This is a genomic window from Paenibacillus sp. P46E (genome assembly GCF_001909095.1).
Taxonomy (GTDB): Bacteria; Bacillota; Bacilli; order Paenibacillales; family Paenibacillaceae; genus Paenibacillus_AQ; species Paenibacillus_AQ helianthi.
In genome coordinates this window covers 1-57,671 of record NZ_LVYZ01000032.1, presented here as the reverse complement: position 1 = coordinate 57,671, position 57,671 = coordinate 1, and the positions used below count along the sequence as shown (strand labels likewise).

General features: G+C 44.8%; 48 protein-coding genes and 2 pseudogenes (1 of these 50 running past the window's edge). 15 read left to right on the top strand and 35 right to left on the bottom strand.

Annotated elements, in window-relative coordinates; all coding sequences use genetic code 11:
* Positions 1-1,612, bottom strand: partial view of a xylulokinase gene (locus A3849_RS09290; RefSeq protein ID WP_074111139.1) — the 5' portion only. Its footprint begins 2 nt before the window's first position; only the first 1,612 of its 1,614 coding nucleotides appear in the window; it begins with the start codon at positions 1,610-1,612; only part of the stop codon is in view: it crosses the left edge, with 1 base visible at position 1.
* 291 nt (positions 1,613-1,903) lie between these two features.
* On the opposite strand from A3849_RS09290, the gene A3849_RS09285 reads away from it, so the two are divergent.
* A complete protein-coding gene (locus tag A3849_RS09285) occupies positions 1,904-2,986 on the top strand; it encodes a GntR family transcriptional regulator (protein WP_074111138.1) in 1,083 nt (360 codons plus the stop codon).
* Positions 2,987-3,043: 57 nt separating this feature from the next.
* Here the strand turns inward: A3849_RS09285 and A3849_RS09280 are convergent, their stop codons facing one another.
* The 5 genes from A3849_RS09280 to A3849_RS09260 form a co-directional block, all read right to left on the bottom strand.
* The gene (locus A3849_RS09280; RefSeq protein WP_074111137.1) at positions 3,044-4,312 is read right to left on the bottom strand and encodes an amidohydrolase family protein; all 1,269 of its coding nucleotides are present in this window, start codon (positions 4,310-4,312) and stop codon (positions 3,044-3,046) included.
* A 200-nt stretch (positions 4,313-4,512) separates the two neighbouring features.
* Entirely contained in the window at positions 4,513-5,403 is an 891-nt protein-coding gene (locus tag A3849_RS09275) for an NUDIX hydrolase (protein ID WP_074111136.1), read from the bottom strand.
* A gap of 27 nt (positions 5,404-5,430) precedes the next feature.
* Positions 5,431-6,441 carry an AAA family ATPase gene (locus A3849_RS09270; RefSeq protein WP_074111135.1) on the bottom strand — a complete coding sequence of 337 codons (1,011 nt, stop codon included), beginning with the start codon at positions 6,439-6,441 and terminating at the stop codon, positions 5,431-5,433.
* A complete protein-coding gene (gene pnuC / locus A3849_RS09265) occupies positions 6,438-7,115 on the bottom strand; it encodes a nicotinamide riboside transporter PnuC (RefSeq protein WP_074111134.1) in 678 nt (225 codons plus the stop codon). Before pnuC ends, A3849_RS09270 begins: the two co-directional genes overlap by 4 nt.
* 244 nt (positions 7,116-7,359) lie before the next feature.
* Positions 7,360-8,358, bottom strand: coding sequence for a helix-turn-helix transcriptional regulator (locus A3849_RS09260; RefSeq protein ID WP_074111133.1), 999 nt, complete (start codon positions 8,356-8,358; stop codon positions 7,360-7,362).
* Positions 8,359-8,604: 246 nt separating this feature from the next.
* Here A3849_RS09260 and A3849_RS09255 point away from each other — a divergent pair, with 246 nt between their 5' ends.
* The gene (locus tag A3849_RS09255) at positions 8,605-10,098 is read left to right on the top strand and encodes a peptide MFS transporter (RefSeq protein WP_074111132.1); all 1,494 of its coding nucleotides are present in this window, start codon (positions 8,605-8,607) and stop codon (positions 10,096-10,098) included.
* Positions 10,099-10,228: 130 nt separating this feature from the next.
* Here A3849_RS09255 and A3849_RS09250 read toward each other — a convergent pair whose 3' ends face one another.
* Positions 10,229-11,005, bottom strand: coding sequence for a hypothetical protein (locus tag A3849_RS09250; RefSeq protein ID WP_074111131.1), 777 nt, complete (start codon positions 11,003-11,005; stop codon positions 10,229-10,231).
* Positions 11,006-11,164: 159 nt separating this feature from the next.
* A complete protein-coding gene (locus tag A3849_RS09245; RefSeq protein WP_074111200.1) occupies positions 11,165-11,845 on the bottom strand; it encodes a TetR/AcrR family transcriptional regulator in 681 nt (226 codons plus the stop codon).
* A 132-nt stretch (positions 11,846-11,977) separates the two neighbouring features.
* Between A3849_RS09245 and A3849_RS09240 the strand changes: the two genes are divergently transcribed.
* The gene (locus A3849_RS09240; protein ID WP_074111130.1) at positions 11,978-13,330 is read left to right on the top strand and encodes an MATE family efflux transporter; all 1,353 of its coding nucleotides are present in this window, start codon (positions 11,978-11,980) and stop codon (positions 13,328-13,330) included.
* A gap of 114 nt (positions 13,331-13,444) precedes the next feature.
* Here the strand turns inward: A3849_RS09240 and A3849_RS09235 are convergent, their stop codons facing one another.
* The 6 genes from A3849_RS09235 to A3849_RS09210 all read right to left on the bottom strand — a co-directional run bounded on the left by A3849_RS09235 (position 13,445) and on the right by A3849_RS09210 (position 22,853).
* Positions 13,445-13,825, bottom strand: coding sequence for a hypothetical protein (locus tag A3849_RS09235; protein ID WP_074088254.1), 381 nt, complete (start codon positions 13,823-13,825; stop codon positions 13,445-13,447).
* 414 nt (positions 13,826-14,239) lie between these two features.
* Entirely contained in the window at positions 14,240-14,875 is a 636-nt protein-coding gene (locus A3849_RS09230; RefSeq protein ID WP_074111129.1) for a response regulator transcription factor, read from the bottom strand.
* Positions 14,859-17,132: a sensor histidine kinase gene (locus A3849_RS09225; RefSeq protein ID WP_074111128.1), complete on the bottom strand. Its 2,274-nt coding sequence runs from the start codon at positions 17,130-17,132 to the stop codon at positions 14,859-14,861. Before A3849_RS09225 ends, A3849_RS09230 begins: the two co-directional genes overlap by 17 nt.
* A 101-nt stretch (positions 17,133-17,233) precedes the next feature.
* Positions 17,234-19,270: a serine hydrolase domain-containing protein gene (locus tag A3849_RS09220; RefSeq protein WP_074111127.1), complete on the bottom strand. Its 2,037-nt coding sequence runs from the start codon at positions 19,268-19,270 to the stop codon at positions 17,234-17,236.
* Positions 19,271-20,295: 1,025 nt separating this feature from the next.
* Complete coding sequence (locus tag A3849_RS09215; RefSeq protein WP_178382647.1) at positions 20,296-21,402, bottom strand: phosphotransferase enzyme family protein; 1,107 nt, start codon at positions 21,400-21,402, stop codon at positions 20,296-20,298.
* A 197-nt stretch (positions 21,403-21,599) separates the two neighbouring features.
* The gene (locus A3849_RS09210) at positions 21,600-22,853 is read right to left on the bottom strand and encodes an acyltransferase family protein (protein WP_074111198.1); all 1,254 of its coding nucleotides are present in this window, start codon (positions 22,851-22,853) and stop codon (positions 21,600-21,602) included.
* 287 nt (positions 22,854-23,140) lie between these two features.
* On the opposite strand from A3849_RS09210, the gene A3849_RS09205 reads away from it, so the two are divergent.
* From A3849_RS09205 to A3849_RS09190, 4 genes and pseudogenes are all read left to right on the top strand, one after another.
* Entirely contained in the window at positions 23,141-23,671 is a 531-nt protein-coding gene (locus A3849_RS09205) for a PadR family transcriptional regulator (RefSeq protein WP_074088251.1), read from the top strand.
* A gap of 41 nt (positions 23,672-23,712) precedes the next feature.
* A complete protein-coding gene (locus A3849_RS09200; RefSeq protein WP_074111126.1) occupies positions 23,713-24,531 on the top strand; it encodes an SDR family oxidoreductase in 819 nt (272 codons plus the stop codon).
* Between the two features lie 588 nt (positions 24,532-25,119).
* Positions 25,120-25,359 (top strand): hypothetical protein, encoded by a 240-nt coding sequence (locus A3849_RS09195; protein ID WP_074111125.1) that lies wholly within the window; start codon positions 25,120-25,122, stop codon positions 25,357-25,359.
* 76 nt (positions 25,360-25,435) lie between these two features.
* A pseudogene (locus A3849_RS09190) lies at positions 25,436-26,893 on the top strand (MDR family MFS transporter).
* Between the two features lie 207 nt (positions 26,894-27,100).
* Here A3849_RS09190 and A3849_RS09185 read toward each other — a convergent pair.
* Positions 27,101-27,505: a VOC family protein gene (locus A3849_RS09185; protein ID WP_074111124.1), complete on the bottom strand. Its 405-nt coding sequence runs from the start codon at positions 27,503-27,505 to the stop codon at positions 27,101-27,103.
* 434 nt (positions 27,506-27,939) lie between these two features.
* Here A3849_RS09185 and A3849_RS09180 point away from each other — a divergent pair, with 434 nt between their 5' ends.
* The gene (locus A3849_RS09180; protein ID WP_218619220.1) at positions 27,940-28,239 is read left to right on the top strand and encodes a hypothetical protein; all 300 of its coding nucleotides are present in this window, start codon (positions 27,940-27,942) and stop codon (positions 28,237-28,239) included.
* Positions 28,240-28,363: 124 nt separating this feature from the next.
* Here A3849_RS09180 and A3849_RS09175 read toward each other — a convergent pair whose 3' ends face one another.
* On the bottom strand, positions 28,364-29,308 hold the full coding sequence (locus A3849_RS09175; protein WP_074111122.1) for an MBL fold metallo-hydrolase: 945 nt from the start codon (positions 29,306-29,308) through the stop codon (positions 28,364-28,366).
* 171 nt (positions 29,309-29,479) lie between these two features.
* Here A3849_RS09175 and A3849_RS09170 point away from each other — a divergent pair, with 171 nt between their 5' ends.
* The gene (locus A3849_RS09170) at positions 29,480-29,890 is read left to right on the top strand and encodes a MerR family transcriptional regulator (protein WP_074111121.1); all 411 of its coding nucleotides are present in this window, start codon (positions 29,480-29,482) and stop codon (positions 29,888-29,890) included.
* A gap of 693 nt (positions 29,891-30,583) precedes the next feature.
* Here the strand turns inward: A3849_RS09170 and A3849_RS09165 are convergent.
* Positions 30,584-31,379, bottom strand: a pseudogene (locus tag A3849_RS09165) (helix-turn-helix transcriptional regulator); the annotation flags it as partial.
* 256 nt (positions 31,380-31,635) lie between these two features.
* Here A3849_RS09165 and A3849_RS32825 point away from each other — a divergent pair.
* Positions 31,636-33,192 carry an S-layer homology domain-containing protein gene (locus A3849_RS32825; RefSeq protein ID WP_256700713.1) on the top strand — a complete coding sequence of 519 codons (1,557 nt, stop codon included), beginning with the start codon at positions 31,636-31,638 and terminating at the stop codon, positions 33,190-33,192.
* 204 nt (positions 33,193-33,396) lie between these two features.
* Here A3849_RS32825 and csaA read toward each other — a convergent pair whose 3' ends face one another.
* The 10 genes from csaA to A3849_RS09100 form a co-directional block, all read right to left on the bottom strand.
* Positions 33,397-33,729 carry a chaperone CsaA gene (gene csaA, locus A3849_RS09145; RefSeq protein WP_074111120.1) on the bottom strand — a complete coding sequence of 111 codons (333 nt, stop codon included), beginning with the start codon at positions 33,727-33,729 and terminating at the stop codon, positions 33,397-33,399.
* A gap of 45 nt (positions 33,730-33,774) precedes the next feature.
* Positions 33,775-34,098 (bottom strand): putative quinol monooxygenase, encoded by a 324-nt coding sequence (locus tag A3849_RS09140; RefSeq protein WP_074111119.1) that lies wholly within the window; start codon positions 34,096-34,098, stop codon positions 33,775-33,777.
* A gap of 1 nt (position 34,099) precedes the next feature.
* Positions 34,100-35,179, bottom strand: coding sequence for an FAD-dependent monooxygenase (locus tag A3849_RS09135; protein WP_074111118.1), 1,080 nt, complete (start codon positions 35,177-35,179; stop codon positions 34,100-34,102).
* Positions 35,180-35,192: 13 nt separating this feature from the next.
* Complete coding sequence (locus A3849_RS09130) at positions 35,193-36,044, bottom strand: SDR family oxidoreductase (protein WP_074111117.1); 852 nt, start codon at positions 36,042-36,044, stop codon at positions 35,193-35,195.
* Positions 36,045-36,334: 290 nt separating this feature from the next.
* The gene (locus A3849_RS09125) at positions 36,335-36,910 is read right to left on the bottom strand and encodes a TetR/AcrR family transcriptional regulator (RefSeq protein ID WP_074111116.1); all 576 of its coding nucleotides are present in this window, start codon (positions 36,908-36,910) and stop codon (positions 36,335-36,337) included.
* Positions 36,911-37,160: 250 nt separating this feature from the next.
* Positions 37,161-37,607 carry an SRPBCC family protein gene (locus tag A3849_RS09120; RefSeq protein WP_083613418.1) on the bottom strand — a complete coding sequence of 149 codons (447 nt, stop codon included), beginning with the start codon at positions 37,605-37,607 and terminating at the stop codon, positions 37,161-37,163.
* 98 nt (positions 37,608-37,705) lie between these two features.
* Complete coding sequence (locus tag A3849_RS09115) at positions 37,706-39,949, bottom strand: U32 family peptidase (RefSeq protein ID WP_074111115.1); 2,244 nt, start codon at positions 39,947-39,949, stop codon at positions 37,706-37,708.
* Between the two features lie 169 nt (positions 39,950-40,118).
* On the bottom strand, positions 40,119-40,751 hold the full coding sequence (locus A3849_RS09110) for a DsbA family oxidoreductase (RefSeq protein ID WP_074111114.1): 633 nt from the start codon (positions 40,749-40,751) through the stop codon (positions 40,119-40,121).
* 53 nt (positions 40,752-40,804) lie between these two features.
* Positions 40,805-41,449, bottom strand: coding sequence for an NAD(P)-dependent oxidoreductase (locus tag A3849_RS09105; protein WP_074111113.1), 645 nt, complete (start codon positions 41,447-41,449; stop codon positions 40,805-40,807).
* A gap of 41 nt (positions 41,450-41,490) precedes the next feature.
* On the bottom strand, positions 41,491-42,150 hold the full coding sequence (locus tag A3849_RS09100; RefSeq protein ID WP_074111112.1) for an SDR family NAD(P)-dependent oxidoreductase: 660 nt from the start codon (positions 42,148-42,150) through the stop codon (positions 41,491-41,493).
* A 196-nt stretch (positions 42,151-42,346) separates the two neighbouring features.
* Here A3849_RS09100 and A3849_RS09095 point away from each other — a divergent pair, with 196 nt between their 5' ends.
* Entirely contained in the window at positions 42,347-42,940 is a 594-nt protein-coding gene (locus A3849_RS09095) for a TetR/AcrR family transcriptional regulator (RefSeq protein WP_074111111.1), read from the top strand.
* Positions 42,941-43,293: 353 nt separating this feature from the next.
* Here the strand turns inward: A3849_RS09095 and A3849_RS09090 are convergent, their stop codons facing one another.
* The 5 genes from A3849_RS09090 to A3849_RS09070 form a co-directional block, all read right to left on the bottom strand.
* Positions 43,294-44,106: a restriction endonuclease gene (locus A3849_RS09090; RefSeq protein ID WP_074111110.1), complete on the bottom strand. Its 813-nt coding sequence runs from the start codon at positions 44,104-44,106 to the stop codon at positions 43,294-43,296.
* Positions 44,103-44,960 carry a class I SAM-dependent methyltransferase gene (locus tag A3849_RS09085; protein ID WP_074111109.1) on the bottom strand — a complete coding sequence of 286 codons (858 nt, stop codon included), beginning with the start codon at positions 44,958-44,960 and terminating at the stop codon, positions 44,103-44,105. Before A3849_RS09085 ends, A3849_RS09090 begins: the two co-directional genes overlap by 4 nt.
* A 123-nt stretch (positions 44,961-45,083) precedes the next feature.
* A complete protein-coding gene (locus tag A3849_RS09080) occupies positions 45,084-46,250 on the bottom strand; it encodes a CFAP97 domain-containing protein (RefSeq protein WP_074111108.1) in 1,167 nt (388 codons plus the stop codon).
* Between the two features lie 276 nt (positions 46,251-46,526).
* A complete protein-coding gene (locus A3849_RS09075; RefSeq protein ID WP_074111107.1) occupies positions 46,527-48,044 on the bottom strand; it encodes a PIN domain-containing protein in 1,518 nt (505 codons plus the stop codon).
* 74 nt (positions 48,045-48,118) lie between these two features.
* Positions 48,119-49,684: a DUF6119 family protein gene (locus A3849_RS09070; RefSeq protein WP_074111106.1), complete on the bottom strand. Its 1,566-nt coding sequence runs from the start codon at positions 49,682-49,684 to the stop codon at positions 48,119-48,121.
* Positions 49,685-50,137: 453 nt separating this feature from the next.
* Here A3849_RS09070 and A3849_RS09065 point away from each other — a divergent pair, with 453 nt between their 5' ends.
* Both A3849_RS09065 and A3849_RS09060 read left to right on the top strand, forming a co-directional pair.
* Positions 50,138-51,742, top strand: coding sequence for a recombinase family protein (locus A3849_RS09065; protein WP_256700708.1), 1,605 nt, complete (start codon positions 50,138-50,140; stop codon positions 51,740-51,742).
* 211 nt (positions 51,743-51,953) lie between these two features.
* Positions 51,954-52,343, top strand: a complete 390-nt coding sequence (locus A3849_RS09060) for a hypothetical protein (protein WP_074111104.1) — start codon at positions 51,954-51,956, stop codon at positions 52,341-52,343.
* A 432-nt stretch (positions 52,344-52,775) separates the two neighbouring features.
* Here A3849_RS09060 and rlmH read toward each other — a convergent pair whose 3' ends face one another.
* The 3 genes from rlmH to A3849_RS09040 all read right to left on the bottom strand — a co-directional run bounded on the left by rlmH (position 52,776) and on the right by A3849_RS09040 (position 55,946).
* Positions 52,776-53,255 carry a 23S rRNA (pseudouridine(1915)-N(3))-methyltransferase RlmH gene (rlmH, locus tag A3849_RS09050; protein WP_074111102.1) on the bottom strand — a complete coding sequence of 160 codons (480 nt, stop codon included), beginning with the start codon at positions 53,253-53,255 and terminating at the stop codon, positions 52,776-52,778.
* Between the two features lie 211 nt (positions 53,256-53,466).
* Entirely contained in the window at positions 53,467-54,993 is a 1,527-nt protein-coding gene (locus A3849_RS09045) for a hypothetical protein (protein ID WP_256700707.1), read from the bottom strand.
* 68 nt (positions 54,994-55,061) lie between these two features.
* Positions 55,062-55,946, bottom strand: a complete 885-nt coding sequence (locus A3849_RS09040) for an ABC transporter ATP-binding protein (RefSeq protein WP_074111100.1) — start codon at positions 55,944-55,946, stop codon at positions 55,062-55,064.
* Positions 55,947-56,118: 172 nt separating this feature from the next.
* Here A3849_RS09040 and infC point away from each other — a divergent pair, with 172 nt between their 5' ends.
* Together infC and A3849_RS09030 are read left to right on the top strand one after the other, a co-directional pair.
* Complete coding sequence (gene infC / locus A3849_RS09035; protein WP_074111099.1) at positions 56,119-56,637, top strand: translation initiation factor IF-3; 519 nt, start codon at positions 56,119-56,121, stop codon at positions 56,635-56,637.
* A gap of 606 nt (positions 56,638-57,243) precedes the next feature.
* Positions 57,244-57,564 carry a hypothetical protein gene (locus A3849_RS09030; protein ID WP_074111098.1) on the top strand — a complete coding sequence of 107 codons (321 nt, stop codon included), beginning with the start codon at positions 57,244-57,246 and terminating at the stop codon, positions 57,562-57,564.
* Positions 57,565-57,671: the final 107 nt, after the last annotated feature.

Sequence of the window (57,671 nt, the reverse complement as noted above, 5' to 3'; positions counted from 1 at the left end):
AACCCCTCCAGTTTTCCACTAGATTATCTACAGCAGCCTGCTCAATTGCCAGACCTTGAGTGTAGCGCTCCATAAATGCTTCGAATCCCTTCACGTCGGAGCCGTCAGGATAAATCTCCTGTCCTTCAGTATCCTTAAATACTTTCTGGTCGAGGAAGTCTTCCAGGCTTTCTTGCTGATCCTTGTTACTCATGTAAGAAGCCAGAATAGCCATCCCCCATGCTCCGCCTTCACCGGCTGTAGCCATCACGGATACCGGGACATTTAAGGCAGCTGCAACAATTTTCTGTCCGACGATAGGGGTTTTAAATAAACCGCCGTGTGCCAGAATTTTGTCAATTTCGACATTTTCCTTCTTTGTCAGGATATCCATCCCGATTTTCAATGCACCAAAAGCAGTGAACAGATGAGTGCGCATGAAATTAGCCAGATTGAAACGGCTCTCAGGGGAACGTACAAACAATGGCCGGCCTTTTTCCATTCCGGTGATATTCTCGCCTGAGAAGTAACCATAGCTAAGCAATCCGCCGCCATCCGGGTCTGCTTCCAGCGCCTTATTGAACATCACACCGAATAAATGATTCGTGTCCGCCTTCTGCCCCATAGCCTCATAGAATTCACGGAACAAGCCCAGCCAGGCGTTGATATCACTTGAACAGTTGTTGGCATGAACCATCCCGACCGGATTGCCGCCCGGTGTAGTCACCAGATCAATTTCCGGGTATACCGCCGTAAGCTCCTTCTCTAATACAAGCATAGCAAAAACCGAAGTTCCCACGGAGACGTTGCCCGTCCGTTTTCTGACACTATTCGTAGCAACCATGCCTGTTCCCGCATCACCTTCCGGAGGACAGAGCGAAATCCCTGGCTGCAGATTTTCGGATTTATCTAAGATTCTGGCTCCCGCTGCCGTTAATGCACCCGCCAGCTGACCTGAAATATGGACCTCTGGAAGAATATCTTTCAGCTTCCAGGAGTAGCCTTTGGCCGCAATGAGCTCATCAAACTGCTTAACCATGGATTCGTTGTAATCATGTGTAGTTTCATCGATCGGGAACATGCCCGAAGCGTCTCCGACACCGATAGCCTTATTTCCAGTCAGCAGCCAGTGAATGTACCCGGAGAGCGTCGTAATAAAATCAATACGGGGAACATGTTCTTCTTCGTTCAATATCGCTTGATACAGGTGAGCAATACTCCAGCGCTCAGGAATGTTGAATTGAAATTTATCAGTTAACTCTTTTGCTGCAGCACCGGTTGTCGCATTCCGCCAAGTCCGGAACGGAACAAGCAGCTTACCCGCGCTGTCAAAAGCCATATACCCGTGCATCATTGCGGAGAAGCCTATAGAACCCACTGTTCGAATGGTGATTCCATATTTCCGTTCAACCTCTTGCTTCATTCCACTATAAGCCTCTTGCAGGCCCGCGATAATACCCTCTAAGTTGTACGTCCAATACCCGTCTACCAGAAGGTTCTCCCACTCATAACTTCCAGATGCGATTGTTTCAAAACGATGATCAATCAGCACTGCCTTGATACGTGTGGATCCAAATTCGATCCCAAGTGAGGTTTCTCCCTTGAGTATCGCTTGTTTGATGTCTTGATCCATGCACACGTTACTCCTCTCCGAACAACTGTTTTAACCGCCATAATAGAAAGAAGGCGCTTTCCCTTATTTACAGTTTCAGTATATTTTTTGTTCGTACATTTGTCAACACACATTGATAGTTATACTTACAAATATTACGAATACCATGGGATTTTTATCATATTTCAGCTGAAGTATTAGTACATGTAAGACAATAGTATCTAATCAGCTTATAATTATGCTAAAATATGTACATACAAATATTACGGATGGATAAATTGGTATTAGAACAACCAGGAAAGAAGGAGTACAGTGAAACCAAAGTATCAGGTCATTCTTGAGGATATCAAAAGCAATATTCTTTCAGGAACATACAGCATAGGAAATCAGATTCCCACGGAATCTGCCTTGCAGGATATGTATAAGGTTAGTCGGCAGACCGTTCGAAAGGCTATTCTGGAACTATCCAATGAGGGTTTCTTAAGAAGTGAAAAAGGCTCGGGGACTTATGTCAGCAACCAATTCCGGTCAAAAACCGGCGGGAATTCCAATAATAAAACAATCGGAGTCATCACGACCTACATTTCTGATTACATCTTCCCTTCTATTATCCGCGGGATTGAATCCAGATTAAATGAAGATAATTATTCATTGCTATTAGCCAGTACCAATAATGATGTCGAACAGGAAAAGAAAGCTCTGGAGATGATGCTGTCCTTTGGTGTGGATGGTCTTATTATTGAACCTACGAAGAGCAATTTATACAATCCCAATATCGCTTACTACCTGTCGTTCAAGGAACAGGATGTTCCATTCATCATGATTAATGCTTATTATGAAGAACTCGAAGTCCCATTCTTTTGTCTCGATGACGTACAGTCCAGCTATCTGGCCACCAAAGAGTTGATCACTAACGGACATACACAGATTGGGATCATTGCCAAAATGGATGATTTACAAGGAAAGTATCGGATGAAGGGGTATATCAAAGCTCTCGGAGAAGCCAAATTACGCTTTCACCCGGAGCAGGTACTATCATTCTATACAGAAACCAAGCAGGACCTGTCCACCAATCTGAAGACATTCCTAACCGAAAATAGAGGCGGATTAACAGCGATTGTCTGCTATAACGACGAGGTAGGCCTGGAAGTCGTACATGTGTGCAGACAACTTGATATATCTGTTCCTGAGGACTTATCTATAATTGGTCAGGATAACTCCTATATTGCCAAAAATGCAAACATCAAACTGACGACATTGACACACCCGCAGGAACAAATGGGACGTGATGCCGCCGATTGGGTGATTAAGAAACTGCAAGGGAAGAAGGATTTAAGAAACAGCACCTATTATCAGCCTGTGTTAATTGAAGGGGAGACGGTAAGGAAGAGATAGGCGAAACCCTTGTGGATCAAGGATTTCGCCTATGGAGCAAGTTGGATTCTTAAGTTCCTATTTCCGGATACCGCGCTGCCATACTTCGCGAATCGATAACGTATCCGAGATCGTTACTGTTGGGTCCCCGTCAACCAAGACCAGGTCCGCCCTCGCCCCCGTAACGATATGCCCGCGATCATTCAGGCCGAAACGGCGGGCAGTTTTTGAGGTAGCTGACTGTAAGGCTTCTATGGGTGTGAATCCCGCTTCTACTAGTAACTGCATCTCATGGTGTACGCTGACTCCATGGGCAAGCCCGCCCAGCGATGGAACCGGTACGGAGACGTCCGTACCCACCAGGATGTCTACACCTGCACGATGAAGATCCATTACATTCCGGTAGTTGTCATCCATGCTGCCTTGCGGATACGTATTGAAGCTGGCATTCAGAGTATCGATCCATTCCGGACTGAGCTTGGGGCTCACACGCGGATCCTTCGCCAATTCCGTTGCGGGGTGACCGATAATCGAGGAGTTCAAGACAAGGCACGGCGTAACGAACGCGTCAGCCTCAGCAATCAATTTCACCAGATCTGGAGTGGTTTCAGGGCGGTCAATGAATAAGTGAGCCAGTCCCTCCACCCCAACCTCTATAGCTTGCCGGGCAGAATCGGCAGTCAATACATGGGCAATCGCAATCTTGTGATGACGATGCGCTTCCTCTACAGCCGTTCTTAGAATATCCTGGCTTAAAACAGGCAGTCCGGGCGCAGCCAATACCGTGCCTTCCTCAATCATAATCTTGATATAGTCGGCTCCCGCACTAACTTGTTCGCCCACAAATGCCAGCGCTTCGTCCCGGCTGGTTACCGTAGGCGCCTCCCCATGATCATGCGAGTGGGCAGCCAGCATAGCGTTACGGTCTTCTTCGCTCATCTTCTCCAATTCCTTCAGTACAAAATCCGGAATTTCTCCATCCCCCGGCATGAGCTCATCGGGATGTCCCCCAGGAGGTGTGACTGCCATCCCGGCAGATCGTACGTCTGCAATATCATCGAACCCTTTCAATTGTGTCTCGCGGCCGCTTTTGGTGAACCCGCCCATCATCTCCAATTCAGTTGTAACTCCGAATTTCAATGCGTCGCGCAAGCCCTCTACGGAAGTGTGAACGTGCGCATCAATCAGCCCCGGCAGCAAAGTCCCTCCTTGTGCATCAATAATGGCGGCATGCTCCGGTATTTCCCCGCCTACCGATAGGATCTGTCCGCCTTCGATCAGGACCGTCGTGGCTCGGATCACTTTTTCGCCGTCAAATATACGCGCATTGGTGATTGCAGTTATCATCCTGTTACCCTCCTAATATGAAATATGATTTATTTATGTTAGAAACATAACACTTAGAATACTAACTGTCAATTATATAATTAATTGATCTCTAAGTTTTAGTGTTCATCTGACAATCCGTATTCGTAAAAATAAAAATAGATCCCTTTCTCGAAGAAGAAAGGGATCTATTACGGCGGTCTGTCTCCATACATTTATCCTCAGGCTTGCTCCCAATTCCTCCGATACAAGCGGGAAGGACGGTGTCCCCCATTTTCCGTGTAGTGATCGGTTTCGGACACGAGATTAGCCACCTTACGCCGGAAGGCAGCCTTCAGCAGTTCCTTGTCCAGAATCACCTCATACACCTGCTGCAATTCCGTCAGGGTAAACAGCTTCGGCATCAGGTGCAGGGCAATATCGGTATCATTTGTTTGGTTTCGCAGTCGCTCGATAGCGCAAGCAATGACTTTCCCATGATCAAAAGCCAATCCGTCATTCGACATGATAGAGTAAACAACTGACCTAGAGGTTGGCTTTGCCGTTACGGTCCGGTTGATAACTGCCGTCAGCTCTTCTCCTTCGGCACTAAGCTTAAGCTCGTAGGTCAAGGTTTTGACGTATCCTTCGTCCAGCAATTCCCTTTGCTCCCGCAGCAGCCGGTAGCTCACCTTGAACCAGGCAGCATCTTCGGCATCGTCACCCGCCTTTAGCTGAAACCGGCTGCTGTCGATTAAAGCCATATAGCTACAGCTCACCACCCAGGTACGGGGATCACGCCCGACATCGGTAAAGGTATGGAGCTGTTCCAAGTATACGTCATCAACGCCCGTTTCCTCGCTCAGTTCCCGCGCGGCAGCCTGATCGGCGTTCTCGTCCGGCCGGATGAAACCGCCGGGCAGCGCCCATTTTCCCAAGAAGGGATGCCCTCCCCGGCGAATGAGCAGGATACGCAGCTCTTTTTCCGGAAGCTTGCGGTAGTTGTCCGTCTCCGTTTTCGTCACCGTAAAAATGACCATATCCGCCGCCATCGAAGGCCGCTCGTAATCCCCTGCCCGGTACTGCTCCAAAAATTCACGCTCTGTAAGTCCGTCACGATCCACCAATTCCAACGGCTCCGCCTCCCTGGTTCTTTTCTTTTAGTTTTGCAGTTCTCCGAAAAAATTGCAATAAGGCTCAAACTTCGCTAACACCGCGTCTACCTTACGCATACGTTCCTCCAGCGTTCCTCTTAACGTAATAAAGGGAATCCGCCGCTCCTTCAAATCCGCTAGGATTTGCTTATGAAAAACATGGCGCTTCTGATCGCCGCTGCGATCCCACGTGTCGTCGTAAGGAATATCGTCGTCGCACAGGAAAAACAAATCATACCGTTGCGCGTTCTCCAGAGCGATCCGGGTCAGAAGCTCCGGAGCCCGTCCGTGGTAATCCAAGGCATACATATAAGTGGTAATCGCATTCGTATCGACAAAGAGATACCGGTCTGCTTCCAGCAACGCCTGCTCTTCCCGCTTCATATGGCCCACGGCAATTTCATCAAAGGCACTGAGGCCGATCCGGCGGTCCACCTGATGCTCAGTCCAATAATCCCGTCCGTACTCACTGGCAAAGGTTGTCTGATACCGCCGGGCTAATGCTTCGGTGATGGTTGACTTACCGGTTGACATTGCTCCCATAAAAACCACTTTTGTGATTAAATCCCGGTACACGATATCACTTACATAATCCCGGTATTTATGAGGATCGGAACGGATCATTGTAGCCGATACCGGTACATGCTGGCGAGCTTCATCCACCCGCCGGTCTGCTGCACCTAATGCGATGCTCATATGCCCGCCATAGAACTCACTCGAATAAAAGTGGGTCACTTGCTCTCCCTGAAGCAGCCCCAGAATATACAGCTCTTCCCGGATCTCATGCTCCCTGTCGTCCGAGTACCCATCCGGGCCATCCCAGGCTTCGATTACCCGAACCAGCGGATAGAGCTTACGGATCCAGCCCGCCCGGATATGCAGCGGAATCGACGTAACCATCGTCTCGTAAATGACCACGATCAATTCATCTACCTCCTGCAGCGCCGTCTCGATCATGTACTGGTGTCCTTTATGCAGCGGAGCGAACTTCCCGAGCGTTAATCCAAGAGTCTTCATGCGAGTGCCTCCTTAGCCCCTTTATTCCAGTTATAATAGCCGTATGCCGCGTTAATCAGGTAGGCGCTCCACATGACGACCATTAGCAGGCCCTCACTGCTGCCTTCCAGCGTCCGGATCACCCATAACAGCACCGTAAACATATTCAACACAATATAGACCAGCCATTGTTCCTTGAATCTTCTTACCATCAAAATCGTGGCCACTATGGATAACACTGTCGTTATGGCATCGATGTAAGGCGAATTCTGCCCCGAAATGAATGATAGACTGAACCCCAGCAGCAGGGAACCCACAATACAGACCGCCAAAGCGAGGAACATACCTTTAAGCTCCATCTGGCGCATAGACAGCTTGCCACTCTGAAAATTCTTCTTCCACATGTAGAAGCCGGCAACATTCATCGGGACAAAGAACATCAAATTCAGCATCACTTCGCCAAACAATCCGTTGACATAAGCCAAATAAGCGTAGCCGAAGGTATTATACATTCCAAAAACATAACTCATCAGCTTCCCCTTTGCCGTAAGCACCACACATAGCACTCCGGTGATAAAGACTGTGAAACCGAGAAAAGAATCCTTGGAAAGAAACGTAAAACTGACAGCAATTAAAGTAAACAAAACCAGCCAGACCACTTCGAACAACTTCCATCCCCCCACGGCCCTTTTCATATTACATCCCCTCCGCTTCCCTGTTTATTCTTGCTGAAAATGACTTAATTCAAATTCTTAGTAACATGTTGATATTTTCTATTTGTTACTATCAAGATAACAGAGAATCCGGCATTATTCAAGTCAAATCCCCCTTCAGCGCAGAACAAAACGGCCTCAGTCCCATGAAACCAGAACCAAGGCCGCTTAGAACATGAACATTTACCGCTAACCTTTCTGCCGTTCCATCAAATAAAACATATAATCAGTCGGAACTCCGGTATATCCCAGCTGCCTCCGGACCGTCTTCATAATGTTTGGCGACTCCATATGCCATTTCCCGGATCCGGCGCTTCAGCTCCAGCGGTTCCTGAATGCGAATGGCTGTACCGAACGTCATCAGGTACATCGGAAGATACTTATTCATCGTCGGGACGTCGAGCAGAAACCGTGCCTCCCGGTCGGTCCGTTCCGTTAAATAATGACGCAGATGCCAGTGGCCGCAAACCGCGTTCAGCGTGCCTGGCTCTCCCTCGATGCGGATAACGGTCAGCGGTCCATCTGCCTCCCGCCTCTGCTCAGATTGATCACGGAAATAGACGGACGCAGAGAACCCCTCCGGCTTTTCGAACCGCGCTTCAGTCGGCTCCAGCCGTGCAATGCGGTCCACACGGAATGTCCTCACTGCCTGCGACCGCCGGCAGAATGCGACAGCGTACCATTCGTTTCGGTCGTACGCCAACCCGTACGGATCGATATCACGTTCGCTCGCCAGCTCCGCATTCACTTTACGGTAGGCGATGTGGAGCGTTCGCCCGTCCTTGGCTGCCTGCTCCAGGTCCTTAAGCAACAGAACGGCGGAAGGCGGACGCACCGGAGTGATTACATCCAAGCCGCTCGTCTGAAGGGACAGATCGTGGCGCTGCTCCTCATGTAGTCCATTCTCCACCTTCTTCAATGCGCTTTCCAGCTCCTCTGTATAGGGATAGCCCGCGCCTTGCGCAAATTTAAACGCGTCCATGAGTGCCTTCAGCTCTACAGAGTTGAAGAACAATGGCGTCTCCTTGAAATTCCCCAAAATACGAATACCGCCTTCATGACCTGACTCGGCAACAACCGGTACACCGCTGGCGCATAATGCGTCTATATACCGGTACACGGTGCGGACGCTGATCTCCAAATTGTCCGCGATCTGCGCAGCGGTAAGCTTCCTTCCAGATCGCAGCATCCACAGCATGGACAGCATGTTATCCCACTTCGCCACCGGGAGCCCCCCTTTCCTCGAGTACATGAAACTGATTTGAGTATAGTGTAATTCTACTACGATTCCATTCTTGGAGTTATGTCACATCCAACCTTACACCCAATGTTGTATACTATTTTTTTTGCATCCGCTGTGGGATCTAATATGGGCCTCTGAAAGTTGCAAACGTCTCATAATGGGTATTCTTACTAAGGGATGATACTTTGAACACACAATTTTGTTACCACCAAGGGAGGAAGTATCAGCATGGCTGATTTTAACAAACAAAGAATCGTGGAGAGTGTTCCGCAACGGGGGTTTTTTGGACATCCTAAAGGGTTGTTTACACTGTTCTTTACAGAGTTTTGGGAACGCTTTTCCTACTATGGAATGAAAGCTATCCTTGTTTATTATATGTATTACGAACTGAGTCAAGGCGGACTCGGCATGGAGGAGAGCACCGCTCTCGCCATTATGTCAATTTATGGTTCGCTTGTCTATATGTCCGGGATTATTGGCGGATGGTTAGCGGATCGGGTATTCGGAGCGTCGAAGGCTGTATTCTACGGCGGTAGCTTAATCATGCTAGGGCATATCACCTTGGCCATCCCGGGAAGTGTTTCATTATTTTTTGTTTCCATGGTTTTAATCGTACTGGGTACGGGCTTGCTGAAGCCTAATGTATCCAGTATTGTAGGTCAACTGTACAGTGAAGACGATGGCCGCCGGGATGCTGGCTTCAGTATTTTCTACATGGGCATCAACCTGGGGGCATTCATCGCTCCGCTAATTGTAGGAACCATCGGGATGGATTACAATTTCCACCTGGGCTTCAGTATTGCAGCCGTCGGGATGTTTCTGGGATTAATCATGTTTGCCTCTACCAAGAAAAAAAACCTCGGTCTTGCAGGTACTTTAGTGGCAAGCCCGTTATCAGGTGCGGAACGTAAAAAAGTGTCTCTTTTATTCGGTACCGGGGCAGTACTTCTCGCTGTTATCGTTGCGGTTACGATTCCATTAGGTCTGTTAACGTTTAAATCCTTTATCGTGATCGTAGGGATTCTGGGGATTCTGATTCCAACCCTATATTTCATTGTCATGTACCGAAGCCCAAGAACAACCAGTGTAGAACGCTCAAGACTCATTGCTTATATTCCGCTGTTTATTGCAGCGATTATGTTCTGGGCTATTCAAGAGCAAGGGTCAACCATCCTTGCCAGTTATGCAGATAAACGTACAGAGCTCCATTTTGCCGGACTGCATATTTCGCCAGCCTGGTTTCAGTCTTTAAATCCTTTGTTTGTTATCACGTTAGCCCCCCTGTTCGCCTGGTTATGGGTGAAGCTTGGAAAACGGCAGCCCACGATACCAAAGAAATTCGCCTTGGGTCTATTGTTTGCCGGATTGTCCTTCCTTGTGATCCTCTTGCCGGCTTACTTTGGGGGTGAGAATTCACTGGTTAATCCTTTATGGCTCGTGCTTAGCTATTTCATCGTTGTGGTGGGGGAACTATGCTTGTCTCCTGTAGGATTATCGGCAACGACCAAACTAGCACCCTCCGCCTTCTCCGCTCAGACCATGAGCTTATGGTTCTTATCCAATGCGGCTGCCCAAGCGATTAATGCGCAGATTGTGAGATTTTATTCGCCTGAGACTGAGATGGTATACTTTGGTGTCATTGGAGGAGCGGCAATCCTCCTCAGTATTCTGCTCTACTCGTTCTCCTCAAAAATTCAGGGGTATATGAAAGGGATACAGTAAAAGAATTAATCCAGATAATTGAGGAGCACCAGATTTATGGTGCTCCTTTTTTGTCGGTTAACTAGTTCAACGATGAGTACGCCATAGTTTGCTTTTAGCCCAACTTATGATACGGTTTACCCTGCTTTTTTTATCGGCAAGTTAGATTAGCCAATCGCCGTATCTCATCACTTAACCTTCGGTTGACTGGATACACTCCTTCTATGAAATCTAAAATACGAAGGGCTGATTCCGGAATATGATTGTATCCCTGTATCATGTCACCGATGATTTCCGCAAAACGGGGATATCTCTTCTCTAACCGCCTCTCATTCCCGAATGGGTCAGGAAAGTAATCCACCTCCTGCTCCAATAGATGGAGTACTGATAGAATTCTGTCTATAGCGTAACCTTGAACAAACCGCGAAGCCGATAGGCGCTCTCCCCTTGCATAGCGACCGAGCCCTACGTATAGATTAGTTAAGGCTTCGTTCAAAGGAAAGTCCAAAGAATCGTTTTTTAGGGTTGGGATCGGATTGGAAGGCTTGGCTAATTCCGTATTGTCGCACATCTGATCCTTCCATATGACCCGGCCCTCCGTATAGGAGGCATTCGCCAGCTCCCATTCCTCGAATACAGCGTATTCCCCAAAAATTCCGTCCTCGAACAATACCTTGTATCCAACATCCGAATTCTTAAATGAATAGGCTAGAGGATGTACTTCTTCGAGCCAATCCAATCGGTCGATATATCTGTTTTTATGTCCCGTTCTCACTATAACAAAGAAATCTAAATCCGAATATTCATCTAACCGTTCTGTCTCGACCCCAACAGAACCAACACCTAATAGTAAAAGAGCTCCTCCCATACGTTCGAGCGACCTGCCGATCTCGTTAAGCCGCTGTAACAGCAATTCTGTTCTCAGCATACAAATCCTCCCCTGGTTTTGAATACAAAAAGGGTCCAACCCACTTCTCAGCGAGGTTGAACCCGAAGGTTACATTGCCTTTATTATACTAGAATTATAGCGTATTGATTGTTGCTGTCAATCGTAATAACTTGCAGAGGTTCACTCCTGGAGCATGTACTACTTCTCCTGCTCCTTAATCACCTGCTCAATCCCGAGCAAAATCAGCTTCAGGCCGAACTCAAACGCCCCGTCGGTGCCCATTATCTCGAACAGCCCGTTCGTAAACATTCTCCGGAACAGTCCTGCATCCGCCTCGCCCATGGAATCCATGAGCCGAATCATCTCCTCACCCGGAGGCGCTTCCTGGTCTTTAAGGATCGCAATGACATTGCGCTCATGCTGATAATTGTCTAGAACGAAGTAGAAGACATAGTTCACAAGCGTAGTAACCACCTGCATTTTCTGCGCTTGGTCAAGCGTTGTCGATTCGACGCAGAGCAGCATACGGTTGGTGAACCGGATGATGTCCGGTTCGTGGGGCAACGTCATCATCATGAGCTGCGTAGAGCAGGGATATCGGCTAAGCACGTTCCTCACGGTTACCGCAAGCCCTGTCAGTTGCTCCTTCCAATCCCCCTCGGAATGGAACTCCTCCAGGATCACCTTCGATACCTGATTGGCCAGGCGCTGGTAAAGATTCTGTTTGCTCTTGAAGTACCAGTACAGGGAGGGAGCCTGAATTCCCAGCCTGTCGGCCAATCGCCTCATGCTGAATTTCCCGATATCCTCCTCCCCAAGAAGCTCCCACGAGACTTCCAGAATCCTGTCCTCCGAAATTTGAGGCTGCTTCTTTTTCATCATTATCCGCCCTTTTATCTAACAGTGTAAGTTTATGCTTTACAGGTCTATAGGTTCATGATATCATCTAACACTGTAAGGTTCAATCTAACACCGTTAGACTGTGAAAATAAAAGAAAGTGGTGATCCAACATGGATTCAGAAAACCTCTATTACTTTGAGAAAGCACCGGTTGCAAAGGCCGTAGCTCACTTCGCCGTACCGATGATGTTAGGCACATCAATGAATGTCATATACTCCCTCTTGAATGCCTACTTCCTTGGTACACTCCATAATACTGCTATGTTAACGGCTCTCGCGCTAATTTTACCGTTATTTGCAATCATTATGGCGCTGGGCAATTTGATTGGCATAGGCAGCGGTACCTACATCTCCCGTATGCTAGGGGAGAAAAAGTATGATGACGTAAAGCATGTGTCTTCATTCGCTTTTTACAGCAGCTTAGTTCTCGGTCTTATCGTGATGGCTGTGGGCCTCCCGCTCATCAATCACATCGTTCATGGCCTGGGGGCAACACCTGACTCCTTCGGATTCACGAAGGACTATGTCACTATTATGCTTATAGGTTCACCATTCGTTGTATTATTCTTCACGCTGGAGAATATCGTGCGCTCGGAGGGTGCAGCCATCACATCGATGACCGGGATGATTATAAGTGTTGTTGTAAATATCATTCTCGATGCGCTCGTCATTTTCGTGTTCCATTGGGACGTGATCGGTGTTGCGTCAGCTACGGTCATCTCCAACATGGTTGCGAGTGTATACTTTGCCCTCTATATGAGAAATAAAAGCAAATTTTTAACGATCTCCGTAAAATGGTTTAAGGCTACCAAAGATATTCTGGGCAATGTATTCAAAATCGGGGTTCCCGTCTTTATTATGAGCATCTTTTTGGGGGCAATGTCGCTGATCTTCAACCATTTTCTTGTCGAATACGGGGATGCAGCCATAGCGGCTTACGGAATTTCATCACGTTTATTGCAGTTTCCTGAGTTTATTCTGATGGGCTTATGCGAGGGAGTCGTGCCACTCATTGCCTTCTCTTTTACAGCGGATAAATTGCGCATGAAGAATACCATTGGATTTACGATCAAAGCGATTGTGGGGTTAGCAGTCGTATTTGGTATCATTGTCTATTTCGTTTCCGACCATTTAATCGGGCTATTTACAAATGACGCACATTTAATTGAATTGGGCAGCTACATTCTGCATGTGACCTTCTTATCCTTGTTCATTACAGGAATGACCACTTTGTTTACCGGGGTCTTCCAGGCTACAGCGCAAGGAACGGCCGCATTTATTATGTCGATCATTCAAGGCGTTACGCTGATTCCTGTGCTATATATCGCCAATGAAATGAACGGCTTCCACGGGGTGGTCTGGTCGCTTGTCATTTCGGATGCCGCCGCATTCCTTGTCGGTGCCATCATGCTGTATGTTCTGCGGAACAAATTACAACCGGAGTTAGATCATTTGGTACAGTAGAAATCATCTCACAGGCAGATCGGTCAAACCTGGAGTTCTGCGGCCTCTTGATATAAAAAAAGGTGCAAAAAGCCGGTTCATCACCGGATACTTTTTGCACCTTCGCCTTTTTGTCTAAATCAAAGCATTGAAATGCCCCTCTGCGTTGACCGTCGCCGTCCGTGGATCGGTCAGTACGATGCCCTTGAGGCCTCCCATTCGTTCCGTTTGCCAGACCGGGAGATGGTCCTGAAGCGGAGGAGCCGGTACAAAATGGACCGAAGTGCTGCTTCCGCTTTTCTGTACCAGTTGGGCCTCCAGCAGTCGAATTTGCCGCTGCAGCTGCTCCCGGCGATAAGGCGTCTGCATCTCTCCGCCCTGCGCTTCATTCACCTTGTCCAGTTCCATCAGCAACCGGTTGCGCTGTTTCTCCATGGAACTGACATCGCTTTGTGTATCACCGTAAGCTGCAATGGCCTGTACCGGGCTGATGCCTGACACTGTCTGTGCCGCCATGATCTCCCCCCCATTTCCGTGGCTCCCCATCCAGATTCAGCCAATTCGAAAGTTCTAATTATCTCTATTACCCAGCAGCTCCCGCCATGACAACATTTTATCCGCTAATCTATAAATAATCGTCGCATAGTCCCAGTCTGACGCTTGTTTCGACCATACCTAAGACCCACCGGGGGCAGTAAAGTCCTTCAAGGTAAATCATTTGTAGCAAAAACAAGCCCACAGGAAAAATATCTACATATCATCCCGACTGGAGAGTAACCTACCCTGCTCCTACGGTCGGTATGATGTAAATACAGGCTCCCGTGAGCTTTTCTACAAAAACCTTTCCCCTACTTATGGTACGGTTCACCATAGCATCTATAGAGCGAAATCGAAGGAACCCAATTAGATACCTGTAGCCCGAAAACTCCTCTAACTATCGTCCGTCCCCCCCCAAAACGAGCCGAGCAGTCCTTTTTCGTAGCCTTTGGCGACGGCGCCGATTCGCGTCTTTACACCTAGCTTCTGGTTGATGGACGTGATATGATACTCAACCGTTCGCTGGCTGATGGACAGCTCGGCTGCGATTTCCTTGTTCGTCTTTTCCTCCGCGACTCTTCGCAGCACGTCTCGCTCCATGTGCGTAAGCTTCTCCAGATCAGCACGCCATATGTTCTCCGCGACAAGCGCATGGCCCAGCATGCTCTGCTTGATCGCGTTAATGATTTGCGGATAGGGGCTTTGCTTGGACAGGTAAGCATGGACGCCGATTTCGTACGCTTTCTTATAGAACTCCTCGTACATGTAACCGGACAGCACAATAATTTTTAGCGTATGGCCGTACTTCTCCTTCAGCCTCTGACCGAGCTCGAACCCGTTCATCCGCGGCATCGCGATGTCCATGACAAGCACATCCGGTTGGCACAGCTCGATTCCCTCTATCAGTTCTACCGGATTGCTGAACGTACGAGGCACCTCGATATCCGACTCCTGCTCCAGCCGTCTCTTCAGCCCTTCGAGCACGAGGGGATGGTCGTCGAGCAGGACGACTCTAATTTTGGACTGCATTGGTTAGCTCCTCCCTATCGAGTGGCAGCATAAGATGAACGGATGTGCCCTTCCCTGGTATCGAATGAATGTCCGTCTCCCCGCCAAGCTGCCGGATTTGATTGTAAAGGGAGTGGATACCGAAGCGCCTCTCCCCTGCTGCAGACGGGGCCATCACGGTCGCAACGTCGAAGCCGCGCCCATTATCCCGAACGACGCAATACAAATAGCGTCCGTCTCGCCACAGATGAATCGTTAATCGAGTGGCTCCGGCATGCTTGAAGACGTTGTTCACCAGTTCACGAATCGCCCGGAACAAGTTCGATTTAACAAGCTCATTCCGAGGCTCGTGCGGCTCCAACTCATAGACCAGCTCGGCTTCGACCCCGTCCTGCGACCTTTGCTTCATACTGCGGATCAGCCACTCGACGGCCGATCGCAAGTCCCCGTGATCGATAATCGGCGGATGAAGATCGTCGCAGAGGGCGCGAATGTCGCTCTGGGATTCGTAGATGCATTTTAGCCACAGTGCGACTCGCTCCTTGTCCGGCTTTCCGGTATCATAAAGCTCTTCCAGATCGCGCGATACAAAGATCAGGTTCTGAAGCAGCCGGTCATGCAGGAAATGCGAGGTGCGAATCCGTTCCGCCTCATGGGATTCGAGCAGCGACCTGTCTATCGGAGCGACACGCTGCCCGGAAGCGGCTTGGTACATGAATCTCACAACCAACTCGGCAGCCTCGCGTAGCAGCTCCTCGACCTCCTTTTCCGAGAATGCCGAAGAGTCGTTCCCTATCCCGATATAGCCAAGCGTTACGCCACTGCCTGATGGACTTCTCAGCTCGATCAACCGGCTCAATCCAATAGAAGTGAGCCAACTCATCACTTCCTCCGGCCTCCGATAATCTGGTTCAAGCCGCTCCCCCTCGATCCCCTTGTAGGATCCCGTGCCTTGAACAACTGTAACCGGACTATCCTGCCAGAGTAGGCAGACATCCTGAGAGCCCAGCCGCTTGCTCACAATCTCGGTCAGGAGCGCCAGAAGCTCGCGGGTCGCTTGCCTGGATTCCAAATCTGCGGATAGCGCACGCTTTTGCCGATCCAACTTTTCTCCCTGTACGACCGTCTTCCTCCGATAACGCAGCAGCCCTCTTTGATAGAGGAGCGTGAGCGCAATAAATACGATAAACAGGGCATAAAGCTGTAGCTGCACGCCCTCGGCTGATAGCACAAGTAGCATAAATGTAGCCGTAAAGTACAGCACATGCACGACGAGTCGAGGGAAATGAAGTCGCATATAGAGCATGCTCCGCTTTACGAGAATAAAAGTAAAGATGAGAGAGAACGGGACAAAACCAATGAGCGCATACTTCAACGGCAAAATAAAGGGCTCCTGGAACAGGACGGGTATCGCGTAGAGAAAGGTGTATGGTAGCAGGCTGAGAAGCAGCCCGGCGAAGAGCATGAGCAGTTGATTGCGCTCGACCCGGTCGAACAGCCTCCAGCTTCGGAAGGTGACGCCCGCTAGCAGTAGAGTCGTTCCGGGCAGCGCCCAATTGAGCACGTCTGAGATCCACTTGAAGACCTCGATCTCCGCGACAACAAAGTAAGTCATCACAAGCGTAAACGTGAAGGTACCGAGCAAAAAGACGCTCTTCAGCTTCTGAAGACGGAAGACGGAGGCGCGATAAATAAACTGCAAATAGAAGGATAACAGTAAATACGGAAGCCATATGGAGCAATAGGTCAACAGTAGCTGTGACAGACTGCCCTCCGGCGAGTAAATGCTGAGAATAACAAGCGCAAGCAAGTAGTTTAAGTTGAAGAAGGAACGAATGACCGCCGATTCCGGCTGTCTCAGAAGCGCGTAGACAGCAAGTCCGAGCAGCAGCGCCTCCATCGCTAGCGATAGAATGAAAGCTGAAAAGAGTCGGTTCGCCGGATGATAGTTGATAAGCCCCTCCGCATGTCGCGCTACCGATAAATAGTCGGCTTGGCGTAGTCGGTAGAATTCCCCTTCGCGGGTCAGCTTCGCATCCGGATCCAGCATGACGACTCGATCCCCGGGCTGAAGACGCCAATCCGTGGCTAGGCCGCCCTCGTCCACGGCTTCAATCCGCCAACCGCTTCCCGGTAACGGCTTTAGGACAAGGCCGATATACGGGGATTTGAGGGCTTGAATATGAATATACGCGGCTAACAGTATGAAGAAAACGAGAGACATATAGAGACGCCGCCCATATTTATGCCGGGTAGCCAGATGGGACACTGTAGTCATCGCGATCGATCCTCCGGTCCAAGTATAGCATTATTCTACCAAATACGGATAATAGCCATGCCAGAGTGGCATGGCCGAGCATTATGCGATTGAGGGGCTCCTTACGGGTAACGATGTATCATAGCGGCCGCTTCTTGTCGCAGCATCGGCTGCTTTGAACGATAATCGAACGCCCCGTCCGCATCGGGGGTGACCTCCGGGCCATAGTAGCCGCTCGCCACAATATGTTGAACTCCGTCAAGCGCCCAAGCGTCGGTTTGCCCTTTTAATTGGACTTCAGCAGACGGCATGATGCCGAGTCCAAGCTGTAACAACCGGGAAAGAATAACGGCTGCCTCCTCCCGAGTAATGGAGCGATTCGGCTCGAAGGTTCCCTTTGATATGCCGGTGACGACGCCGCCCTCGAGAGCGGTTTGAATCTCCGCCGCATACGGGCTGTTCATGGTATCCTTGAACATAATCGGCTCCTCGGACAACTTGATGCCGAAGGTCGGAATGAGCCACCCAATGAACTGGGCTCTTGTAATCGACTGCTCCGGATTGAAGTTCAGCGGATCTTCCCGCTCCAGCAATCCCTGCTGCCGCAAATATCGGATATCCTTTGCATAAGGCGAATCTAGCGGCACATCTGCATACAGCTTCACGTCCGGCAGCCGCTCCGACCAACTGTCAGCTTTGTTGTACTCGAAATAGGCGATGCGACCCTTATCGTCTTTCTTGAACGCGGCTAGTCGGCCTGTGTCGTCTATGAATAATAGATCCTTGAGTTGCTTCAGTTCATGCACGCCGTATGCGTCGGTCACGAGCAATCCGCCATTGGTCGCTTCAACCTCGTAATGCCATGCCGGCAGGCGTAGATCGCTGTAGGTACCCTCCAAGTATTGGAGCTCGCTCTTAAGCGTGTTCATATAAGAAGGTGGAGACGTAATAGGTTTGGGGAAGTAATGATCCATGAAGCTTTGAAACAGCAAGCTTCTCATCTTGCGGGCGTCCTTTGCGCTGTTGAGCGCGATAAACAATCCCGTCTTCTGCTTCGGAAGCAGCCACTGCTGAGACTGGAAGCCGGATCCCGCTCCGCTCTTGTCGATAACGAATTGTCCGTTATTGAAGCTTGGGAAGCTCGACTCGAAACCATAGCCGACGCCCGGGATATCTGGATGAATCGACACACTGTACTGCTCCATCGCCTGCATGGTCTTCTCTTGCAGAACCGCCTGGTTATCTAGCTTGCCTCCGTTTAACTCAGCGAGCATAAACCGCGCCATATCCCCGCTAGTCGACATCAAGCCCCCGTCCGGGGAGTTGTACGGATACGTCGTATACTGCGCGATCGGCTCGCCGGAAGCGTCATACGGCGTAGCCAGCTTGGCGGCCAATTCCGACGTATACACGAACCGGCTATTATCCATACCGAGCGGTTTAAAAATATGCTTCTCGATATAATCCTCGAATTTCTGTCCGGAGACGCATTCAACGAGATACCCAAGCAAATTGTAGCCGTAATTGTCATAACGGAACGCCTCTCCCGGCTTGCGGATTACGGTCGGCATGTGGTCCGCCACGAAGGTATCCAGCCTGTAGACCGGACCGTCCGGGTCGCCCTCATCCTCCGGTATGTCGGTAAAGTCAAAGCCGCTCGTGTGCGTCATCAGATCTCTAGCGGTCAGCGGCGAGCCGGTTCGATTGGCGATCTTCATGCCCTTTAGGTAGCCGTTCACATTGAGATCCAGATCCAGCTTCCCCTGCTCGGCCAACTGCATGACCGCCATCGCAGTGAACGTCTTGGAGATCGATGCCAGTCGGAATAACGTATGGCTCTGGTCTATCGGTTTCTTGGTCTCCACGTTCGCATAGCCATAGCCTTTGTTCAGCAGCACCTTGCCGTCATTCACTATGACAACCGATGCTCCCGCCAGCGCAGCCTTCACTTCCGGACGCGCGAAGAAGCTATCCATAAAAGCAGCGACCTCTTGAGGGTCGGACGGCCCTAGCGCGGCTGTGGATACGGAAGCCCCAACCGATTGGGCTGAAGCGACGTTTGGTTTTACGACATACAGGACTGGGGTGAACAGGCCTAGCGAAAAAATCAATGCGGACGTAAGCAGCGTTCTTGGGACGTTCATGATCTTGAAAGTCATTTGCGGTCTCCTTTGTGATCGGCTTGATCTAACTTCCTAGTTATAAGTCAAGCATACCGAATGACCGTAATCCGCGAATCCGTATAGAAGGGCCAAATTGCGACGTATACCCGCCATCTTTTTTGCGGGATCGCGCAATATGCCGCTTAAATATCCCCGTATATGACAGATGTAAAAATTCCCGTTGTATTCTACCTGAGAACCGAAAACGCCCAGCAAGATCTAAACCAGCAATCGCTGAAATAAAAGGCAAACAACAAGGAGGAACCAGCATGAATAGCATGCACAAATACATGAGCAAAATTTATTCATCGACGCCCTTGCGGACATGATTTGCCAATACAAGGAGTTTGCTTGCTATGAAGCGCTGGAAAACATTCACGACATCAAGGTTTATTTTGCAGATCTATTCTTAGAACTATAAGTGAGCAAAAGCGGATACAAAAAATTACAGATACTTCCACTATAAAGTAGAGTTTCCGCCCGTTTTCTCGCTTATTCGCAGGATTTCAACTTCAACGGTTTGACAAAGCAGTTGAGGCGCAAGGCGTATGCGTCCGAAGCGTATGCGGGAATAGAGCTTGGGATCGTTCGCGTTCCAAAACTGTGAGATGATGGATATGACCGCACAGTGGGTCTCCACATTTGCCCTTGGGGATTACCCTCCCATGTCACGCTGGGTAGTTGCCCTCACATTCCTTCGTTCTGCCTCTCAAGGGGTGGATGCCGATTCTTGCTCCTTTACAGGGTCGTTGATCGAATCGATTACAGCAGAAACTTCCGGAAACTGAAATCCACTTATAAGTATAGGCTCCAAGAGCGAATAGTCCTTTTTCTCTAATTCGTACAGCATATTTATCACCTCATTAGCACTCTACCACACGAACAAATGCATATTCTATGCCAGGGTCGGTTAAACCACATATTCCGCCCTACATATGATAAGGTTCACCGCGTTGTCTGTAACGGCAAAATTCAGGGCCATCCTTTATGGGATGGCCCTGAATTTGATCTCGCTTTGAAATCTACATATTTCGTTTCTCATACTCAAAGGGTTCTTCACACGAATAAATCTCATGGAAAAAACCGAAATACGGGATATCGTCTTCCAGGCATTTTATATTATAGGACAGCTCCTCATCACACTCCGGCTCTTCGCCGTTGTTTCGCATGACCTCGAATGCATCTATAATACCCTCCATGAGGTTTGCTTGAATAAGCACGGGCAAACTATTCACCAATGAATGATCAAGCCTGGTTTCGGATCTGTACCCCGCGAGGACTCTTTCAAAATAATCCTCCATAAATTTTTTGCGTTTACCGGTGTCTGGTTCAGATTGTATCCAGCCCATTCCGTTACCCCAGATACTGGCCAAGTCAAACATATACCAACCGAAACAAGAATTATCAAAATCATAAACGGTGATTTGCCCGGTATCAAAATCAATAAAATAATTCCCATCGTTATAATCAAAATGAATCATACCGAACGACTCATGGTTCCTGTCCAACCCTTCCAAGGTTTTAAGGAGCCCTAACAACTTCTCCTTAAGCAAAGATAACGAGTTGGGAATCAGTTTATCGATATATTCGGCATTGTATTTATCAAAAAAACTGTACCGGGGATGGACTGGAGCATACCCTTTTGACAATTCGTGCAGCTTCCCCAGAACTTTACCGCAGTTATAATAGTATTCAGAAAGAGGAACGCCTTCCCGATACCGATAATGGTTTTCCACAAGCATTTTTCCTTTAGCCTTTTCAAACAGGCAGACAAAAAAGGTGTGATGATTATGAGTTATCTCTTCCAGCAGATTCCCCTTCTGAGAACTGACTACATTCGAGACACTGCCGCCTTGCTCGAATAAATAGCTTACATACTCAAGTTCCCCTAGAAAATCTTCCCGGCTTCTGTCATTTATAAAGGAGATTCTGAGTATTTTTGCATCAGTGCCTTCCTTCACACAGGTATAAATGACATTACGCCCTCTCTTATGTTCCTTAACCGGCTTCATTTCGTAGCCTTCCAATCCGTACAACTCTGATACAAATGGAAGTAAATATGCATCACTGATTTCAACAACCTCGTTATAATTTATAATATCTCCTCCAGTAAAAAAACTCTTTAACATATTTTACCTGCCACGCCATGCGAATTCTAGGTAAACTTTCAGTATAATTAAATTGACCTAGAGCCAAGCTTCTTTTCGTGCTCCCGATTACTTCATCTGCCCTTTGATGATTTTCACCATGCTCCTACCCGTTGCTATAATGGCTTCTTCAGCCGGACGCGGGGTCCAGCCAAGTAATTGTTTGTCATTCGGCTTTTTCATAAATAAAAGGAGTGTGTATCGGTCCGCTTGTGCCGAAAGGCCGGCTTGCCCTTTGACCAATTGATGAACGGCTGCTCTATGACATAATATGATATCGTGGCCGCCGCATACGAGATTGCGACGACGGATATACTGATGCCGAGCCATCGCCACACATCCCTAATCCCGGAATAGTGATAATCCTGGATGCCGTACTTTTCGATTAACGTAATGAACAAATAGTGCCAAATATACAGACCGAACGAAATTTTTGCGGTAAACCTGAAAAAGCGGTTATCTAGCAAACGTCCGACGATCACGCTGAACGGTGCCGACAGCAGCACGACTCCGAACAAAATGGCATAAGCCGGGAAGTAGTATGGCTGCTGCTGGAGGCTGAAGTCAAATTCGCCCTGGTGGCGCATACGCCAGATCAGCAAACCGGCAAGCCCCAGAGCGGCTGCTCCAATTGCATCGAACACCCCGAGCTTGCGGAGCCGTTCCACTACAGTGCCACGCTGCATGATCGCGGTCGTTACGCCTGCGGCCAGGATGCCGATCGAGAAGTGGCCGAAGAATCCGACGGGATTGTAATTCGGCATCCAGAATTTCGCACCGCCAATTAGACCATAATCCCAGCCCCGGTCCTGCTCGCCTGGCGTAAACCACTGATGGATGAGAGCGTTTACGGCAAGCACCAATCCAAACGCGATGACCCAGAATAAGATCGCTTTTCCAAACGAACGCCGCTTGCCGAGCACAAATAATACCGCCATTAACAAAGGCATAAGCACGTAGCAAAACACCTCGAAGCTGATCGACCAGAGTGGCCCATTCAATTCGGACGGGAAAAACGTTGTGTAGTGGAAACCCGTCGTAAACGTGACCCCCGTTAGGATTCGCCGCCACATGAACTCCGTAGGAATGTCCAGCCTCCACACAAGCAACAGACAAACCAGGAATGATACATAGAAGCCGGGCATAATTCTTGCAGCACGGCGCAATGCATACGTCCGGATACTAGGATACGGCTCATTCTCTAGGTAAGCGCTCCAAAAGGGGAATGACAGCAAAAAACCGCTTAACAAGAAAAACAAGCTAACCCCGCTGTTCCCTAGCAAGAAAACTGACTGTACATCCTGAAGCCAAGGCTTTTGTGCGGGCATCATCAGCCGTTGTGACAAATGATGCAGGATGACGGACAGGCAAGCGATCGCACGAATGCCATCCGCTCCTGTTAATCGGGTACTGCCTAACCGAATCTTTGACATCAGTTCAATTTCCCCTTCTCGCAAATGATTCCCAAACGGATGGTCGCCCCCGAAGCCAGAACACCACAACCACGGGCCCGCTACTCCCATTTCCAATAGCGCCGTACATCGATTTCAGGTACTCCTATCTTTCAATAAATCACAGGAAAATCCTTCAACAATTGTATTATTCAGTACAAAAAATTGTTTTATATATCGAACCAGTATGTATTGACTCGATATATAACACCGTGATATATTTTGATCGCGGTATACAAATCCCCCCCAAACTACAAGGAGGTCCAATTTTGAACAGTCAGGATGTTATTTTAGGCACGCTCATGAAAGAAGCGTTGACTGGATACCAAATAAAACAGTTATTAGAAAATGTATTCTCAAATTTCTATAGTTCTAGTTATGGAACGATCTATCCCACACTTGCCCGGATGGAAAAGGAGGGGTTGATCACTAAGGAAAATGTGCTCCAGGATGGTAAGCCTAACAAGAATCTTATATATATAACGCCTAAAGGCAGAGAACGTTTTAAAGCCTATTTACTGGCCCCGCTGGTAGCAGACAGCATCAGGAAATCTGATTTTATGATGAGGCTATATTTTGGTGAATTCGTCGGGTATGACAAGGTGATTATTTGGTTGAAGCAAGTCCAAGAGGAATCACACACAAAATTAGATCAATTATTAGAGCAATATTCGCTTCATAAAGATGAAATGCATCCAGCGCAGATCATCTGCATTCAAATTGGGATAGAAGAATATAAGGCTAAACTTACGACCATTGCCGAGGGATTGGTAAGCCTGGAGAAGTTAGTGCAAGAGTAGAACTGAATGTAGTGAATCCAAAACTTTTAGGAGAAATTTTTATGAAAACAATTTTTATCACGGGTGCTTCATCGGGCATTGGGAGAGCTACAGTGAAACATTTTGCCGAAAGAGGATGGAACGTTGTAGCCACGATGCGCTCACCTGAACAAGAAACTGAGTTCAATTCACTAGATAATGTGTTAGTGCTAAGGCTTGATGTCGAGAAAAAAGATACGATTCAATCTGCGTTAGCGGAAGCGACTCAGCGGTTTGGTAAAATTGATGTTCTTCTCAATAATGCCGGATATGGAACAATGGGTCTTATTGAAGCAGCTACGGATGAGCAGATTAGAAGACAGTTTGGAGTGAATGTTTTTGGTCTTATCAGTATGACTACAGCCATGCTACCACATTTTAGATCGAATCAAGAAGGCTTGCTGATCAATGTCTCTTCTATGGGAGGGAAAGTGACCTTTCCCACGATGTCTCTGTATCATTCATCCAAATTTGCAGTGGAGGGTTTTTCTGAGTCCGTATCTTATGAATTAGCATCACAAAACATCAAAGTAAAGTTGATTGAACCAGGTGCTATTAATACGGACTTTGGTGGACGATCAATGGAGTTCTTTTTTGACGATGCTTTAACAGACTATCTGCCATTTACTACTGCGTTTCGGGGTAAACTGGCTGAGATGGAAAAACACCCGGCATACGCTTCGCCTCCAGAAATCGTTGCCGAAACCATATACCAAGCGGCCACAGACGGTACAAGTCAATTCCGATATGTAGTTGGAGAAGATGCAAAGATGCTGATTCATATGAAAGAAAATACGGATGAAACAGAGTATTTAACTAATATCGCTCAGCATTTTTCTTGAAAAGGGAGCATTTGAAATGATCGTTCTGCAATAAATTACGCGACCTCAGGCAAGATGCAGCAGATCGCCCAAAACCCCGAAGTCGCCGTTTGTATCATCGTCGAAAACTTTACAGTCGATGGTATCGGTGCCTGATAAAGGGCCTGTGGAATGACGCCCATAAAGGGATCAGAAATGAGATTAATTTTGTCAATAAGGCGGTAAATAAGGGTCTATGTAGTTTCTATATTTGGCAGAATAGGTTGCTGCCGGAGACATTTAATAACAGACAATATTAGCCCAAAGGGAGTGTCCGCACACTCCCTTTTTTTGCCGTTACTTGTGATACGGTTCGGTGCCGACACACTCGAAAAGTCAGCCTTTTTATTGATTTACCTTATTGAATTAACCGGCACGATATAATACTCCCCAAATTGCATCTCGTCAAGAGATAATGTGCGAACGAGCGAAATAGCGAGGGATCCCCCCTTATGCTTTCTAAATAGAAATGAATTTACGAATATGCAGGGCGATACCTCTTTTTCCAATTCATCCGATGTCACGTAAAATATTCTCCAGAACGATGAGGAATAAAGAAAGGAGATCTGCATGAACAGCGTGGACAAAATCAGATTTTTACTCTTTTACGGCGAAGTGCCCAAGGCAACTTGCTACGGGTATATGGAACTGAATCAGGATGGCAATATGATCGCGCTCTACAACAGTTACGGCGAGGAAATCGACCTGTTTGGCGGACATGAAATTGTCAGGGTACGGGCGCTTGGCAAATTCGATGATGAAGACCGCGATAATTTTTACTCCTTGTTGGAAAGTGATGGTGTAGGATAACCCGCACAACAGACAGGTGAAGATTCGGTGTTAAGACACTTCGTGGAACGCAATGAATATTCTCTGGAGGTAGAAGATGAACAGACGGGTTCAAGAAGCAAAAGGAATGAAGAGGGGGGCGATGTTAGCCGCCCTGCTCATCGGTGCATTTATTGCGTTCCTTAACGAAAATTTACTTACCAATACATTTCCTGGATTAATGCGTGAGTTCAACGTTGCCGCTTCAACCATACAATGGTTATCTACCGGTTATATGCTGATGATCGGCATACTGGTGCCGGTGACCGCATTGCTACAGCAATGGTTCACGACTCGCCGGATGTTTATGTCCGCGATGGTGTTATTTTTAGCAGGTACCTGCTTGTGTGCAGTATCCCCTGGATTCGAAGTCTTGCTGATAGGCAGGGTGGTTCAAGCTTGCGGGACAGGATTATTGATTCCGTTGATGATGAATACGATTCTTGCCCTCTATCCTCCAGAACGCAGGGGGGCTGCCATGGGTCTCATGGGGCTTGTTATCATGGTCGCCCCTGTCATCGGGCCGGCTTTGTCGGGGTTGGTTATAGACACCTTAAACTGGCGATGGCTGTTCTACATGGTGATTCCTCTCGTATTGATTTCGATTATTTATGCATTCATTTACGTAAAGAATGTTACAGAAATAACCAAGCCAAAGGTCGATCTTTTATCCATTTTGTTGTCAACCGCCGGGTTTGGTTGTATCACCTACGGTTTCAGCCAGACGGGTGTCCGGGCTGGTTCTGGGAGCTACAGTTTGATTGCTATAGGCGGCCTCTTCCTGCTCTTGCTTATTTGGCGGTAGCTCAAGATTAAAGAGCCTTTGATTGATCTTTCCGTATTCCGGTATTCCGCCTTTTCTTTGGTAGCGGTATTAATCGTAGTGCTGATGATGGTTTTATTCGCCACCACGACTTTGCTGCCGATCTATATGCAGGATGTGATGCAGTTGACAGCATTCGCGACAGGTTTACTTCTGATGCCAGGCTGCATTTTAAACGCAATGATGATGCCTGTGACGGGAAAATTATTCGATAAATTCGGGCCGAGATTCGTCATAATGCCTGGACTGTTCATGATCGCCCTATCGCTGTGGCTGTTTGCCGGTATCGACAGCGATACAACCCGGGGCTCCGTTCTGTTCAATCATATTCTCTTATTCTTAGGTATATCGTTTGTCGTCATGCCGGCTCAGACGGCAGGAATGAATCAATTTCCGCGTCACCTGGTCCCCCATGGCACAGCCATCTACAATACACTTCAACAGATTACTGGGGGAATTGGCATCGCTTTATTCGTCGGTATCATGTCATCCAGAGCCAATCGTTATCTTCACCATTCGCTCGATCCCGCTGCGTTTCAAGAAAAAACACAAAGTATCGTTGCCGGTTTGCAAACGGTTTTGGGGATTGAATTTATTCTCGCAATACTTGCTTTGGTACCGGGTTGGTTTATAAATGGCCGTCTTTCTGCCGATTCTGCTCATAAGAAAGAACCCACAAACCTGTTGCCTTAGGGTCTCGAAATACTTATTTGGCCTTCATTTCTGGTGCGGTTCTCCCTAACATCTATAGTACGAAATCGAAGCGCATCTGCTCAAGTACCTTATTGGCCCTGTAGGGCTTTGCCTCATAATAATTCTTTTAGTACATTTTTCGCCACACGTATTTTCTCATCATTGGCATCACGAAGTTTATATAAATTCAACAAAGAAACATTCTCCTCACATTCTACCTCTAAACCGTTTAATCGCATCCTCGGTCACCGGCTCGAAGAGGTTAATAAGGTTGCCGTCGGGATCGCGGAACAGCATAGAACGGTTCCCCCACGGCATCGTGGTCGGTTCCTTGACCCAATTATCGACAAATGGCTTCAAGCGTACATATTCGGCCTCGACATCGTCGACACGGAACTCAATAATGACAGTGCGATTATTAGCCCCCACTACGGAACCGGCGCCGAATAACTGCGCCGTTTGGGAGTGGCCGATGGCAAGGGTGCATGATGGCACAACGAGCTCGGCAAATACAGGCGCGGGTCGCTCCGCCGAGACCCCCATAACGTGCTCATAGAACTCGACGAGACGATCCACGTCGTCCGTAATGATGCGTACAGAAGCGAAGTTCACCAGATATCATCCTTCCTAATTATTAATTATCTATCTTTCTTACATTTACATGTCCAATTATAAAAAAACGCTACTGACAACGTTATGTCAGTAGCGTTTTAGAATTTCCAGGGCTTCCTCACGAATCGAATGGTTCGGGTTCCAACACTATGGCGGATCTTATCGGGATTTTCAACTGAATCCTGAAACGCTTGTCTAACCTCCGCAATAGTCCTGCCTTGGAATGAGATTACATCCCTAATGTGCAGCACTTCAGACCATGAACGAGCGGATGTGCGCGATCATGGCGTCCAATCCCGCTTCGAGCGGGCTCGTCTCCCTGCGGACCTGTGTAAGAAGAAGTCCGCCCTGAAGGGCGGTCAACCGAGAAACTAGCGTTCTCACGTCTAAGTGACCTGATGTTAAAATGGCACGGGCTTAGCGGTAACAAGATCATGACACCAAACATTGTCGGCTCCATTCATATCATTTCGCAAGAGCACACATTCTCTGGCTCGAAAGAAGCGCCTGTCGCTTTTATTGAATGGAAAACGCCAGCGACAGCATTTAATACCCGAGAAATTCAACAGGGGTATTTCATGGAAGCGACCGACATCATTCATGAAATGTCAGGTGGAAATTTACCAAAAGAGCAAATCTGGATCAACGTTATTCATGCAGTCGATGGAGCCTGGGGCATTGGTGGTCAAGCATTGACTAACGAACAATTAGGCGGAGCGCTTTCGCAAGGTTAGGGAATCATTTCATTAAGGACCTTCCCCATGAAGTAGTTTTGGTACGTTTCGCATTCGGTTTTTAGGGGCCTTAACAAAAATGAATACGTTTAAATGCACTGTTAAAAACAGGTTGCATGTTGTCTCATCTGTTGTTTTGAACAAGCATACTGTTAAAGAGCCAGCGAAAGTTCCATCTGAAATACTGGGGCAGATGCCAATCCTCATAGCCTTTTAATACCCCTTGTTCCAGCCAGTAAGACTCTGACTTCCCGCTTTTTACAGCTCCAGAAACATAAGTGATCGTATTCTCCAAAAAGCGTATGACATCCGTGATTCGATCTGAATTAGATACATCTCCATGTCCCGGAATGACAGTATCGACCTTGAGGTCTTTTTGAATTCGTTTAAGGATGCGTATCCAAGCGTATGGATTACCGTATGGTATGACCGGGATGGTCTTAGTCGATATTAAATCACCCGCAATCAAAGTTTGCTCCTCTGGAACGTACACAACAGCATCACTTAAAGAATGACCGCCTCCGTATGATAAAACTTCGATTGTTCGCTTTGTTCCTTGAATAACGAGTTTATCCTCAAAAGTTATCGTGGGTATCACCCTGCAAAGGGAAGGGATGGCATCATAAAGGGCTCGCTGTACGGAAAGATCATAGTCGATTTCAGTCAGCATGTGGGGATCTTTTTGTGTTGAATGTACCTGATTTAGGCTAGTTATTATCTTTTGAATGTTTTGCTGCATGAGATCAATATTCACTTCACCCATATCAGAAAGCAAATCTCTTGTCCAAACGGTAGATATAAATTCGCTTTTCATAAATTCCTGATTGCCGTTGACATGATCTCCATGAAAATGTGTATTCACAACATATTTAACCGGTTTGTTTGTTAATTGTTCAGCAGTATGGCGTAACAAAGCACCAGAATGCGGCAGGTTGGTTGTATCCACTACAACGGTTAAATCCCCAAGATCAATAATTGCTGCATTCCCCAGAGAACCGCTGCCTGGAACCGAAATAACCCCCCATATACCTTCCGATGCTTGTTGAATGGTGAAATATTCGTTTTTCATTGTTGCACCCCTTTATCAATTAGTAGAGTTAACTTACAAGTTAGAGTCAACTGGAAGTCAAGAGATTCTTCAGGGTGAGGTTAGGGGGAATTGTAAACATTCGCTTTGAGTTGACTGAAAGCTGTATAATATTTTTCAACATCAGCATTAAAAAGGAGGGGAAGAAATCGGATGCTTACAATCAGTCAAGTGTCAGAAAAAACGGGATTAACTCCTTATACGATCCGTTATTATGAAAAAATCGGGGTACTACATGAACCCAAGCGTAGTAATGGAGGGGCACGTGTCTATAAAGAAAGCGAGGTTTCCTACATTCAATGTCTAAATAAACTAAAAAAATTAGGCTTATCGCTTGAGGAGATTACGGAATTTACTCGTGAGGGCTGTGTAATGGACAAAATTCAACAAGGGGAGAATCCTTCTAATTATAATCCCACCTTAAAAAAGCGGATTGAGATCCTTGAGAAGCATCTGATGGAACTGGAATCCAGACGACAAGAAATTGACTACATGATTTCTCTCGCCGAAGAGAAACTTACCTTATATCAAGAACTTATGAAAGAAGACATAGTAAATACCTAGAAAATCGCAGCGTAATCCTACGTGAACACTGCAGGGTGTCTGATGTGGAAAATCAGACACCCTGTGCCAGTTCATTGAAAGCAGGCCCCTCTGCGAAGAGTATGTAATCTGAATGATTTCCATACTCCAGTGCGGAAATTCCCCTGACTCACCTCAAGAGGCAGAACTTGCACCCACAGTATTATCTCCTAGCCTGGATCATATAGAAATATGTTATCATATGTCTCCTACAAAGCAGTGCCTTGACCCAAATTTCGCCACACTTATGATACGGTTCTCTGTTCCTCACCAACTGGTAAACCACTTTTCGTAAAAAAATCGTCTTCCAGGAACCAGAAGACGATTTTTTTGAGGGTTGTTCTATCGCGATCCATGTGCACTTCTTTTATTAATGCCTTAGTGGTTATTACTTGATTCATCTTTGAAATAAAAGTGTTCGTGATGAATAACGTCCATTCCAACTAACTTCCCGTGTTTTTTATGGTAATACGAAAAGTCTTTGTTAATTGGCATCTTAAGCAATTGATAATTATTGTCCCTCGGCATGATTTCAAGTTGATTAATAGCTAATTCGCGTGTTGTATATAGTCCAACTGGAAAGAAGTTAGGGAATGGTTTTGAACTATCCGCTACAAACACTCCCCAGACAAAGGTTGTATTCTCCAACATACCAACCACCTTACTCTTCAAGTCTTCTTCTAGTATAAATATTGAATTCTCTAATGTCCGTTCTTTCAAATGATGTGCTAAAAACCAATGCTGGCATAAGTTATCCAGCGCACTTGTCTTACCACCAAGGACTAAAGGTACAAGTCCATTTTGATCATCTGCTTCTGGAAATAGGCTTTTCATAAAGAATTCTCCTGCCGAAAAATATTGCGGACGATTGAAGGGATCTCCTGTTTGAGTCAACCTGGTAATTCTCCTCGCCCTAAAACTGCGGATTTCATTCCTCAGATGACAGTATGCAATGACGTACCAGTTATTATTCCAATAAATTATGCCATAGGGATCAACAATTCTACGCTTGTGCTGCGCTTCATGGCTTGTATGGTAATCCATCTCTACAGATATTTTGTTTACTATACTTTGCTCCAATTCCTTCATTAGTGGCTCCACAGGTGATCTTCCAATTGGGCTTAGTACTTCGAGCCCTTCTAAATGTTGATTGATCACTTTGTCCTGCTCTTGATTTGAATACATTTTCAGCTTTGAAGTTGCACTATCTAGTGCCTCCCCCCAAAAATACCCGGCTCCTTTTGCAAAAAAAGCAGCATGAAGTAATGCCGTTTTCTCATCAACCTCAAAAAGAAGAGGGCTTTCAGAAAAATCATTCAACAGCGTATATCCCCCGTTATGACCTGTTTCAGATATAACGGTAAACCGTCCGAATATTGATCTCTAGCTTTTCAGATATTTGTTTTGCAGTAATTTTCCTGCCTGATTTAAACATCCATAGAATCGCCATCATATTATCAATTTTAGACATCAACCTTCACCTCATTTTCTCATTAGTGAATTTTTCTATCCTTACAGTTTTTATGATTTAATCCAACTTTATAATAATATACATCAGGTTGGTTATTAACAATCTCTCCTTTAGTGTCCGCAACAATATCAAGTTCCGTTAAAATTTATTTAAAAATAAAAGTAGTTCTGCCGATAAATATCTTGTTACAAAAAAGTATGGGTTTGAAGCGACATTGGCGATTAACCCAGACAGTATAGTCTAAGGAGGCGGATTTGTGAGGAAAAGATGGGTTGTTTTATCTTTGATTTTATTAATGTGCACGACCAGCATTACAGCTTATGCGGACGCAAAGACTTCGGCAGACTTCTCTGATCTAAAGGATTTGGATGTGGCGACGAAAGCTAAGTTTGATGCAATGATTAGCGCTGGGATTTTCGATGGCGTCAGTGATAAGACGTTTGGGCTCAAAGATGAGATGAACCGTGCCCAGTTCGCAAAGGTTGCAGCATTGATCACGGGTATTGAAGTCAATAAAGATCTGAAGAATTCGAGCTTCAGCGACGTCAAGGCGGATGATGCCGCCAATGGTTATGCGCTGCCCTACATTGAAGCACTTAAAACTGCCGGCATAACTGACGGCTATGGCGGAGGTACATACAATCCGGCTGGTAAAGTGACCAAAGAGCAATTGGCTACGTTCTTGGTTCGAGTGCTAGGAAAGGACGCGGAAGCGAAAGCGAAGACGGGTACCGATACAACCGTATCCGACTGGGCACAGGGTTATGTGGCTTCGGCATTGGAGCTTAAATTGTTACCCAGTGGTACTGATGGTAAATTTGACGGCAAAGCGAATGCTACGCGTGATTTACTAGTTACTGGTGCCTACGAAGCGAAGCAACAGTATGTACCTACACTGAAGCCGACGCCGACGCCAACGCCAGTACCTACACCAACGCAGACTCCTACGCCAGCATCGGTACCGACACCGATACCTACGGCAACACCAACACCAACACCAACACCGACACCAACACCGACACCAACACCGACACCAACACCAACACCAACACCAACACCAACACCAACACCAACACCAACACCAACACCTACGGCAACACCGACGCCGACACCAACACCGACACCGACGCCAACGCCAACGCTGACACCGATGCCGACTCCATCCAATATCGCACTAGATATGATTAATACATCTGTTGGGACATGGATCAATGTTGATGAGATGACTTTTGCTGATGCAGGTATTACGGGCGTCACATCGTCAAACTTAACAGATGTCGAACAAGCATTGGACGCGGATGGAACAGCCCCATGGACTGCATCTGAAATCCAAGCCATCGTCAATACAGTTATTGGCGGTATTACACAGCAAGCGGCACTGGATTTGATCAATGCTGCAACGGCTTCGGGTATATGGACGAATGTTGATGTGACGACTTTTTCCATTGCAGGTGTTACGGACATCCAATCAGAAGACCTAACCTCCTACCAATACGCATTGGAAACCGGTTTAACACCACTTCCAAGAACATTGTCTCAAATTCAAGCGATTGTTGACGAGACTAATCAGGCAATTATGTTAGCTGTAATCTATGATTATTTGAATCCTTTCCATGAAGGATCTGCTCCTAACGAAGAAGTATTCGCTCAAGCGGGTATAACCGGAGTGACCGCTTCGAACTTAAGTGAGGTCTTATCTGCCCTTGAATCCGCCTATCAGGAAGCCAAAAACAATCCTTTTGGAACGCCTATGTCTACTAAACAAGATATCCAGGATGTTGTTGACCTTGTCTTAGGCCACTATACGGATTAAAGAAAGTCATTATCGTAACCCCGCAGAAGGGTTTGCTTATTGAAGCTTGGGTTGAAGACAGCACTTAAGCGAGAAGATAAGTTCAACTAGAAAAAATAACGGCGTAAGGGAGCTATCCCTTCACCGTTATTTTTTAGTTCTATGCTCAACAAGCCTCCAGCTGGTACTGGAGATTTATAAAAGCATCGCCGTAGATTCTATTTTTTACGCAATAGGAGTACCATTAGGCACTTCAGTATCCGGCTTTAATAGAATAACATCTCCTTTTTCCGCGACTCCTCCCAAAACCAATACCTCCGATTTGAATCCCGCAATGCGCCGAGGAGGAAAATTGACGATTCCTATAATTTGCTTCCCTACAATGTCCTCAACCTTGTAACGCTTAGTTATTTGTGCGCTTGAGGATTTTATCCCGATCTCCGGTCCAAAATCAATCTTAAGCTTGATCGCAGGGATCTTTGCTTCTTCAAAAAACTCGGCTTCCTTAATCGTTCCGACACGAATATCTAGTGCTGCAAAATCATCGATCGTTGCCAACGTTTTGCCTCCTCCACTAAAGTCTTTAACCACTCGGCGTTGCTCTTACTGCACTGGACGGAAAGGCTTCAGGAGTCGAATCCCTTCCTCAATGGATCCCTCCATCAGTTCTAAGAGCTGGGGTACCAGTTCCTGCATCCGAGGGGCACTCAGGTGCCGGTCAAGGGCATCCCGGTTTTCCCAGCGCTCGTAGATAATGAATGTGCCCGGCTGGCCTTCTACCTCGTGAGCCTCATAGTCAATGTTGCCTAGGTCGTTGCGTGACGGGGTGACAGCAGCAGTCATGAATGCCTTCATCTCGGCTTCTCTTCCTGCCTTAGCTCTCGCCTCCCAGAGTACAGTAACGTAACGGTTCTTTGTATCGTTCATGTTAATTCCTCCTATTGTATTGGCCCGCAAGAACATCTTGACGAACCACATCTAAACGGCGTGTTTGGTATTCACTCAAAGCTTCTGTTATCGAATCCGGATACTGCTTAATAGAGTCTATAATGGTAACGGCATCATCAAGTGAGTCATTAAAGCCTGCGCCCGTCATTGGTGACATGGTATGAGCAGCATCGCCGATCATGGCGATTCTTCCTTTTGACAATATATTAGGGATGTATTCATTAACAGGTGCCCCGATTAAACTGCGGTTCTTAATTGCGATTTGCAAAATGGCATCATCTTCTTTATTCCAATGGGCATGGCTGGTTTGTGATAGTTCTTCCAGTAGCCAGTCCGGAATATCTTCACCGTATAAGGAATGCTGGGCAACCCCGTCCTTTAACACCCCTAACTCAGACAGCAATTGATTATGCGAATGATCAAACCAGCAATAACCTATCCACCGCTGGCCGGGATTGGTTCCTCCTTCTTTACCTGGCATCACCGCAGTTGTCAATGTACCGGCAGCACTGTTGTTGAAATAAGCGTTCGAAAGTTGCCGTTTTTTCCAGTCTTTCTTTGGCAGCAGTTCTTCGTCTACCTTCCCAACCCAAACCAGATAGCCAGCATAATCTGCAAAGGGTTTGTCAGGATTTAAATAGCGGCGGACAATACTGCGATATCCATCTGCGCCAATCAAAAAGTCCCCTTTAAACGTCTGCTCCTCTTCACTAGTAGCCCAAGCAGATGATTCATTTTGTCCAACACTAACAATTCGTGTATTGTGCCGAAGGGTAATACCAGGTTCTTTAGCAACCGCATTGCGCAAACGTTCTTGAATGGCTGACCAGGCTTCAACATTGTTGTTACCACTAGATGCCAAGTGTCTTAATTCCCGTTCAATTTCACTATTACGATAAGGCTTTGTGTGTAAACGAATAAAAGCACCATTTCTTAATGAGGAATCTGCACGTTCAAGAATGGTAACTGTATAACCAGAGCGAGATAACGCAAGCCCCATCATTAGACCACCCAAAGATCCACCTACAATAATGGCATGTTCAATCTGTTTGTGTGACATCGTTCTTCTTCCTTTACTGCAGTTTCATCTGGATACGGAGCATCCGGTCGAGGAGTCTGTCCGGGAGAATACGGACCAGTCGGGTCAGCAGTGCCGAATCGCGACCAACCGTATAGCGGGTATGAGGTTTACTGACGTGAATTGCTCGTGAAACCACTGCTGCCACCTTCTCGGGGCGGATACCGTCCGTTGCCCACGTTTTCGCCTGAGCCTTCACGGCATCAAAAAGACGATCATGGCGCCTGTGCTGGTCCGGCGTCATCAACTTGGCCAGCCGCTGCGCTGTCATAATCCCTTGCTCCGACAGGCCAGTGCTGACGCCACCCGGAGTGATCATGATTACCTTGAGGCCAAACGGGGACATCTCTCTGCGGAGACTGTCATTGACCGCTTCCATAGCATACTTGGCAGCCGAATAAATTCCGAAACCGGGCATGGAGACCTTACCCCCAAGCGAACCGATATTGACTACGCGCCCGCCGCTGTTCAGCAAGGCCGGGGTAAGCGCCTGAATAACCGCGACCTGTCCGATCACGCTGACTTCAATCTGGCGGCGAAATTCATCGAGCGGGACCATCTCAAGAGGGGCATTAACGGCGATGCCGGCATTGTTGACCACTGCCCGCAAAGGACGGCCAAGCGGATCTTGCTCCACCCGTTCGGCCAGCGCCTTGAGTGTGCCGATATTGGTAACATCGACGATGACCGGCTCGATATTTTTGCGTTTGATTTGGTCGGCGTCTTCCTGACGACGAACCCCCGCCAAAACGTGAAATCCTTCAGCGGCGAGCTGCTCCGCGGTAGCCCTACCGATGCCGCTGGACGTACCTGTGACAACGACCAGTTCTTGAGTGTTGAATGACATAGTAAGCCTCCTAGGTTTGTTAAGATTTGGTTCGCGATATAGCACTGCTATACGAGTATTATAGCACCGCTATACAAAGTTGTCTATAGCGGTGCTATATATTTTTACGAAGTGTCGTCCTGCGGCCTGAACCTCATTTTGGCGGGCGTTGCGTGAGGAGTGAGATCATCGACATCCTTCAGAAAATGAAAAAGATCGCCATCCTGTTTGGATAGGCGATCTCTCTTATGCGCCACTATTTGTGGACCTTCATCTTTACCTGAAATCTTTACACTCTGTCATCGGATCCCTCATTTTGAATCGGTGTCCGGCTCTTGAATCAAAATGATCTGCATTACGCTTTCCCGAATGAGATCAACGACGTTGGGTTCAGGTAGGGGTGCCTTACGAATCTGGGCCGTCACATACAGCCAAGAGGCCGTATTGGCGGAAGCCCAGACCAGATCTGCTGCAGCTTGAGCTGACACAGCCAGTTTGCCTTCGGCAGCGACTCTCTGAACATTTTGCACTAGTACTTGGTGCGAATGATCTGCCGCCTCGATATGTGCGCCCTCGAGCAACCGCCCCATCATCGCCGCATAGATCCGAGGACGGGCAGCCGCAAAGTGGACATAGTCATCCCATCCTTGACGAAGAGCCATCTCTGGAATGGTGGACTCCACTGCGGCAATCTTGCTTTCAAATAACTGTTTGAACGCTTCCACTATAGCTGCACTCAGGAGTCCATCGGCATTGCCGAAATGGTGATAGAGTGTAGGGGCCGTAACCTGCGCGATCGCAGTTACGGCTCGCGTCGAAAAATGGGCTCCGCCCTCCTCTTCGAGTACCTTAAGAGCAGCTGCTAATATTTTGTCATATGTGTTCATACGCCCATTATAGCAGTGCTATATGCGTATGTCCATGACGAAGGTTGCATGCTTGTGACCATAATCCCTGTATTGGTGACCACATATTCGATTCAAACCATATGTTATCGATGAATGAATAGTTTCATTAACTTCACGGGGAATTCCGATAAAAATTGCCGTTACTTATGGTACGGTTCTCCGCGCTGTCTGTAACGGCAAGGTTAAAAGCCATCCTTTGCGGGATGACCCCTTCTTTGATCTTACTGCCTTATTCCGTCCTTCTTCCAAAATACTTCTTTATCATTCTTTCACGATCTTTAAACATGAAGATCAGGCCAACTTTTATGAACCAACTGGGCAGAGAGCTTTCAAACTCCACCCTGTCCGTCATAATCGTTTCACGAACGGACTTTGAAGCAAACTGATGGCGGTGCTTCCAAGAATGGAACGGAAATATGGGATCGATAAGGATATCTTCAAATCCTTCCCGTTCTTTCCACTCTGATATATACGACTTCCAGGAGATTTTCCAGAACCCAAAGTTTAGTTCCAACTGGATCGTTTTTCCCGCAGCTGCTTCGGAAGGCCCCTTCACCGTCGTTTTGGGGAAGGATGTAATTCTGACTAAATTCTCGGCTGACTGAAAAAAGTCCCAAACCCGCTCCAAAGGTTGCATAAGAACGGTTTGATAAGTAAACGTCCCTTTCCATTTCACGACCAGTCACCTCACGCTATATGATCACCTATTGGATTTCTGGTTTCATTGCCCTAAGCTGAACGATTAGTCTTCGCCAGAACCATCCCTTTAGCTACCTACACAATCTCTTTATTAAAATGTCCTCTTGTGTCTGTTTCCTGATTAAAGACAGCATTATTCATTGATCCATTTAATTTACCTGACGCCATATGAATGACTTTCACAACCTGCTCTTTGGATTCAACTGTGAAGTTTAATCTGAGCGCCTCGATTCCTTTGAGGTTTGGTAGCTCATCTAATAGGTTAAGCGTCCTCCCATGAAGGAGAGTCGTTGTACAATCATCATGGGAAATGATAGGGAACGTCCCTTGCTCATCTTTTAACTCATAGCTCTTCGTTTTGCAAATTCTGCATTGATTCATTTTTTTCATCGGACAATATTTTGTAAACATCAAAGGAGCCTTGCCATATACAATCATTTCCAGTGCAGGATAGCCGTCATTTTCTTCAACATAGGCATTCCTTAAATCTTCAATTTGACTCTTATTCAATTCATAAGATAAAGTGACTCGTTTTGCACCTAATTTATATAATTCATAGCAACTAGTAGCATTAACAACATTTAGAGAATAGTCCGTAACAAACGGATTCGTGTCTCTGTAGTGATAAATTCCGCCATATCCTCCAATGAGTAGCTGCCCTTCTTTTTCCTTATAATCAATCTGATTTCTTCTAACCACATTTTCAAAATAGATTTCCTTAATTCCACAGCTCACGCAAGCATCGTACTGCTCCTTAGTCGTTACAGAGGCCGTAAGGTATGGTTCTTCAGGGGCAAAGCTTATTTTTTCTTTTGCTTCCAAAGCCTTGGTTCGTTTCTTTTGGCTGTTAAGCTTCAAGTCATATAAGCCCAGTACAATATCCCTTCTTGCTGCATTTAACAGTTTAGCTGGAATAAACGCATTGCATTCTTCATATTCCACATGATTAAGTTCGAATATCGTATCATTTAATCTTGAAAATTGCTTGATTACCTGGTCTTTTGTTGTTGGATTATTAATGGCTTCGCCTAGTATTTCCTCGCTTTCATATGAATAAGTAAAGCCTAAGCCCTCCGCATCTATGACAAGCTTTGAATCTGGAGATGCATATACTCTAATATCGAGGTTAAACCGCTTAAATTCTTTTTCCAGTGATGATTCTAATTCTTTGTTATAGAAATAATCCTTCGTTTTATATACTAAATCTCCCTTAGACACCTTTTCTTTGATTTTGATATAGCAGACATCATCTGCTTTGTTGATTAATTCACCCTCTTGATCGTACAGTTTGGCAACAGCCAGATTAACATCTTCATTGTTGTGACTTATTCTGATGGTATCGTTTTGATTTAAAGTACGTGTAAGTGTTATTTCATACATGTCTTTAACAATCTTGCTGATGGTTCCAATTTCATAACCAAAGTGATTAGGTCTTACAATGTTTGTAATATTTCTCCTATCTTCGTGAAACAAATATCCTTTAGTAAATGTTCTATTGAATGTTTTTTTCAGATTTTCTTTATCTTCTTCGGTTATTTTATGATCTAAGGCCATGCGATATTTGGATACCACATTAGCAACATACGTAGGCACTTTCATTCGGCCTTCGATTTTTAAAGAATCGATTTCTTTTAAATCCTCGATATAGTCGATTGTGTTTAAGTCCTTGGTAGATAGAATATGGTTTTTCCCTAAAGATGTACCTGTTGTCTTATCCATGAGTTCATACTCCTTACGGCATGAACCCACACATCTTCCGCGATTTGCGCTTCGATTGCCCATTAATCCTGACATTAGACAGTTTCCCGAGTAGGATACACATAAAGCACCGTGAACGAAAATTTCTAAAGGGATCTCAGCTATTCTTTTGATCTCTTTTACTTTTTCAATCTCAACCTCACGGGACAGAACCACTCGTTTAGCACCAAGTTCTTTAAATAATAAAGTTCCGTCTACATCGTCGATTCCCATTTGAGTTGAACAATGTGCTTCCATATCAAGAAAGTTTTTAACGATATAATCGAAAGCAGTCAGGTCCTGGACGATAATGCCATCCACACCGATTTTATTTAATTCGTGGATCTGCTCTTTCATCTCTTCAACTTCGTTTTCAAAAACGATGGTATTCATTGTAACATAGAGTTTAACGTCCCTCAGGTGCGCATACGTAACAGCCTCTTTTAACGATTCAAAATCAAAATTAGATGAGTATGCACGTGCACCAAATTTTTGCATTCCTAAGTATATTGCATCACAACCATTAGAAATTGCAGCTTTTAAAGCCTCCATATTTCCTGCTGGAGCTAATAATTCAGTCATTTTTTCCTCCTTGTGACTCATAAGTTACACGCCAGTCAAACTCAGCACCATTGATCATAAAATAAGAACTACACTTAAGCTACGGCAAAAAGCACAAACCAATGGTTTGTGCTTTTGCATTCTTTCTTTGTCACTCGGCTCTCCTCTTGATGATTCGTGCGAGGCTTATTTATTGAGCTGCTTGGTTAAGGGCGCTTAAGAATATCTCAATGGGTTGTGCGCCGGAAATTGCATATTTTCTATCAATGACAAAGAAAGGGGCTCCTGTTATTCCCAACTGTTTTGCTGTGGCTTCATCTGAACGTACTTCGTTAGCATATTTGGATGGATCCTGGAGAACTGCCATTGACTCGTCCCTATTCATACCAATTGATTCTGCAATATCTGCTAATGTATCATGATCGCTAATCAGCTTGGCTTCCGTGTAATACGAATAGAACAGCTTCTCGGATAATTCCTTATCTTTACCAACCGATTTGGCATATTGGGTTAGACGATGAGCATCAAACGTATTGGTGGGCTTCATTCCGTCGAAATTATACACCAGACCCATCATCGCCGCTTGTTGTCCAAGCTTAGCATTTGCCTCTTTCGCTTGCTCGATACTCACACCATGTTTCTCAGAGGCCATTTGATGCATATTTTTGCCTGAGTACAATGATGCTTGCGGATTAAGTTCAAAGCTTCTATATTCAATCGCCACTTCATTCTGATGAGCGAATTGCTCCAGTGCAGATTCTAACCGCCGTTTACCAATATAACAAAATGGACAAACATAATCTGACCATATCTCGATTTTCATTTCGAAGCCTCCTTCACTAACCACTAACCGGTGAATACTGCATTTTTTTGAGCTTATTTGTTATAGACGATAGGCATTTTTCTAATCATATGGTTGTCACGGGTGGCAGCGTACATGATTCCGGCAACATTTTCCCTGGAAACCGATAATTTAGCCGATTTATCTCCGAATGAATAGTCATAAGATTGCCCTTTGTGTTTAACATTGGGGTTAATAATTCGGACAACTGTCCAATCAAGGTTCGATTGTTTAATGATCCCTTCCATTTTCTTCATCTCTGCATACCCGTTTGGAAGGAACACTTTGGCCATCACACCTGGAAGTATCGTCGAAATATTTTTCTTATCGTCATCTGATTGTAAAGCCGGCGTTGCAAGTGTAATTAACCTTGTTTTGTTATGTTTCTTCATAGCCCTAATCATCAGTTCGTGTCCGTCCGCAATCGGCGTGCCTTTAAGCTTTCGTGACATATCGGATGCTGGTCCTAGTGTGCTGATTACGACATCTGATTTAGCAACTGCCTTCTCGATGGATGAAGCATTCGAAAGTTCCCCTTGTACAAGGCTCAAATTGGGATGTTTGAGGCTGATTTTGTGGGCGTTTCTAACATATGCCGTAACGAAATCTCCGTGATCTAGAGCTAATCGTGTTAGCAGCTGTCCGATTGCACCACTTGCACCAAAAATGGTGATATTCATATTCTTGAATTGAACCCTCCTTCATCATAAATTATTCAAAATCACACTCGATCTTCAGTTATAAATTCTTCTACTCTGTCTCTTTTGGTGTACATGTCGTACCAAATATCAGCGATTTTGTCTTGAACTCCTGAATTCGGCTGCATCCAGATTCCGATCGAAAGGTGACCCGCATACACACCTTTGTCCGCTAATTCGCTGTTCAAATTAAAGATATAATTACGAAGCCCTGAAATTGCAATTCCGACATTACCCATCATCGGTACCGGGTGGATTGCAGAGCCTCCAGTAGTAAATAATAAGGCACCGCTTTGCTTATCCAGCATTTCCGGCAGCACTTGCCGAACACTCGATAACGCACCTAAAACATTAAATTGAAATTGGTATAACGCATTTTCTTCTGTTACATCTAATGTTGGCGCTACGGTGTTGATGCTCGGCGTTGGGCTGTATTCAAGAACATCAATAAATCCGTACTTCTCTTTAATAGCGGCGAAGGCCCTCTCGATTTCTTCTTTATTTAATATGTCCGCTTGAAATGGAGCCGCTTCAATTCCCAATTGTTCTAATTCACTAATCAGCTGGTTCAGCTTATCTTCATTTCGGGCAATAAGAGCTACGCGAAAGCCGTTTTGTCCGAATTTCTTCGCAATGGACATTCCTAAACCTGCTCCTGCTCCAACAATGGCTATAGTTTTCATTTCATATCTCCCTTTCAATTAGAATTAATGGTCAATAAGATAAATAATGGTCAATGTGTTGTATATTTATCTTGTGTTTATTATGATTAATAAAAGGTCAGCATTCAATATTTAATATTTCTGATTTTGAGAGATAAAATGCAATTTCAGCTCAAATGTCGTATATCTAACAAAAAAATTAAGGGAATGAGCCATAATGAACAAAAAAACCGATTTGCGTATCATTCGCTCCAAACATTCGATCAAAAAGGCGTTTATAGAGCTTCTTACGGAAAAGGGATACGAAGGAATTACGATTCAAGATATTGCCGATAAAGCGATGATTAGCCGGAATACATTTTACCTTCATTATCAGAACAAACCCGATTTGCTAAATGCATCTATGGACGAATTAATAGAAGAACTAAAGAGTACACTCAAGCAATGCTCAAGCAGCAAAACTCCTGTAAGCGGTTCTATGCTTGAACAACTAATGCAAACCATCCTGGAGAAAATTCAGGGCAATATCCCTTTTTACAAAGCATTGTTACTGGATGAGAATAGAATTCATGGTTTTCAAGCAAAAATGGAGGAAATTATAAAAAACACAGTGGAGGTTGGCTTGGATAATACTCCATTGAAGATTTCAAAGGAATTATTACTCCAATATATTGCATCTACTTTTATGGGCATTGTAGTGTGGTGGGTTAAAAATGATTTTTCCTATACTCCAAAGGAACTTGCATCTCAATTTGGTAAAATTCTAACTCACGGACATTTAAAAGCCGCAGGTATTTCAATCAATGATTAAAGTGATAAAATCTTACGTACAGTCGCTGGGGAGATAGAAAAGAAAAGGAGCCCTCGAATGACTCGAATGATGGCTCCTTTTCTGTTACTACACTTTCAAAAAATAATATTGCACTCTTGAAGACTAACCAAAACCTCCGCTTTTCGCTTTACCATTATTTGTGATACGGTTCACCGTAACATCTATTGGGCGAAATTTAAGGGCACCCAATTGGATGCCCTTCGTAGTTGGGACAGGAGTTCGGAACGGTGAGCCGTGGCATGGCAAATCCACAATTCGCAGGTTGGGGTGTTTAGTGAAGTGAGCGACTGTCCCAATCAAGATCAGTGATTTCTGCAATAAATTTTCATTTACTATAAATTGGATTTAGCGCCTCTTCTTAAATCTTTGATATGCATCAATTCAATCCTTGGGTCACAAGTTTCCGAAAAATGTTTTGCTGAGCTCGTATACCCTGAAGAGGAAACAACATATCCCTTATTGGCCTTATTATAGTGTATTGCACCCAACACCTTTTGTACATCCATAACAGATACTTGACTATTAATGCTCTTTCTCTTTACTTCAACAACAATTAACTCTCCCCTGATATTTCTTAGTAAAAAGTCGCAACCGATTCTGTGAAGCCCATCGACGTCAACTTCTTCTAAACCCTGCTCCAAGAACCAAGTTTTTATTAACCCTTCAAATTCAATTACATCGATCTTATCCAATAATTCAGGTCTTTCATTTAATTCATTTATTAATTCTTGATTTGATCTTATTGGATCTTCAATCCCATCAATGTTTTGAGGCCCTGGGTTTAAAGCACGTAATTGGGTAATCACATCAAACCACCAATTGGGATTATCTAAATCGACGTATCTATAAGCTTGTAGTTCATCTGGGATGTTAGTTTGATTCGATCCTAACAGCAAGATATTTTTTCTAAGGGCTGTTGCTATACCCAGCTCATAGTAGACTGCAGGTGATTGACTATCAATAAAACAGATAAAAACATCACATTTTCTAATTAATTGATGGGAAATTTCAGAAATATATTCTTTACGATTTATAACTAGCAGGTCACTATTAATAAACTCATATCCCAAAACCTTAAGTTCATCCTTCAATTTATAAATTTCGTTCATTGAAGACATGCTTGAAGAAATAAATATTTTGCTCATGCTATTACCTCCAGGGCCCTACTTAAAGAATAAAAGTCGTATAAATAACGCTGAAGTTGCGTTGCTTCTTCTTTGCTTCCCGGTCCATATTTCGTCATTGCATCGAGTGCACTTTTAGTAGAAATATACTTTCTTCTAAGTAATTCAACTAATTTATCTATTGATTTTTCAATTGTATTACCTTTTGATTCGTTAATTTCATCATCAGTTAAACCTAAATATTCACGATGCAACTGAATATTCCATCCATATACAGTAGAGTGTTTCCATCGACCAGTTGGGAACTGAAGACCTCCGGTAACTCCTAGTTCAGTAAGAATAACTTCAACCAACTCTTGAATTTCTTCTCGACTCCAAGTAATTGCCCCCAATTCCAACTCTAAGTCCGGCAATTTTTCCATGTCGTACACAAATAAACATCCCGTGTCATTCAAACGAAGAATTCCCTCAATTAAGACGATTGGTAATGAGCGAAAGTCAATTTCATGTGCAGTATTCGTGAATGTTATAAAATCATATTTTACTTCCGGACTATTTAATGTGGGGAACTGTTCCATTTGACCTACCTGAACTTGCACCGAGCAAAGATCGAGATTCTCAGCCTTTTTCTCAGTTATGGCTATATAGTCCACTTTAATATCATATCCATGGTAAGATATCTTCTGTCGTTGTGGACGCTCTAAAACCTCATGAAGATGATTAATTATTTGGCCACGACCACACGCCAAATCCAACCACTTATATTCATTAACAGTAGGGTTTAATAAAGCCCTTTGTAACAATGTAAGTGCCGCTTGATGTTGAGCAAGAAGTCTATCTTTTTCGATTGCACTTGAATCGCTTATAAATTGCATGTCTAGTCTCCATCCCCATCCAGAATTCTAAGCACTATCTTAAGTAGTTAGTACGATAAATTAGAGAAAAATCATCAATTAAATACTTCTATACCTATGGATGAATAGCCTTCAGCTCATCGTTTATTCTCTGTACAAATCCCCGTAGATCACTTCACCAGGAATAATCTTACTATGTAACACCCTTCCAGCCTTAACGTTTGATTTTCTTATATCAACGAAATCATATTTACTAATCTCATCAACTTGCCGAATTAGATCATATAAAAGAATACCATTAAGTTTTGCCAAGTGATAAGCAAATCTATTGTAGCACAAGTGCCCCTTAAAAAATTCATGATAGACATAGTCAAATAATCCTTTTTGCGCAACAAGAGTTTTTTCAAACAAAACCCCGTAGACGTTTTCATTAATTAAGTACTTTTCAATACTTTCATGATTCAGTTCAACTTCTTCAAAAATGAGTTTCACTCTTTCATGCACGCGTCGATGCAAAGTATATATTCGATCCTCAACAGCACCGCGGTTGAACAAACCGATAGGGCCAAGGCCTCGAAGTATTTGCTCTTCTTGACCAATTACTTTCTTAATTTTCCTATATCCAAGCCACGAAATGCGGCTAATATCGAATACACAATTTTTCAAGGTCCTTAAATCCTCATTAATAACATCACTATATATTACCAGGGCTTCTTTGAGCTTAACATGGGTCTCTAATACGATATCTTGTAACTTTTGTTCTATTGAGAGCTCCAGACCATCAAATTCATATCTTAGATGATCTTTGTGCTGCTCTAAATACTTTACTAACTTAGTTTTGCAAATGTTCCTATTGAGTGATGCTTTTTCTAAGTTACTGAGAATAATTTGTTGCATTTCTTCCTTACGCTTGCTTGAAGCAATGTTATTTGTCAATTCGAGATAGTAATCTATACACAACTTTCCATACTCTGTTTTGTTATCAAAATATGGGATTTTCATGATTCTCTCAAAAAGCCTATTGTTTTCATAATACAGTTTCAAAATCTTCTCTTTCTTTTCACCTTGAAATTCTACTATGAAAAAACCCAGCGCCACAATGGTACTCGCAAAAATTCCCGAGAAAATTGTAGTTAGGTATGTGCGTACTATTTCAACCTTTACATTCGTATGTATGTGTAGAAAACTCTCTAATTTATTCCCAAAGTAGTATAAGTCATCTCCATCGACAAACTGAAAAAATGAGTAAATAAGCAGTGATAAAGCTGCAACATCAATTGCTCTCGCGATATTTCTTTTCTTTATTTTCATACCTTATACTCCTGACTCTTGGACTAATTCGTTGAACCTTCCGTTCATCGGATTACTCAAATGGTTTAACCCGTGCCCTTACTTAACTATGGTGTTTTTATAGGGGCAAGGGTTACTTCTTTCGAGCCGTGCTTGGCAAATCCCAAATTCGCCTCAATTTCTTGCTTCAAATTTTCTGCATAGTTGCTTAAGATGAGGATACGTACAAGGTCACCATATCATCTATAGAGAAAATAGGGGTGCCAACTGGCATCCCAATTTAACATAACAGAACAGCTAGCTTCTTTCGTACTCGCAAGTATCACAAAATGCACCTGGAAGCTGTTTGAAAAACAGTCCACACTCTGGACATACTTCATAACTAGAAGAACAACTCTCGCAGAGGGGGTCTCCATTTTCTGTTTGATAGCTAGCATGTCGCGATCCACAATCTACGCAACTGTCATCATAATCTTCACGCTCCCGGTGATCTCTTAACTCGTTTATCTCGAATCCACCGATATCAGTCCTCATACTATTACTTATGCTAGAAATGAAGCCATCTTCATTATCTATATCAATCTCCACTTGAGGATCTACTTCAAATGTAAAACTTATATATCCGGAAATATCTATAGTGGCGGAATGGCTTTCTTCGTAATGCTCCGAAAAACTTTCACGGATCACAATATCTAATCCTTGAGTAACAGAAAATGTCCCTTCCATAGTAACTATGTTCCCAATTATGTCTACGTTATCAATCTCGATTTCTGGTTCACCGTAATTCTCAATCTCCACATCAGAATACACATAACCCACAAAATTCTGGAGATCACCACTATGAATCAAATACGAGGATAAGTTAGAATTAGAAGACACTAAAATGTCCCATCCCTTATTTTCTATCAAGTTTAATGCAAACTGGTCCGAGTTCATCTCTATATAAGAGATTTGACTCTCCATATTTTTCGCTTTAGAAAGGTTAGATATAAAGTTAGACAAACTCATCATCATAAAGTCATGCTCGCTATTTTCCTTAAATTCTTGCACGAGTTCAGGTCTCGGTTCGACTGGATTGTTCCTTTCATTAAGAACCCACCAATCCTCTTTGTCGTCATTTGTAATAAAAATAACAGATTTATCAATAGTTTTAGCATATTTCAAGAGCTGTTTCCATAGTACTAAATCTCCGAATTTTTCAGTCTTTGTTTCGTCTTTTTTATCTTTGTCAATATCCATGTAGCCTGGTGGAAGTTTATGAAGATAACGTGTTGCCCCTTCCGAATAGATACTCACCTTTTCAGAAAAACTTGATGCACTCCCTACTCTTCCAGATTCATTTAAGGCATCCATAAATGCCTTAACTCTACCATCTTCCAACATTGTTTTGTTACTTTCTATCTCTTCATTTACTGAAATGCTAAAATTAGCTGCTTCCGTATTTATTTCTATAATTTTAGTATTTATAAATTCACCCAATTCATTAATTCGGGGGAAATTAAAGTTTTTGTAACGAATAAATTGCTTATCAATTCCATTCTTTGCTTTTTGAAATATAGCTTGAACATTTTGAGTTACATCAGAGTATTTCTTTCGAGCATTTGTTATTACAGAGCGATAGTTCCTTTCATACTCTTCAAGTACTTGTGCAGGTATCCAGATTTGTTCATTGATACTATTTAACACTGTAAAAACGTGGTCTGTGGTTGCAGAAGAATACCGATATAAATCTAAAATTGCATTGGTATCTAGAACTACTATACAATCTTCTCCCCATAATTCTTTAAAACTCTCAAAAGATATATTATAAGACATCCTAATCCCTCCAAATTCAGTTTGTAGCTCCAACATTGAATGTCACGATAATAAACTGAGGCATAATAAAAACTTTAATTAATATATTCAACCTTACAAAGAGAAACCTTATAGCCCACTTCCTTAATAGAACGTACATGATCTACCAAATTTATAAGACTGAAAAAGAATAAACATTCACTAAGAGTACCTTCTTTAGTTGTAGGTATCACATAAACAAACTCAGGAGCATCTTGGGCTAGAAAATCCTGGTTAGACCACTTTTTACTGTATGCTTTTTCCACCTTCTTTTCTACTCTCGGGTCCCCTCTTAAAAGCCTTGCAGAAACGCTTCCTTGTGCGAAAAGATGACTGAGAGTTGCAGAACTGTACATTTTCTTAACGCATAAGTACTGCATTTCCTTTGTTAAAAGATCACATATCTCGTATTTTTCCGTTGGGCTAAAGTGAAGAAGCTCTTTATCAAACAGAATCCAATTCTTAAGCTTGCTAACCCTCTCGTTATACTCCCCTTCTTTTTCCCCCACTTTTATAGCAGGTAATCTTAGAGTATCAGTAATATCAGGTATACCTTTAACTGTTTCTTTAATAATCCTGACATACTCATTGTCTACTTGGAACCAGTTACCCAGTGACAATACAAAAGTTTCTGAAGCATTGATGATTTCCGCCACTATAAATTCTCGCATTTTATACTTAGCGGTTACTGGAGAACCCTCATTATCCAAACCGATTATATGTACTTTATCTAGGTAGTTATCTATATCAGAATTGTCATTCAAAAAATCATAAAAACTCTCCAACGTTACATCCGATAACTTGCTGTTACGAGTTCCTATAAAGATCTTGTAGTGATCTACATTTGATTCAGGAATTTCAGGTAATGCAACAGTAACTTTTTGAGTCGATCTTTCATTTAAGTATCCTTCTAATTCCATATTCAATTCCTGAACTTTTGGATCTGTGCGCTTTAAAGGCCGAAGGTAATCTATAAACTCAAAGTGTTTTTTATAGGTGGTTGACTGAAATTTCCCTAAAAGATCTTCACAGAGCCTTCCAAGCTCTTTAATTGTTGTGTCTGTAGTAATTGCTAAAGAATCCGAACCGGACAGTCTAGAAGCAAATTCTTTTGTTGTAGGTTTACCGCTTACGTATCTAATCCAATCAATATTTTGATTCAGACCAAATTCGGAAACCTTACTTCCCACCGTCACATGCGTTCTTCTTTGCTTGGTAACCAAATCAATATTCCTTGTATCTAATGTTTCTATACGTTCAGGGTCAATCTCATTTAAAGTAACTCGCATGCCAAAACCCTGTTCTATTCTTGATCTATCTAGAGCGCTATAGGCAAACCCAAAGGGGACAGCAAACACACGACTCTTCACTCTTAGAATAATCAAGAAAGAGTTTGAGGCATTTAGTAATGCAAAATTCGATAGGTCAAAGTTTTTATCCACAAAATCTAGCCATTTAGGAGCCTTAACTTTGTTACTCTGTACAAAAGCAATACATTCATAACTCAAGTCTCCTATTTTGGGTAATTCCACAAATGGATTCTTTCCAGACAGATATTTTCGTTGTATTGCCTGCTTAAAATCCTTCACATCCTCATTGAGCAAGTAAACAGAAAGCTTCATTAAATCACCCCGTCAAATAGGATTATTTACCTATATCTTACTTCTTTTTCAGCCTTCCTGTCTTTACAAAATTTGACGAAAAAGGGGAGGTATTCTCTTTACTAATTCCCTAATTTATTCTGAATAGCCGATGAATAGTTGGACTCCGTAAACCTCATACTATAAAATATAATCATTAAGACATCTATCGCACATATGTTCCCTTTGATATAATTAAACCTATCTTATGTCGGTCAGAATGGAGGCTTATCATGATAGCAATGGATAAACAAAATGAATTACTTTCAGAGCTTCTGTTGACTCAAGTCAACGTTACTCGACAGCAAGTGAGTAAAGCTACTGAAAAAGCAACAAAATCGAACCTCGGCCAGTTCTTTACCGAACCACGCTTAGCCCTTTTTATGAGCAATATGTTTGACATATATGAGCCTCACTTGAAATTACTTGACCCCGGTGCCAGAGCACGGATACTCCATAGATGCTCAACTGGATACTCTCCGAAACTATTGTGCGCTATACAACAAATCAATCATAGGAGAATACGTAGATCGTGGGGTCAGTGGAAAGAGCACGAAAGGCAGATATGAACTCCAGCGGCTTCTGAAAGATGCCGAGGACGGACTGTTCGATGAAGTCATCGTCTGGAAGATCAACCGGATGGCCCGCAAAAATATCGATCTACTCCAAATCGTAGATTTGCTCGATAAAAACAACATTGCCTTCCGTTCCTTCTCCGAAAATTTCGAGACTGAAACCCCTATGGGCCGCTTCGCGTTGCAGATGATGGGAGCCGTTGGCGAACTGGAGCGAAACACCATTGTAGACAACGTAAAAATGGGTCACAAGCAGCGGGCTAAAACAGGCAGTCACAACGGGAAAGTCCCGCTGGGCTATCGTGTGGTCAAAGGATCGGCTGCTAGTCGAGGCAAAAACACGGAAGTGGTTGTTGTAGAAGAAGAAGCCATGCTTGTCCGTAAGATATTCGAACTATATGCTTCCGGCAAGGGACTCAAATCTATCGCCAATTCACTTAACAAGGAAGGATACACAACCAAAACTAACGGCCCTTTCTCCACTTGCTCCATCCGTGACTTGCTGGATAATCCGATGTTCATAGGGAAAATACGCTACAACCAGTACGAAAACTGGAGTGAAAAGCGACGCAAAGGGAAAAGTACAAATCCTATTCTCGTTGATGGACTCCATCCCGCGATCATCGACCAAAACCTGTGGGACAAGGTTCGGCTGCTCCGTGAGAGGAAAAGCTCTATGGCAAAAAAACGATTCGAAGGTGAATATCTACTAACCGGTATCATACGCTGTCCCGAATGTGGAGCGGCCATGACGGCAAGCCGAACAATCAACAAGATGAAGGATGGCACCAAAGTAACCCGGATGTACTACTCCTGCAGCAGCTTTCGCAGTAAGGGCAGTTCTGTATGTCACGCAAATAGTATCCGCAAGCTGGAGGCTGAACAAGCAGTTATGGATAGAATCAAGAATGTTCTGGTCAAATCACAATTGCTGAAAGCTATCGTTAAGAACGTCAATGAGAGGAAAGTAGGCCGGATAAAGCCGCTTCAGGAAGAATTGGCTGGTTCAAAGGCTAGAATCGCTAAGCTGGAGGAGAACAAGCGCAAATACCTTTCATTGTATGAAATGGACCAAATCGACCGTGACCTTTTCTCCGAGCGTCTGAATGGCATCAATGGCGATTTGGACGATGAATTGACCCGAAAGTCCAGGTTAGAGTTGGAATTGCGAGATGACGAGGCAGAACCAGTACCGTACGAACTTGTGCGTTCCTTAATGGAACGGTTCGATGATCTGCTCCGAAAGTCTCCATTTGAGCAGCGAAAGACGCTCCTGCACCTGATCGTCAAGAAGATCACCCTGGACGACAAGCGAAGGGTCAAGGATGTGGAACTTAGCTTCACTTCTGAGAACGAAAAGTATTTTTTAAGCGCAGCCCCTTCTGCTGACACACATGCAGAAGGGGCTTTTCCATTGTCCGGAAAAGCCCCTTCTTTGCAAAGTAAACTTGAATGTACTCTCTAAATCACCTACATCCTTTGCATCGCTTAACCCGAAGTGCCATTTTCGTTTCATCCTCCAACTTTAATACGGTTAAGATAACCTTGATGAAATGTCTTCATTCCTATAACAAAGACCATTGTATAAAAATTTTATCAGTCGGTTGACAAGAAATAAGCCCCATGTTATTATCAATGTGCACATGATATAAATTTTATCACTCGGAGGGTTGGACATGAGAACTAACATTCCACTACGAAACGATTTGAAAGAGCGCCTAGATCAAATTTCGGAACAAACTGGGATTAGTGTAACTACATTGATTGTCATGGCAACAGAATGGCTAGTAAAAAATTATGAAAGTGAACTCTTTTTTAAGAACCTGCTGATCATGCCCGATAACCGATCAGATTTTGAACCATATTTAACCGGTGTGAGCTACGATGATGCAATTAATAAGCTGGAGCGCGCTGGTGAAACTGATGCAATTAAATTTCTAAAATCCTGGACGTCAGATGACGGTTACACAAAACGGGGATGGGATTCAATGACGAAAAATTTGGAAGGAGAATTCGTTCAAAGATTTGGCAAAAGGGTTTGTAACATTATTTGGAGATACGAATAGAACTATTCAAACTAAAACCACTATAAGGAGCGATTATATGTACCCATATCCAGGCATTAACGTATTGGACCGCGCTACTAATGCCATGAAAGCTAATCCCGGTGTCCGTGTATTCCATGACTTATACCTCTTCGTACTCCAGTATTCTACGACTTATAGAACTAAAACTGGAAAAAAGCTAACTGGAAGATATGGGGTAGATGGAGCCGTCAAAAGGGCATTCGGACAAGTTATCGCTTCCCACGTTGTTCGCTAGATTTGCAACTGAGCTTCCCTTGCCGCTCTTTGCTTAAATGCTTAATCAGTTCTACCATGGTCGCATTCGCTCCCGGATGAATATAGAATGAAGAATATCAATAATTTTCCTCAAAATAGCTCCCCCCTCTAGGTGGGAGCTATTAGACGCGCACAAGTTTCTCCCAAAATTTCGCCCTACTTATGATACGGTTCCCCCCGATTAATCTTCACCGCCCGGTACACCTGCTCCACCAGCACCAGCCGCATGAGCTGGTGGGGCAGCGTCATGCGGCCGAAGCTCATACGCTGCTGGGCGCGGCGCATGACGTCATCGGAGAGCCCGTGGCTCCCTCCGATGACGAAGACGACATGGCTCGTCCCGTAGGTGCCGAGCCGGTCGATTTCGGCGGCAAGCTCTTCCGAGCTCCAGAGCTTGCCGTCGATCGCGAGCGCAATGACATGCGCCTCGCTCTTGATGTGCGCGAGGATACGCTCGCCCTCGCGTTCCTTCACCTGAACAACCTCAGCACCGCTTAGGTTGTCAGGTGCCTTCTCATCCGCCACCTCAATGATCTGAAACTTGAGGTATGGCGTCAGCCGCTTGGCATACTCCGCGATGCCGAGGGTCAAATACTTTTCCTTCAATTTGCCTACGCCAATAATCTGAATCAACATATATGCCTCCATCTGATAACTTCTGTAGCTACAATTTACTCCGTTTGTCCTCGATCTGCGCCAATCGTACCAGAAATCTCCGCTTCGGATATAGCGTTCTCATCCTATCTATACTCCATAGCTGTTATAGTGGACAATCCTTATTTGTAGTTAATTAACACCCTACTCTGAGTGTTATCTTTAGTGTACCATAATGGGCAAACAGGTCGAATTAGTAGGTTGTGATTCTCACTTGCCGCAATCTTCCCACAACAGCCAGCATTAGCAAAACAACCGTAGCCAGCAGGTAATACAGATATATCCCTTGATCAAGAGATTGCCGTGAGGCTCCCATAAAGTCCATAACCGCTAGTTTATTTAGAGGCCCCAAATACCACATCAACATAAATATCACCTGAAAAAGCTTGCCATTTCTCGACCATACACCTAATGCTAGTGCCAGCGTGGGAACAAATAACCCGCCTACGGCCATCGCCATCAGACTGTCCCATTCCCCTGCGAGCAGACAATGAATCATAACCCCGCTGCCTGTCAAATACGCAACGATGATTCCGGCTAGCCACAGTACAATAAATTGATTCCGAACCGGATGCATGGCCGTAAACATGATTTGATGAGTCCGGTGATACGCTTCATTCGTGCCCATTGCTGACCAGATCAGGATAGGCCATACCCAGGTAAAGGGTGCAACCAAACTTAATACAGACTCCATAGGCAACAACAACCCCAGGACAATCATGACCAGTGCGATCAAGTACCACCAAATACGCAACCCTTTGAGCATAAGCCGCAACTCCATACCTAATATCCTGATGTAGCGGGACTGCCCATGTACTACATTAGTGTAGGGAGTTAACTTTATTCCGCTGTCATTTATAGGCACAGGCTTCATTTGCGGCTCTACATTTCTAAATTCGCGGGGTTTACCATTTGTACTAATGTTGGATGAACGCGTAAGATCGAACCGATGAAAGAAGATGGAAGCCACTACTGCAATCCCTACTGCCACAGCTAACCAAATATAACGTTCCAAAAACATCTGCATCGTCCAAGGTACACCTGTCCAGTCGTAGGTTACTAAGTCCCCCCGCAACGGACTCATCCCAGAGATATGACCCCCATTGCTATGAGGAAGCCCCGCATTAACCCCGTTTGATAGCCTGGTAAGGATCGGAGAAATTCCGAGTATATCCTGGCTGGAATGAGTTGCTGTTGTAGACAATCTAAGCGAGAGAATCCATAACACAAAGTATATTAAATTGCCCAATCCCTTGCGAAACAAAGGTACCGATTCAAAGAAGATGGCTATGGATGCAACCAAAGCTATAGTTGGCAATGTAGAATACAAAAATGGAAGCAATAGTTTCAGCAGTTCAACCGTATAACTTTCCCCTCTAATCAGTTGCATGGCAAGGGCGGATACCATTAAAACAGTCACAATAGACATCAAGAAAACGAAGTTACTCCACATTTTACCCATGGTGTACATCCACTTTGTAATCGGAGTCGTTGCTATAATTTGCCCTACTCCCGTCTGCACATCCCGTTCAATCGCATTTTTCACCAGAAAGAACGCTGGAAGACTTAGTATCATGGAGGCTAATATAGCTGTTGCACTGCCGACCCAACCGGAGTTATATATACCGCGTATATTGTTGAACGATAAGGTTATATAGCTCTCATGACTGGAGGGAATAAATTTATATACGATAAAGATGGATACAAGTACTGTAATCAAAAAGCTGTACCTTCGGACCCTTTCTAAATAATCAGCTTTTATCATCTGAAATAGAATGCGAAGCGGCGTCATACGGTTACCTTCTGCTTATTGGCCGAAATGCAATATAAATAGGCGTCTTCCAAAGTGGGTGTTACTAAGCGGCTGTCGGCTGAAGGCTGATTATCGGCAATAACTCTCATACGGACCCCGTCACTGCTCTGAATGGTGCTGCTGATTAACAATTGCTTACGCACTTCCATCCAAGTATCATTCGGTATCAGCCACTCCCACACTTTCCCCACCGCCGCTTCCAACAACTTGCTAGGAGCTGCCTGTATCACGAGCCGGCCTTGATGGACAATAGCGATATCTGTTGCAGTCGCTTCGACGTCGGATACAATATGCGTTGATAATATTACAATCCGATCCCCTGACAATTCCGCTAAAAGATTACGAAAACGAATACGTTCTTCAGGATCCAGTCCCACCGTTGGCTCGTCAACGATTAATAGCTTAGGGTCATTCAATAAAGCTTGTGCTATGCCTACACGTTGTTTCATCCCGCCTGAAAAGCTGTTCAACGGTTTTTTGCGGACCTCATGAAGATTGAGCAAAAAAAGTAATTCATCAATTCTTTTTTTCGCAATTGTATGATCCAATCCTCGAATTGCTGCTAAATATTCTAGAAACTCAACCGCATTTAAATGAGGATATACGCCAAAATCCTGTGGTAAATAACCGAGTATGCCCCGAACCGCATTTGGGTCCTTAGTGATATCGATGCCATTCCAGCTCACCTTACCTGCTGTGGGTTGAGTAATGGTTGATAGAATTCGCATCAAGGTTGATTTCCCAGCACCATTCGGACCTAATAATCCCAAAACCCCTGTATTGATCTGCAGAGATAGGTCACGGAGCCCGTAAGAATCGCCCTTGTATTTCTTGCTTACGTTGTCAATTGTTAATTTCATAATGCCCTCCCGATTTATCTGATAACCTGCGTCTATTGGTTTGACGATACCAAAGATGCTTTACCCTCAGGCATTCCTGAAAACATCTCAAAATTGAACGACCGAAATTGAACCTCCGGCAAGTTCCGTATATGATAGCTATAGATTATTGTACCCAGGGGGTTTGCTTACAATGGCAGTCTTAATCAATGAACAAATTAGAGCGTCCGAGGTCGTCCTTACCGGACTGAAGGGTGAGAAGCTGGGCGTGGTTTCCAGAGAGGAAGCGCTGGCTAAGGCACGGTCCGCAGGAGCAGACCTGGTCTGTACCTCGCTGATGAGCAGCCCGCCGCCCTGCAGCCTCATGGCTAAGGGCAAAGCCAAAGCGGCAGCGCAGAAGGATAACACCGCTCGTAAGGCAGCTTCAGGCCGCACACCGGCAGGCGCGGACAGCAAGGAGAAGGTGAAGGAATTGCGCTTCACCGCACATATTGAGGAGCATGACTACGACACGAAGCTGCGTCAGGCGGACAAGCATCTGCGCTCCGGCAAGCCGGTGCTGCTGGTAGTTAAGGCCTCAGGTGCGAAGGAGGCTGCTGCATCCAAGGCCGTCATTGAACGGCTGCTCGCTGATCTTAAGGAGGTTGGGATGAAAGACACCGGCATCCAGTATGGCGGCAAAGGCTCGCAGGTGAAGGTGAATCCGCGCTGAGGCAACGGAGATGGTCATAGAAACAGACAAAGACAAAGCCGCCGGGGCTTTGTCTTTTTTATATATATAAGGATTTATACGTTCTCTATTATCTATCTCTGTTACTAAATAACCCGCCTCAGTTGGCGATAGCTGAAGATCTGCGGGCGCTAAGGTGCTGCCGGCGGATCTCCATTTCCCGGCCCGCCTCCGTAAAAGCCCCAGTCAGTCTACAACTTTTTTTCCGAGTTCAAATACACTATTTTTTTTGACAGAAAGGGCAGGCACTTCCGCCGCCTCCTTACCAAAACCACGAGGATCATTTCATGAGCATATATTCTGCTGCAATAATCAAGTGATATTTCTGTCGCAGCTTGTGTCAGCAGTTATATAACGCCATGGAGATAAAACCTTTTTCCTTTGCTAGAATACGATCATTAAATCTGGCAAGTCCGGATTAGCAATCCCCTCAGCTTCACAGCGTTATGTTTCAACAGAGGCAGGTATAATCTTAACTATGTTTTATTTTAAATGGTTGTTATTTTTATCTCTTAAGTCTCTTTACTAAGCACAAGCCTAATTTTAATAAATTATGAGCTTGAAATAATCTTAAGGGAGATGTGTTACATGCCAGAAGCAGTATGTACTTACTTTGCAGGGAATCACCAAATGAGAGCAAAGGCGATTGCTTTCCTCTCTGATGCAAACTACAATCGGGTTATTTGGGACGGAGATGTCGGACTGTACCAATGTAAATGTGGTGATCGGTTCCTATGTGACGGTTCTCCAGAGGCCGGAGCACAAATCGGGCATTATGTTACTGAAGGCGCGATTCTAGGATCAGGGGTAGTTAAAGGGGTTGGTGTCTTGAAAATCAATACAAGTCTAGTTCACGAAACAACCGCTACTACTTTACCTGGTTTTACATTCCTCTACCCTGCCGTCTAATTTAATAAAAAAAGCAAAGAAGCCGCAGAACGTTGAAGCGGCTTCTTTGCTTTTTTTATTAAATCCAATCAAAAAATTCTAACTAAAATGATAATTAAAGCCATTAT

Excerpts from the sequence above, each read along its gene's own strand:
- A3849_RS09280 (WP_074111137.1), bottom strand. The coding sequence starts at position 4,312 with ATGATAACTGCAATCACCAATGCGCGTATATTTGACGGCGAAAAAGTG.
- A3849_RS09270 (WP_074111135.1), bottom strand. The coding sequence starts at position 6,441 with ATGAAGACTCTTGGATTAACGCTCGGGAAGTTCGCTCCGCTGCATAAA.
- pnuC (WP_074111134.1), bottom strand. The coding sequence starts at position 7,115 with ATGAAAAGGGCCGTGGGGGGATGGAAGTTGTTCGAAGTGGTCTGGCTG.
- A3849_RS09255 (WP_074111132.1), top strand. The coding sequence starts at position 8,605 with ATGGCTGATTTTAACAAACAAAGAATCGTGGAGAGTGTTCCGCAACGG.
- A3849_RS09250 (WP_074111131.1), bottom strand. The coding sequence starts at position 11,005 with ATGCTGAGAACAGAATTGCTGTTACAGCGGCTTAACGAGATCGGCAGG.
- A3849_RS09245 (WP_074111200.1), bottom strand. The coding sequence starts at position 11,845 with ATGAAAAAGAAGCAGCCTCAAATTTCGGAGGACAGGATTCTGGAAGTC.
- A3849_RS09240 (WP_074111130.1), top strand. The coding sequence starts at position 11,978 with ATGGATTCAGAAAACCTCTATTACTTTGAGAAAGCACCGGTTGCAAAG.
- A3849_RS09235 (WP_074088254.1), bottom strand. The coding sequence starts at position 13,825 with ATGGCGGCACAGACAGTGTCAGGCATCAGCCCGGTACAGGCCATTGCA.
- A3849_RS09230 (WP_074111129.1), bottom strand. The coding sequence starts at position 14,875 with ATGCAGTCCAAAATTAGAGTCGTCCTGCTCGACGACCATCCCCTCGTG.
- A3849_RS09225 (WP_074111128.1), bottom strand. The coding sequence starts at position 17,132 with ATGACTACAGTGTCCCATCTGGCTACCCGGCATAAATATGGGCGGCGT.
- A3849_RS09220 (WP_074111127.1), bottom strand. The coding sequence starts at position 19,270 with ATGACTTTCAAGATCATGAACGTCCCAAGAACGCTGCTTACGTCCGCA.
- A3849_RS09215 (WP_178382647.1), bottom strand. The coding sequence starts at position 21,402 with ATGTTAAAGAGTTTTTTTACTGGAGGAGATATTATAAATTATAACGAG.
- A3849_RS09210 (WP_074111198.1), bottom strand. The coding sequence starts at position 22,853 with ATGTCAAAGATTCGGTTAGGCAGTACCCGATTAACAGGAGCGGATGGC.
- A3849_RS09200 (WP_074111126.1), top strand. The coding sequence starts at position 23,713 with ATGAAAACAATTTTTATCACGGGTGCTTCATCGGGCATTGGGAGAGCT.
- A3849_RS09195 (WP_074111125.1), top strand. The coding sequence starts at position 25,120 with ATGAACAGCGTGGACAAAATCAGATTTTTACTCTTTTACGGCGAAGTG.
- A3849_RS09180 (WP_218619220.1), top strand. The coding sequence starts at position 27,940 with ATGACACCAAACATTGTCGGCTCCATTCATATCATTTCGCAAGAGCAC.
- A3849_RS09175 (WP_074111122.1), bottom strand. The coding sequence starts at position 29,308 with ATGAAAAACGAATATTTCACCATTCAACAAGCATCGGAAGGTATATGG.
- A3849_RS09170 (WP_074111121.1), top strand. The coding sequence starts at position 29,480 with ATGCTTACAATCAGTCAAGTGTCAGAAAAAACGGGATTAACTCCTTAT.
- A3849_RS09140 (WP_074111119.1), bottom strand. The coding sequence starts at position 34,098 with ATGAACGATACAAAGAACCGTTACGTTACTGTACTCTGGGAGGCGAGA.
- A3849_RS09135 (WP_074111118.1), bottom strand. The coding sequence starts at position 35,179 with ATGTCACACAAACAGATTGAACATGCCATTATTGTAGGTGGATCTTTG.
- A3849_RS09130 (WP_074111117.1), bottom strand. The coding sequence starts at position 36,044 with ATGTCATTCAACACTCAAGAACTGGTCGTTGTCACAGGTACGTCCAGC.
- A3849_RS09125 (WP_074111116.1), bottom strand. The coding sequence starts at position 36,910 with ATGAACACATATGACAAAATATTAGCAGCTGCTCTTAAGGTACTCGAA.
- A3849_RS09115 (WP_074111115.1), bottom strand. The coding sequence starts at position 39,949 with ATGACTGAATTATTAGCTCCAGCAGGAAATATGGAGGCTTTAAAAGCT.
- A3849_RS09110 (WP_074111114.1), bottom strand. The coding sequence starts at position 40,751 with ATGAAAATCGAGATATGGTCAGATTATGTTTGTCCATTTTGTTATATT.
- A3849_RS09105 (WP_074111113.1), bottom strand. The coding sequence starts at position 41,449 with ATGAATATCACCATTTTTGGTGCAAGTGGTGCAATCGGACAGCTGCTA.
- A3849_RS09100 (WP_074111112.1), bottom strand. The coding sequence starts at position 42,150 with ATGAAAACTATAGCCATTGTTGGAGCAGGAGCAGGTTTAGGAATGTCC.
- A3849_RS09095 (WP_074111111.1), top strand. The coding sequence starts at position 42,347 with ATGAACAAAAAAACCGATTTGCGTATCATTCGCTCCAAACATTCGATC.
- A3849_RS09090 (WP_074111110.1), bottom strand. The coding sequence starts at position 44,106 with ATGAGCAAAATATTTATTTCTTCAAGCATGTCTTCAATGAACGAAATT.
- A3849_RS09085 (WP_074111109.1), bottom strand. The coding sequence starts at position 44,960 with ATGCAATTTATAAGCGATTCAAGTGCAATCGAAAAAGATAGACTTCTT.
- A3849_RS09080 (WP_074111108.1), bottom strand. The coding sequence starts at position 46,250 with ATGAAAATAAAGAAAAGAAATATCGCGAGAGCAATTGATGTTGCAGCT.
- A3849_RS09075 (WP_074111107.1), bottom strand. The coding sequence starts at position 48,044 with ATGTCTTATAATATATCTTTTGAGAGTTTTAAAGAATTATGGGGAGAA.
- A3849_RS09070 (WP_074111106.1), bottom strand. The coding sequence starts at position 49,684 with ATGAAGCTTTCTGTTTACTTGCTCAATGAGGATGTGAAGGATTTTAAG.
- A3849_RS09060 (WP_074111104.1), top strand. The coding sequence starts at position 51,954 with ATGAGAACTAACATTCCACTACGAAACGATTTGAAAGAGCGCCTAGAT.
- rlmH (WP_074111102.1), bottom strand. The coding sequence starts at position 53,255 with ATGTTGATTCAGATTATTGGCGTAGGCAAATTGAAGGAAAAGTATTTG.
- A3849_RS09040 (WP_074111100.1), bottom strand. The coding sequence starts at position 55,946 with ATGAAATTAACAATTGACAACGTAAGCAAGAAATACAAGGGCGATTCT.
- infC (WP_074111099.1), top strand. The coding sequence starts at position 56,119 with ATGGCAGTCTTAATCAATGAACAAATTAGAGCGTCCGAGGTCGTCCTT.
- A3849_RS09030 (WP_074111098.1), top strand. The coding sequence starts at position 57,244 with ATGCCAGAAGCAGTATGTACTTACTTTGCAGGGAATCACCAAATGAGA.